The sequence below is a fragment of the Anaerobacillus sp. ABA4_114 genome, from assembly GCF_056159065.1.
Window position 1 is genome coordinate 3,848,138 of record NZ_JBSWUM010000001.1, and the last position, 57,671, is coordinate 3,905,808.

General features: G+C 44.1%; 50 protein-coding genes, 2 tRNA genes, 3 rRNA genes and 1 riboswitch (2 of these 56 running past the window's edge). Of the genes, 13 read left to right on the forward strand and 42 right to left on the reverse strand.

Annotated elements, in window-relative coordinates:
• From ACXAEY_RS19940 to ACXAEY_RS19965, 6 genes are all read right to left on the reverse strand, one after another.
• A protein-coding gene (locus ACXAEY_RS19940) for a GH1 family beta-glucosidase (RefSeq protein WP_474814424.1) crosses the window boundary here: on the reverse strand, positions 1 to 1,000 show its 5' portion. Its footprint begins 347 nt before the window's first position; 1,000 of the gene's 1,347 nt are visible here — the first part of the coding sequence; it begins with the start codon at positions 998 to 1,000; its stop codon lies off the left edge, out of view.
• Positions 1,001 to 1,014: 14 nt separating this feature from the next.
• Positions 1,015 to 1,791, reverse strand: coding sequence for a carbohydrate ABC transporter permease (locus ACXAEY_RS19945; protein ID WP_270182755.1), 777 nt, complete (start codon positions 1,789 to 1,791; stop codon positions 1,015 to 1,017).
• Positions 1,792 to 1,929: 138 nt separating this feature from the next.
• On the reverse strand, positions 1,930 to 2,829 hold the full coding sequence (locus ACXAEY_RS19950; RefSeq protein ID WP_270182700.1) for a carbohydrate ABC transporter permease: 900 nt from the start codon (positions 2,827 to 2,829) through the stop codon (positions 1,930 to 1,932).
• A 66-nt stretch (positions 2,830 to 2,895) separates the two neighbouring features.
• Entirely contained in the window at positions 2,896 to 4,212 is a 1,317-nt protein-coding gene (locus tag ACXAEY_RS19955) for an ABC transporter substrate-binding protein (protein WP_474814426.1), read from the reverse strand.
• A gap of 147 nt (positions 4,213 to 4,359) precedes the next feature.
• Positions 4,360 to 5,373 (reverse strand): LacI family DNA-binding transcriptional regulator, encoded by a 1,014-nt coding sequence (locus ACXAEY_RS19960; RefSeq protein WP_474814428.1) that lies wholly within the window; start codon positions 5,371 to 5,373, stop codon positions 4,360 to 4,362.
• Between the two features lie 156 nt (positions 5,374 to 5,529).
• Entirely contained in the window at positions 5,530 to 6,336 is an 807-nt protein-coding gene (locus ACXAEY_RS19965) for an alpha/beta fold hydrolase (protein ID WP_474814430.1), read from the reverse strand.
• A 151-nt stretch (positions 6,337 to 6,487) separates the two neighbouring features.
• On the opposite strand from ACXAEY_RS19965, the gene ACXAEY_RS19970 reads away from it, so the two are divergent.
• Positions 6,488 to 6,865 (forward strand): PH domain-containing protein, encoded by a 378-nt coding sequence (locus ACXAEY_RS19970; protein ID WP_474814431.1) that lies wholly within the window; start codon positions 6,488 to 6,490, stop codon positions 6,863 to 6,865.
• Positions 6,866 to 6,917: 52 nt separating this feature from the next.
• Here the strand turns inward: ACXAEY_RS19970 and ACXAEY_RS19975 are convergent, their stop codons facing one another.
• The gene (locus tag ACXAEY_RS19975; RefSeq protein WP_474814433.1) at positions 6,918 to 7,487 is read right to left on the reverse strand and encodes a hypothetical protein; all 570 of its coding nucleotides are present in this window, start codon (positions 7,485 to 7,487) and stop codon (positions 6,918 to 6,920) included.
• 188 nt (positions 7,488 to 7,675) lie between these two features.
• Here ACXAEY_RS19975 and ACXAEY_RS19980 point away from each other — a divergent pair, with 188 nt between their 5' ends.
• The 4 genes from ACXAEY_RS19980 to ACXAEY_RS19995 all read left to right on the forward strand — a co-directional run bounded on the left by ACXAEY_RS19980 (position 7,676) and on the right by ACXAEY_RS19995 (position 12,279).
• Complete coding sequence (locus ACXAEY_RS19980; protein WP_474814435.1) at positions 7,676 to 9,409, forward strand: LytS/YhcK type 5TM receptor domain-containing protein; 1,734 nt, start codon at positions 7,676 to 7,678, stop codon at positions 9,407 to 9,409.
• Between the two features lie 3 nt (positions 9,410 to 9,412).
• Complete coding sequence (locus tag ACXAEY_RS19985) at positions 9,413 to 10,144, forward strand: LytR/AlgR family response regulator transcription factor (RefSeq protein WP_474814437.1); 732 nt, start codon at positions 9,413 to 9,415, stop codon at positions 10,142 to 10,144.
• Positions 10,145 to 10,277: 133 nt separating this feature from the next.
• A complete protein-coding gene (locus ACXAEY_RS19990) occupies positions 10,278 to 11,729 on the forward strand; it encodes a carbon starvation CstA family protein (protein WP_270182708.1) in 1,452 nt (483 codons plus the stop codon).
• Positions 11,730 to 12,036: 307 nt separating this feature from the next.
• Complete coding sequence (locus ACXAEY_RS19995; protein WP_270182709.1) at positions 12,037 to 12,279, forward strand: hypothetical protein; 243 nt, start codon at positions 12,037 to 12,039, stop codon at positions 12,277 to 12,279.
• A gap of 34 nt (positions 12,280 to 12,313) precedes the next feature.
• Here ACXAEY_RS19995 and ACXAEY_RS20000 read toward each other — a convergent pair whose 3' ends face one another.
• Positions 12,314 to 12,862: a GNAT family N-acetyltransferase gene (locus tag ACXAEY_RS20000; protein ID WP_270182710.1), complete on the reverse strand. Its 549-nt coding sequence runs from the start codon at positions 12,860 to 12,862 to the stop codon at positions 12,314 to 12,316.
• Between the two features lie 121 nt (positions 12,863 to 12,983).
• Between ACXAEY_RS20000 and ACXAEY_RS20005 the strand changes: the two genes are divergently transcribed.
• From ACXAEY_RS20005 to ACXAEY_RS20020, 4 genes are all read left to right on the forward strand, one after another.
• A complete protein-coding gene (locus ACXAEY_RS20005) occupies positions 12,984 to 13,163 on the forward strand; it encodes a spore germination protein (RefSeq protein WP_270182711.1) in 180 nt (59 codons plus the stop codon).
• Between the two features lie 127 nt (positions 13,164 to 13,290).
• Positions 13,291 to 14,100, forward strand: a complete 810-nt coding sequence (locus tag ACXAEY_RS20010; RefSeq protein ID WP_474814441.1) for an alpha/beta hydrolase family protein — start codon at positions 13,291 to 13,293, stop codon at positions 14,098 to 14,100.
• Between the two features lie 3 nt (positions 14,101 to 14,103).
• Positions 14,104 to 14,430, forward strand: a complete 327-nt coding sequence (locus tag ACXAEY_RS20015) for a hypothetical protein (protein ID WP_270182713.1) — start codon at positions 14,104 to 14,106, stop codon at positions 14,428 to 14,430.
• 80 nt (positions 14,431 to 14,510) lie between these two features.
• Positions 14,511 to 15,143 carry a phosphatase PAP2 family protein gene (locus ACXAEY_RS20020; RefSeq protein WP_474814443.1) on the forward strand — a complete coding sequence of 211 codons (633 nt, stop codon included), beginning with the start codon at positions 14,511 to 14,513 and terminating at the stop codon, positions 15,141 to 15,143.
• A gap of 153 nt (positions 15,144 to 15,296) precedes the next feature.
• On the opposite strand, the gene ACXAEY_RS20025 is transcribed toward ACXAEY_RS20020, so the two are convergent.
• From ACXAEY_RS20025 to pruA, 8 genes are all read right to left on the reverse strand, one after another.
• Positions 15,297 to 16,349: a pilus assembly protein TadG-related protein gene (locus tag ACXAEY_RS20025; RefSeq protein WP_474814445.1), complete on the reverse strand. Its 1,053-nt coding sequence runs from the start codon at positions 16,347 to 16,349 to the stop codon at positions 15,297 to 15,299.
• 185 nt (positions 16,350 to 16,534) lie between these two features.
• Positions 16,535 to 17,905, reverse strand: a complete 1,371-nt coding sequence (gene rlmD / locus ACXAEY_RS20030; protein ID WP_474814447.1) for a 23S rRNA (uracil(1939)-C(5))-methyltransferase RlmD — start codon at positions 17,903 to 17,905, stop codon at positions 16,535 to 16,537.
• Positions 17,906 to 18,007: 102 nt separating this feature from the next.
• Positions 18,008 to 18,967: a diacylglycerol kinase gene (locus tag ACXAEY_RS20035; protein WP_270182716.1), complete on the reverse strand. Its 960-nt coding sequence runs from the start codon at positions 18,965 to 18,967 to the stop codon at positions 18,008 to 18,010.
• Positions 18,968 to 19,757: 790 nt separating this feature from the next.
• On the reverse strand, positions 19,758 to 21,191 hold the full coding sequence (gatB, locus tag ACXAEY_RS20040) for an Asp-tRNA(Asn)/Glu-tRNA(Gln) amidotransferase subunit GatB (RefSeq protein ID WP_474814450.1): 1,434 nt from the start codon (positions 21,189 to 21,191) through the stop codon (positions 19,758 to 19,760).
• Between the two features lie 16 nt (positions 21,192 to 21,207).
• Positions 21,208 to 22,662: an Asp-tRNA(Asn)/Glu-tRNA(Gln) amidotransferase subunit GatA gene (gatA, locus tag ACXAEY_RS20045; RefSeq protein WP_270182756.1), complete on the reverse strand. Its 1,455-nt coding sequence runs from the start codon at positions 22,660 to 22,662 to the stop codon at positions 21,208 to 21,210.
• Between the two features lie 12 nt (positions 22,663 to 22,674).
• Positions 22,675 to 22,965, reverse strand: coding sequence for an Asp-tRNA(Asn)/Glu-tRNA(Gln) amidotransferase subunit GatC (gatC, locus tag ACXAEY_RS20050; protein WP_474814452.1), 291 nt, complete (start codon positions 22,963 to 22,965; stop codon positions 22,675 to 22,677).
• Between the two features lie 213 nt (positions 22,966 to 23,178).
• Positions 23,179 to 24,642, reverse strand: a complete 1,464-nt coding sequence (putP, locus tag ACXAEY_RS20055; RefSeq protein ID WP_442865224.1) for a sodium/proline symporter PutP — start codon at positions 24,640 to 24,642, stop codon at positions 23,179 to 23,181.
• Positions 24,643 to 25,194: 552 nt separating this feature from the next.
• Positions 25,195 to 26,742 carry an L-glutamate gamma-semialdehyde dehydrogenase gene (pruA, locus tag ACXAEY_RS20060; RefSeq protein ID WP_474814454.1) on the reverse strand — a complete coding sequence of 516 codons (1,548 nt, stop codon included), beginning with the start codon at positions 26,740 to 26,742 and terminating at the stop codon, positions 25,195 to 25,197.
• Positions 26,743 to 27,022: 280 nt separating this feature from the next.
• Here pruA and ACXAEY_RS20065 point away from each other — a divergent pair, with 280 nt between their 5' ends.
• Positions 27,023 to 28,018 (forward strand): metal ABC transporter solute-binding protein, Zn/Mn family, encoded by a 996-nt coding sequence (locus ACXAEY_RS20065; RefSeq protein ID WP_474814456.1) that lies wholly within the window; start codon positions 27,023 to 27,025, stop codon positions 28,016 to 28,018.
• A 42-nt stretch (positions 28,019 to 28,060) separates the two neighbouring features.
• Here ACXAEY_RS20065 and ACXAEY_RS20070 read toward each other — a convergent pair whose 3' ends face one another.
• The 7 genes from ACXAEY_RS20070 to ACXAEY_RS20100 form a co-directional block, all read right to left on the reverse strand.
• On the reverse strand, positions 28,061 to 29,269 hold the full coding sequence (locus tag ACXAEY_RS20070) for a CamS family sex pheromone protein (protein WP_270182722.1): 1,209 nt from the start codon (positions 29,267 to 29,269) through the stop codon (positions 28,061 to 28,063).
• A 13-nt stretch (positions 29,270 to 29,282) separates the two neighbouring features.
• Positions 29,283 to 31,289 carry an NAD-dependent DNA ligase LigA gene (gene ligA / locus ACXAEY_RS20075; RefSeq protein ID WP_474814459.1) on the reverse strand — a complete coding sequence of 669 codons (2,007 nt, stop codon included), beginning with the start codon at positions 31,287 to 31,289 and terminating at the stop codon, positions 29,283 to 29,285.
• A gap of 26 nt (positions 31,290 to 31,315) precedes the next feature.
• Complete coding sequence (pcrA, locus tag ACXAEY_RS20080) at positions 31,316 to 33,535, reverse strand: DNA helicase PcrA (protein WP_270182724.1); 2,220 nt, start codon at positions 33,533 to 33,535, stop codon at positions 31,316 to 31,318.
• Between the two features lie 61 nt (positions 33,536 to 33,596).
• A complete protein-coding gene (gene pcrB, locus ACXAEY_RS20085) occupies positions 33,597 to 34,286 on the reverse strand; it encodes a heptaprenylglyceryl phosphate synthase (protein ID WP_270182725.1) in 690 nt (229 codons plus the stop codon).
• Between the two features lie 331 nt (positions 34,287 to 34,617).
• Entirely contained in the window at positions 34,618 to 34,914 is a 297-nt protein-coding gene (locus ACXAEY_RS20090; RefSeq protein WP_270182726.1) for a YerC/YecD family TrpR-related protein, read from the reverse strand.
• 15 nt (positions 34,915 to 34,929) lie between these two features.
• Positions 34,930 to 35,943, reverse strand: coding sequence for a DUF3048 domain-containing protein (locus tag ACXAEY_RS20095; protein ID WP_474814462.1), 1,014 nt, complete (start codon positions 35,941 to 35,943; stop codon positions 34,930 to 34,932).
• A 43-nt stretch (positions 35,944 to 35,986) separates the two neighbouring features.
• Positions 35,987 to 37,726 carry an adenine deaminase C-terminal domain-containing protein gene (locus ACXAEY_RS20100; protein ID WP_474814464.1) on the reverse strand — a complete coding sequence of 580 codons (1,740 nt, stop codon included), beginning with the start codon at positions 37,724 to 37,726 and terminating at the stop codon, positions 35,987 to 35,989.
• Positions 37,727 to 37,819: 93 nt separating this feature from the next.
• Between ACXAEY_RS20100 and ACXAEY_RS20105 the strand changes: the two genes are divergently transcribed.
• A complete protein-coding gene (locus ACXAEY_RS20105; RefSeq protein ID WP_474814466.1) occupies positions 37,820 to 38,068 on the forward strand; it encodes a YgaP-like transmembrane domain in 249 nt (82 codons plus the stop codon).
• Between the two features lie 68 nt (positions 38,069 to 38,136).
• Entirely contained in the window at positions 38,137 to 38,238 is a 102-nt protein-coding gene (locus tag ACXAEY_RS20110) for an EYxxD motif small membrane protein (RefSeq protein WP_333489753.1), read from the forward strand.
• Here the strand turns inward: ACXAEY_RS20110 and purD are convergent.
• The 14 genes from purD to ACXAEY_RS20180 form a co-directional block, all read right to left on the reverse strand.
• Positions 38,216 to 39,478, reverse strand: coding sequence for a phosphoribosylamine--glycine ligase (purD, locus tag ACXAEY_RS20115; protein WP_474814468.1), 1,263 nt, complete (start codon positions 39,476 to 39,478; stop codon positions 38,216 to 38,218). The genes ACXAEY_RS20110 and purD overlap by 23 nt on opposite strands.
• Positions 39,479 to 39,493: 15 nt before the next feature.
• Entirely contained in the window at positions 39,494 to 41,032 is a 1,539-nt protein-coding gene (purH, locus tag ACXAEY_RS20120; RefSeq protein ID WP_474814470.1) for a bifunctional phosphoribosylaminoimidazolecarboxamide formyltransferase/IMP cyclohydrolase, read from the reverse strand.
• 4 nt (positions 41,033 to 41,036) lie between these two features.
• Positions 41,037 to 41,624, reverse strand: coding sequence for a phosphoribosylglycinamide formyltransferase (purN, locus tag ACXAEY_RS20125; RefSeq protein ID WP_270182758.1), 588 nt, complete (start codon positions 41,622 to 41,624; stop codon positions 41,037 to 41,039).
• On the reverse strand, positions 41,618 to 42,655 hold the full coding sequence (gene purM, locus ACXAEY_RS20130) for a phosphoribosylformylglycinamidine cyclo-ligase (RefSeq protein ID WP_474814472.1): 1,038 nt from the start codon (positions 42,653 to 42,655) through the stop codon (positions 41,618 to 41,620). Before purM ends, purN begins: the two co-directional genes overlap by 7 nt.
• A 13-nt stretch (positions 42,656 to 42,668) precedes the next feature.
• Positions 42,669 to 44,081, reverse strand: a complete 1,413-nt coding sequence (gene purF / locus ACXAEY_RS20135; protein ID WP_474814474.1) for an amidophosphoribosyltransferase — start codon at positions 44,079 to 44,081, stop codon at positions 42,669 to 42,671.
• On the reverse strand, positions 44,057 to 46,282 hold the full coding sequence (gene purL, locus ACXAEY_RS20140; RefSeq protein ID WP_474814476.1) for a phosphoribosylformylglycinamidine synthase subunit PurL: 2,226 nt from the start codon (positions 46,280 to 46,282) through the stop codon (positions 44,057 to 44,059). The genes purF and purL overlap by 25 nt, the downstream gene beginning before the upstream one ends.
• Positions 46,266 to 46,949, reverse strand: coding sequence for a phosphoribosylformylglycinamidine synthase subunit PurQ (gene purQ, locus ACXAEY_RS20145; RefSeq protein WP_474814478.1), 684 nt, complete (start codon positions 46,947 to 46,949; stop codon positions 46,266 to 46,268). The genes purL and purQ overlap by 17 nt, the downstream gene beginning before the upstream one ends.
• Positions 46,946 to 47,197, reverse strand: a complete 252-nt coding sequence (gene purS, locus ACXAEY_RS20150) for a phosphoribosylformylglycinamidine synthase subunit PurS (protein ID WP_270182736.1) — start codon at positions 47,195 to 47,197, stop codon at positions 46,946 to 46,948. The genes purQ and purS overlap by 4 nt, the downstream gene beginning before the upstream one ends.
• Complete coding sequence (gene purC / locus ACXAEY_RS20155) at positions 47,185 to 47,910, reverse strand: phosphoribosylaminoimidazolesuccinocarboxamide synthase (RefSeq protein WP_474814480.1); 726 nt, start codon at positions 47,908 to 47,910, stop codon at positions 47,185 to 47,187. Before purC ends, purS begins: the two co-directional genes overlap by 13 nt.
• 25 nt (positions 47,911 to 47,935) lie before the next feature.
• Positions 47,936 to 49,228, reverse strand: coding sequence for an adenylosuccinate lyase (purB, locus tag ACXAEY_RS20160; protein WP_474814482.1), 1,293 nt, complete (start codon positions 49,226 to 49,228; stop codon positions 47,936 to 47,938).
• A gap of 24 nt (positions 49,229 to 49,252) precedes the next feature.
• On the reverse strand, positions 49,253 to 50,365 hold the full coding sequence (purK, locus tag ACXAEY_RS20165; protein ID WP_474814484.1) for a 5-(carboxyamino)imidazole ribonucleotide synthase: 1,113 nt from the start codon (positions 50,363 to 50,365) through the stop codon (positions 49,253 to 49,255).
• The gene (gene purE, locus ACXAEY_RS20170) at positions 50,362 to 50,847 is read right to left on the reverse strand and encodes a 5-(carboxyamino)imidazole ribonucleotide mutase (protein ID WP_474814486.1); all 486 of its coding nucleotides are present in this window, start codon (positions 50,845 to 50,847) and stop codon (positions 50,362 to 50,364) included. Before purE ends, purK begins: the two co-directional genes overlap by 4 nt.
• Positions 50,848 to 50,989: 142 nt before the next feature.
• A riboswitch (purine riboswitch) is annotated at positions 50,990 to 51,091 on the reverse strand.
• Positions 51,092 to 51,171: 80 nt separating this feature from the next.
• Positions 51,172 to 51,366, reverse strand: a complete 195-nt coding sequence (locus tag ACXAEY_RS20175; protein WP_270182741.1) for an NETI motif-containing protein — start codon at positions 51,364 to 51,366, stop codon at positions 51,172 to 51,174.
• 3 nt (positions 51,367 to 51,369) lie between these two features.
• Positions 51,370 to 51,897 (reverse strand): DUF2179 domain-containing protein, encoded by a 528-nt coding sequence (locus ACXAEY_RS20180; protein WP_474814488.1) that lies wholly within the window; start codon positions 51,895 to 51,897, stop codon positions 51,370 to 51,372.
• A 230-nt stretch (positions 51,898 to 52,127) separates the two neighbouring features.
• On the opposite strand from ACXAEY_RS20180, the gene ACXAEY_RS20185 reads away from it, so the two are divergent.
• Positions 52,128 to 52,571 carry an Hsp20/alpha crystallin family protein gene (locus ACXAEY_RS20185; RefSeq protein WP_270182743.1) on the forward strand — a complete coding sequence of 148 codons (444 nt, stop codon included), beginning with the start codon at positions 52,128 to 52,130 and terminating at the stop codon, positions 52,569 to 52,571.
• A gap of 501 nt (positions 52,572 to 53,072) precedes the next feature.
• Here ACXAEY_RS20185 and rrf read toward each other — a convergent pair.
• The 5 genes from rrf to ACXAEY_RS20210 form a co-directional block, all read right to left on the reverse strand.
• Positions 53,073 to 53,189 (reverse strand): 5S ribosomal RNA (gene rrf / locus ACXAEY_RS20190).
• Positions 53,190 to 53,301: 112 nt separating this feature from the next.
• A 23S ribosomal RNA gene (locus ACXAEY_RS20195) occupies positions 53,302 to 56,231 on the reverse strand.
• Positions 56,232 to 56,389: 158 nt separating this feature from the next.
• Positions 56,390 to 56,465, reverse strand: a tRNA-Ala gene (locus ACXAEY_RS20200).
• 13 nt (positions 56,466 to 56,478) lie between these two features.
• Positions 56,479 to 56,555 (reverse strand) — tRNA-Ile (locus ACXAEY_RS20205).
• A 170-nt stretch (positions 56,556 to 56,725) separates the two neighbouring features.
• Positions 56,726 to 57,671, reverse strand: a 16S ribosomal RNA gene (locus tag ACXAEY_RS20210); it runs 604 nt beyond the window's last position.
• The 16S, 23S and 5S rRNA genes sit together here with 2 tRNA genes alongside, the layout of an rRNA operon.

Here is a 57,671-nt window from a genome sequence, read left to right on the forward strand (position 1 = left end):
TAAGATCTTTAAACTCTTCAGGTGCAATGTCCCAGCCCATTCCTGTTTTTTCATAATCAGAGTGTGCGCCTGCTGTTAGAAAATCGTTTGCGGCGTTAAATTCTACGAGTCCTCGACTATAGTAGTTGATTCCGAAGAAATCGCAAGGAGTAGAGATCTTCTCCATATCTCCATCTTTAATGAAATCGTATGAATGAACATACTTAGAAAAGAGATTCATCATATCTGCCGGATAACTGCCCTTAAATACAGGATCAAGGAACCAACGGTTAGAATATCCATCAGAATTGTTCGCAGCAAGGCGATCATTCACAGAGTCCGTTTTCGGGTAGACAGGTGAGAGGTTCAACGTGATTCCGATCGATGTTTTTGAACCAAAACGTTGTTTCAGCATGTTGACCGCTTCTCCATGAGACAAAAGCATATGATGAACAGCTCGAACCGCTTCATCAAGATTTCTGTGTCCAGGGGCATGAACGCCAATGTGATAGCCAAGGAATCCTGCACACCATGGCTCGTTATGAGTAATCCATGAATCGACTAACTCATCGAGTTCACGGAAGCAGACTTCAGCGTAATCAAGAAACCACTGTACAGAATCTCGATTCACCCATCCGCCTTCTTCGTGTGCCCACATTGGGAGGTCCCAATGGTAAAGCGTGACAGCTGGCTTAATCCCTTCTTCTCGCAAACGCTTTGCTAGCGTCTTATAAAATGCCATTCCCTCTTCGTTATACTCGCCTTTTGCTGGGAAGATTCGCGGCCATGCGATGGAAAATCGATAAGAGTCAACGCCAAGATCTTTAATGATCTTGATATCTTCTTCGTAACGGTTGTAATGATCACACGCTACGTTTCCATTGTGACCTTCATGTACTTTTCCTGGAATATCACAAAACATATCCCAGATAGACGGTGTTCTTCCCCCTTCTTGGTGTGCTCCTTCGATCTGATAGGAGGATGTTGCCGTACCGAACGTAAAGTGTTTATCAAATTTCATAACTATTCACTCCTCTATTCCTTAACAGCTCCAGCAGAGATGCTATTAATGATGTATTTCGATAAGAATAAGAATGCGATCATGATCGGAACAACTGAAATCGCAATTCCAAGGTACATAGAACCAAGATTCTGCGCTACTTGAGATCCTTTTAAGAAGCCCATCAGTACAGGCAACGTATATTTCTCTGGTGAGAACAAGATAACGAGCGGCATGATGTAGTTATTCCAAGATCCGATGAACGTAAAGATCGACATCGTTGCAACAGCTGGCATCATGATTGGAATCGCTACCGTATGGAAGATTCTCCATTCACTTGCTCCATCGATTCGAGCTGCTTCGATCAAACTCGGATGCAGCGTTGTTTTGATGTATTGACGTAAGAAGAACACGACGAATGGGCTCGCGATCGCAGGGACGATAAGTGGAATAAACGTATCCAGAATCCCAAGCGTTTTGCTAAGCTCGTAGAATCCGATGAGTCCTAGCTGTCCAGGCACCATCATCATGACCAGCATGAAAACGAAGAGAAAATTTTTACCTTTGAACTCGTAGAAAGCAAATCCGTATGCAGTCAGTGCAGAGAAATATCCAGTCAGCACAGTTACAAGTACAGAGATGATTAGACTGTTTTTAAAACCGTTCCAAATATTCACGTACTCCATCATCGTTCTGTAGTTTTCTAATAGTGAACTACCTGGGATCAATGTGAAGCCTGTTAAGATTGCATCGTTCGAGCGAGTAGCGTTCACAAGCATCATTAAGAAAGGAATGAAACAGACGATCGCCATTAAAATCAGGAGCGTGTAAATAATTCCTTTAACGAGCGCTCGGCGTTTTTTGATTTTCGCTTCATGAGGCAGAAGCGTTTTCTCTGGCAATTTCTCCTGAGGGACACCTTTTTCGATTTCAGTTCTGTCTATCATCGTTTACACCTGCCTCGCTTGTTTACGTTCGTTTCGGTACATCGATTTAAATACGATTGCTGAGAAGATAATGGTGATAATAAATAGTCCATACGCAACAGCTGCTGCATATCCATAGTTGTTATACTTGAAAGCCTGGTTGTATAAATAAAGAACCATCGTATTTAACGAGCCATCTGGAGAACCAATTCCATCCGTTAACAGCATCGGTAAATCAAAGAGCTGAAGACCACCGATTAATGACGTGATCATGATGTATAAAAGGATCGGCTTTAACAATGGCAGCGTAATCTTAAAGAACGTCTGCGCACGATTCGCTCCATCGATAAGTGCAGCTTCGTAGTAATCGTTTGAAATCCCGGAAACACCCGCCATCACAACGATGAAGGAGTGACCGAACCACATCCACGTTAAGATAAGAGACACGGATAATTGAGCCGTCGCTGGCTGGTTCAACCAGTTGATCGGTTCAGAGATAAGTCCGAGGTTCATGAGAACCATGTTTAACGATCCATGCTGCCAATCTAGTAGAATTCCAAATAACAATGCTACTGAACTAACCGTAATTAAGTTTGGCAAGTAAAAGATCGAACGAAAGAATGCTAGACCTTTCATTTTTACACGCATATCTGAGAAGATCGCTGCAAGAACGAGCGCGATTGCAATTTGGAGTGCGAAGTTAATCCCCCATATCTTCCAGGTGTTAAAAAATGCCTCAACGAAAAAGGTATCAGTGATTAAACGTTGATAATTCGCTAGACCAACTACTTCAGCTACTCCACTTCCACTGTAATTCGTAAAGCTGTAGTAAAACGTTAGAGCGACAGGATATATATTAAAAACGAGAAAGATGATCCAAAACGGGGCAATGAAGAGATAGCCATACCGGTTTAGGTTCTTCATTTCATCGCACTCCTTTCAAAATTAAGATAAGCGGTATAAGGATGTTATACCGCTTATGAATGGTTACTAGTTTTTAGGTACTTGTAATTCTGGGTAGGCATTCTGTGCCTTACGATAAAATTCTTTGATCGCTTGTTCTTTTGTTTTCTTTCCATCTACATATTCTGAAACAGCATTTCCATAAAACGTATCTAGCTGCTGGTCATACTTCGTTACGATACCTGGTTCAATACTCTTTGCTTGCTCAAGGAAGAACTGATAGTTGTTTTGTCCGCCAAGGAATTCATCACTAAAGTCATCTTTGATTTCATTCGTTACAGGAAGGTAAGAAAGAACGTCACCTGTTTCTTTCGCCCAGTCAGTTAAGAACTCATCGTCTTGCGTCATCATTTTTACGAAGTCATATGCAAGTTCTTTGTTTTCAGACTTGTTGTAAACACCTAACCATGTACCACCCCAGAAGTAAGGGCTAGGACCACTCGTAACTGCCCAGTCACCATTTGGTTCTTTTACATTTGTCTTAAGTACGCTGTGAAGACCCCACGTTGGAAGAACGTAAGAGAATACTTCTGTTTCAGTCTCTTTACCATTTTCTTTTACTTTAATTGGCTTCTCCATCGCTTCGAACCAAGAAGGAGACCATTCTGGTGCAAGAGCCGTGTAGCTGTTTTCGCGAAGTTTCTTTGCATAATCCATGAACTCGATCTTCTGATCTGTAAGCTTCAACTCACCATCTTCACTCACCCATGGCTGAGGGTTGTCACCTTGAGAGAACCAGCGAATCGAACCTTCATCAGGGAACATACGATAGCCAGCTTCTTTCAGCTTCTCAGAAACTTCGAATACTTTGTCCATTGAAGTAAGCATCTCGCCAACTTCTGTTGGGTCGTCAGTTCCAAGCACTTCTTTTGCGATGCTACGCTTGTAGAAAAGTCCACCTGGCGTTGTTTGCCAAGATAGTGCACGAACATTTCCATCCTGGTCTTTCCCAAGATCGAATACATATGGAACGTAGTTATCAGCTAGCTCATCTACGCTATAAGGTTCTTCCGAAAGGTTTTCCCAGTAGCCAGCGTTTACCCATTGCTTCAGGAATGCAATTTCACCAGTAAAAACGTCAGGTGCTCCTACTCCGCTTTCTAGTACTGGCTTTAATTTAGTAGGGTAATCTGCGATCGGAACGATTGTTAGTTCGACTGTAACCCCATTCTTTTCTTCAAACTTTGTGATTGGTTTCTTCAATTCATCTGTGAATGACCAGACCTTTAAGTCAGCTTTCTTCTTTCCTTCTTTCGCTTCACCCGAAGACTCTGAATTAGAACAACCTGCAATGACTCCAAGCACCAGAACAAGTGACATCAGCAGACCGACAAATTTCTTCATGCTTTTTCCCCCTAAGGTTTAAGTTTATTATTTTCGAAAGCGGTTTCGAAATAGGTTTAAAAATATTCGAAAGCGGTTTCGATTACCATAAAATAAAAAGGCATTTCATTTCGAAAGCGGTTTCGTTTTGGGTTAAAAAAATTTGTTTTATTTTTTTAATGGTAAACAGGACTTTCTTTCAATCAACTGTACTGGAATGATCTCTTCTGTTACGATCTTCTTTTTCTGAATCATCTGCTTGATTAAAATTTGTGCTGCTCTAACCCCTAGCACATCTGTATCCTGTCGTATCGTTGTGAGCTTTGGCGTTACATAGCTAGCCATCTCTATATCATCATAGCCGACGATCGAGACGTCTTCAGGAATTCTAACTCCTCTCGATTTCGCAAGCTCCATAGCACCGATTGCCATATGGTCTCCAGCTACGAAAACAGCTGTTGGCGGATCAGGTAGATCCAGTAGCTTCGACATGGCTTCACTTCCCTCTTTAATGGAAAAAAGGCCGCCATTCACAAGATAGTGATCAGGGACAGGTAATCCCAATTGACTCATTGCTTTCTTGTAACCTTCAATTCTTTCTTTCCCTGCATGAATTGTAGGGTCACCTGAAATATGAGCAATCTTCGTGTGTCCTAATGAGTGAAGATAGTTGATTGCAAGTTTTCCTCCAGATAGATCATCCGATAGGATTACGCTGCAATTTTCATTTGTCATATCGATTACGACGATTGGGATGTGATTGTTAATCATTTCTTGAACTTGTTCATCGTTAGGATCAGAGCTTATGACAACAATGCCATCGACTCCACGGTAGAGAAAGTGTTCAAGGTAGCTCGTGTCTCTGTTCCTCAGATTCCTAGAAGCGAGGATCAAATCATAGCCCTCTTTCTCAGCATGCTTTCGAAAACTCTCAATCACTGCACTAAAGAACGGATGCTTCATGCCGACTTCATTTGCTTCTGAAAACATCACACCGATTGTCCAGGATTTCTTCGTAGAGAGAGACTGCGCATGTGCATTAGGTAAGTATCCCATATCAGCTGCGGTTTGAAGTATAGCTTGTCTTGTTTTTTGACTAACATCAGGATAATTATTCAAAGCTTTAGAGACCGTCGTATAAGAAAAGCCAGTCTTTTTCGCAAGGTCATAGATTGTTATCATGATTATCTCCTCTTTATCGAAAGCGCTTTCGTTGAAGTCATTATATATCACTTAATTTGACATAGCAATACTTTTTCAGAGAATCTTTTGAATACTTTTTTCCAATGAGAAGAGGCATCCTTGAAAAGTGCCTCTCCTCATTACTTATGAAGAACATTATTTAAGTGATCTTATAAATTGATCTACAACTTCATTAAACCGCTCTGGTTCTTCCAAGAAAGGACAGTGACAGCTATCCTCAAATATTTCTAATTTAGATTGTTTGATTTCTTTATTTAAATGTTCGCCTGCTGCAACTGGGATTAGTTTTTCTTCCTTACCGAAGCATAACAGCGTCGGCTTTGTTATTTCATTAAGATAAGGACGACAATCCACGATCGATTGATCGAATAAGATGGCGCTAGCAATCGACGCTGGAAGCTTCGTTGTTTCCTCAAGCATCCACTCTAACTCTTCTTCTGAAACTTCCTCTTTGAACATTAGCGGTAGGAATCCTTGTAGCAATCCTCTCTGGTCAGTTTGAATTTGCTGCATCATTCCTGATAATGCAGGAAGATCGAACGCACCTATTTCGAAATCTGGCCATTTGAAGTCTGAGGCGAGCTCATCTACAATAACAGTTCCTTTTATTCCATCTTCACCAAACTGATGGATGTATTCCCAAATAACAAACGCTCCCATCGACCAGCCGACTAGCGTCACGTCTCTAAGATCGAGCTTTTTGATAAACTCCTTTAAGTCCTTCGCATAGGTGGCGACTGTGTGACCAGAATCTGCATGGGACGATTGCCCATGTCCTCTTAAATCGATGGATATTGCTCGGTACTTCTGTCTGAAGTATGGAAGCTGTTTCTTAAAGAAACGACTGCTCATCCAGACGCCATGAATAAAGAGAATCGGGTCTCCCATCCCAACATCTTCATAGTATAGCTCAACGCTGTCTTCAAGCTTTAGGAATGCCATAGCTTCTCCCTCCTTACACACTCTCACATAGATTGGATTCACTTAACACAATACGCTCGTATCGTTTAAAACATTCTCTATTCCTTTCGACACCAATCGAGTGGTACCTGTCACCACGTTTGATAAAATACGATTGAAAGGAGGAATAGCAATGGGTATTCTCAGCGGATTCATGGGTAACGCATCGACGATGGATAAAGGTGAGGTAAAGAAAGAACTATCAAACATCCTTGCAGAGGCAGAAGAAGTTAATGCGGCGTTCAAACTTGTACGTGACTTGATTGTTTTCACAGACAAGCGGCTACTGTTTGTTGATAAACAAGGCATGACTGGAAAGAAAATCGAGTACCATTCCGTCCTTTATAAGAGCATTTCACACTTCTCAATCGAAACAGCGGGACACTTTGATCTCGATGCAGAACTAAAAATATGGATATCAGGCTCGCAAGCTCCTACGATCTCAAAGCAATTTAAGAAGGATGACAGCATCTACGATGTACAAAAAATCCTCGCAGAATTATGCGGATAATACTTAACTATGAAGCAGGCCAATGGCCTGCTTTATATGTATGCTCATCGGCTCATCTGAACGTTTTCCCTGACACCTGTTCCATCAACCCACAAAACTCTTCCCACGTTTCTGGATAGGCATTTGAGCCGTGCTTTCTGATAACCTTATCCTCTGTTATGATCTCCACACTCCAGGAGGTGCCGTCTAACACCATTTCTTCTGGTTGATAGTTACGTTTCCATCTTAAGAGGTTTGTAGATTGAAGAGCGTTTATGGATGAACCACAAGTTGTGTTCGATCTGATGGACTCTTCATCTCTTGAATTCTCCCATTTTAAATGCGTTACCTCGCCTGTTGGTAAATGCCAGTCGATTTCATAGCTATTACCGAAGAAGCCGCCAACATTTGCTTTGATGCTAGTAATCTTCTGGTAAGCGTGATCCACCGCTTCTTCTCTCGACCATTCAAATCCACAGCTCTTACATTGGTAATCCTTGCTCGATTTAGGGAGGGAACACCCGCCTAGCACGACTTCTCCCCTCTCTACCTTTGGTTTCACGTCATGCGTTGGCATTCCATATATGATTTTTGCTGCTTGTTTCGCACCACATTGAAGACAAACGTTGTATTTAATCGCCATCGAATCACTCCTCAATATTCTCACTAGACTACAATTCTCACTTTATCATAATTGTTAAATTTAGGATGCTGTTTCACGCTCGTTTTCCCTCACTCGTAAAAACCAGTATAATGAAAAGAAACCGCTCTATTATTCGACACTCTTCGAGCCAATACGGGTGGTGACAGGCACCAGAAAGGAGCTTCGAGATGTTTGAACTGCTATTAACGATGCTTGAGCGCCTTGGGATCATCGTAACGATCGCATTTGTGTTGACTCGCTTTCGCTTCTTTAGAGACATGATCTACAGTGAGCGTCTTGCTAGAAAACAGCAGTATGTTGCGATCGGCTTCTTTGGGTTCTTCGGCATCATCGGTACATATACTGGACTCACGTTCAATACAGAGTCCTTCCAATTCAATGCATGGCCGCTCGATGTCTCTTCAGATGAAGCCATCGCGAATTCGAGGGTCATCGGCGTGGTGCTCGCAGGACTACTGGGAGGTTATCGCGTCGGAATCGGTGCTGGTATTATCGCAGGGGCGCACCGGTACTTCCTCGGAGGCTTTACAGCTCTTGCATGCGGAATAGCGGCCATCATCGCTGGGTTAATCTCAGGAGCTCTTCATAAACGAAATCGTCACGTCAAACTTCAGTCTGCCTTCATGATCGGTGCTGGTGCAGAAGCAGTTCAGATGCTCATTATCCTCGGACTATCTAAGCCATTTGAGAACGCATTAGCGCTAGTTGAAGTCATCGGCCTCCCAATGATCTTAGCGAACGGGATCGGCTGCGCCCTCTTCTTACTGATCATCAAGAACGTCGTGAACGAAGAGGAAAAGGCTGGCGCGCTTCAAGCTCAAAAAACACTTCGCATCGCAGATCAAACGCTCGGCCATCTGCGAAAAGGGCTTACAACGGTCTCCGCAACAGAAGTTTGCCGAATTCTTCATCGAGAAGTGGAGGGAAGCGCTGTAGCCATTACGGACAAAACCCATATCTTAAGCCATGTTGGGATGGGAGACGATCATCATCAAGCAGGAAACACGATTCAAACGAGCATTACGAGAGACGTAATTCAAGATGGCGACATGATGATCGCAAACGACCGCACAATCCATTGTGCCGACAAAAACTGTCCCCTTGGCGCGGCGATCGTAGCTCCATTGAAGCAACGGGGCGAGACGATCGGAACACTAAAGTTTTATTTTCAATCTGAAAAAGAGATCACGAATGTCATCACTGAACTCGTTACAGGTCTTAGTGTTCTATTAAGTAACCAGCTCGAAATAGCTGAAGCGGACAACGCCTACCAGCTTGCAAAAGAAGCAGAGATCAAAGCGCTGCAAGCTCAGATTAGTCCTCATTTTTTATTTAATTCATTGAACACCATCGTTTCCTTAGTTAGAACTGAACCAGCAAAGGCTCGAAAACTCTTACTATCGTTATCTCATTTTCTTAGACAAAACTTATCAGGGACAACAGCTGATATGACCACACTCAACCAGGAATTGAAACATGTAAAAGCATACCTTGAGGTTGAAGAAGCACGTTTCGTAGACAGACTTCGTGTAAACTATGAGATAGACGAACAAACGCTGTATCGGAAACTTCCACCTCTAACGCTGCAGCCTATTGTTGAAAATGCAATTAAGCACGGAATTAAAAACAAAAACACGAACTGCATCGTTGAAATCAGCATCATCTGCCAACAGAACGAAACCCTTGTTAGCGTGAAAGATAACGGAGATGGAATTCCGCAGCACAGAATAAAAGAAATCGGTAAGGCTCCATTGGACTCAGAGAGTGGCACTGGACTCGGTCTTTATAATGTGAACCGCCGTCTTACCATGCTCTACGGAGAACGAGCCAGCCTTCAGATTTCTAGTGAACAAGGCAACGGAACAATCGTCCGTTTTTTGATCCCATCTATGGAGGAGTAACGAATGAACGTAATTAAAACATTAGTTGTCGATGACGAGCGATATAGCCGCGAGGAACTCGTTCACCTTCTTGGTGAATTTAATTCGATCGAAATTACTGGCGAAGCAGACTCAGGGCAAGAAGCTGTCGTAAAAGCGATCCAGCTTCAGCCTGATGTTGTGTTTCTAGATGTAGAAATGCCAGCGATGAATGGAATGGACGCCGCTAAAGCACTACTTGAGCTTAAGAAGCCTCCTTTCATCGTATTCGCGACTGCTTATCCTGAATTTGCAGCTGAAGCGTTTCGTTATGAGGCCGTCGACTATTTGTTGAAGCCCTACGATGAAGAACAGCTCGAACAAACGATCAAGCGTCTTGAAAAACTGGTAACTTCCAACACTGAAGTGAATTCACCACAAATGAAAAAAGGAAAATTATCCATCGAAACTGATGGCGACATCCATTACATCGATCCAACCGATATCCTATACATTTGCCGGGACGACCGCGTGTCCCGAATTTATCTTAAGAACAATGCCTTCGAAGTCAAAATGACACTGAAAGAATTAGAAAACCGATTATCTACACACCCATTCTTTCGCATTCACAAAAGCTATATCGTTAATCTGATGTATGTTACAAGGCTGACACCATGGTTTAACGGCGCTTACCAACTCGAATTAGAAGGAGTAGAAGAAAAACTTGCTGTCAGTCGAAATTATGTGAAGTCTCTTCGGTCACGTCTCGAATTATAGATTGCATGTTAAACGCTTTCACATACATCTTACCCGCTTTTTTCTACATCTTGTTCAAATCTTCCCCACTTTCGTCCTATCTTTCCTATAATTTATGTAAACGCATACAAAGAACGGAAAGGTAGGAGTTATCATGATTACATTTTTAGTAGGAATCGTACTTCTCGTAATAGGCTACTTTACTTACGGTAAATTCGTTGAAAAAACGTTCGGTGTGAACAGCACGCGGCACACACCGGCATATACTCATCAAGACGGTGTCGATTACCTTCCGATGAACACACCTAAAAACTCACTCATCCAGCTCTTGAACATCGCAGGAGTAGGTCCAATTTTCGGACCGATTCTAGGCGCTCTTTATGGTCCAGTGGCATTTCTATGGATTGTGTTCGGGTGTATTTTTGCCGGGGCCGTACATGACTATTTAACCGGGATGATTTCGATACGAAATCGCGGCGCTCACTTACCAGAGCTCGCAGGGAAGTTTCTAGGAAAAGTCATGAAACATGTCGTGAACGCTTTTGCTGTACTCCTTCTCTTACTGACGGGTACAGTATTCGTTACCGCACCAGCAGGACTACTAAACAACATGATGAACGGCTGGGTCACGATGGGACTCATCCTTGGAGCAATCTTCATCTATTATATTATCGCGACTCTATTGCCGATCGATAAAGTCATCGGGCGCTTTTACCCTATCTTTGGTGCACTATTATTGATCAGTGCCCTAGGAGTTGGCGCAGGTCTAGTCTTTACTGGCGCTCCAATTCCAGAAATCAGTCTTACAAACTTACACCCTGACAGCGCACCGATCTTCCCACTACTATTCTTAACGATTTCTTGTGGTGCTCTATCAGGTTTCCATGCGACGCAGACTCCGATCATTTCAAGAACAACTCAAAACGAAAAGCAAGGACGTCGAATCTTCTACGGGATGATGATCGCAGAAGGAATCATCGCGATGATTTGGGCAGCTGCTGCTATGAGTCTATTTAATGGACCAGTTGGATTGAACGAACTACTTGCAAGCGGTGGACCAGCTGCTATCGTAAGTGAAGCTTCAACACTTATGCTTGGCGCGATCGGTGGAACACTAGCAGTACTCGGTGTAATCGTGTTACCGATTACCTCTGGTGATACAGCATTCCGAAGCGCTCGTATGATTATCGCAGACTATTTCAAGTATTCTCAGAAAAAGATTACGAATCGCCTATGGATCGCACTACCATTATTCGCTGTCGCATTTGCTTTAACTAGAATCGATTTCACGTTGCTCTGGCGCTATTTCTCATGGGCAAACCAATCCACCGCTATGATCGCATTGTGGGTAGGGGCGATGTACCTCTTCATCGCTAAGAAAAACTACTGGATCGCGATGATTCCGGCAGTCTTCATCACGATGGCAACGACAACGTATATTTTGTATGCCCCGATTGGCTTTAGTCTACCGATTAACATTGCCTATATCGGTGCAACGATCATCACGATCGGTGTAATCATCAGCTTCTTCTTCGCCGCTCGTAAACAACGTGCAGCAAACATTCCATTAGAAGAAGACATCACAGGATGGGACAGTGTTGCTTAATGGGATGCTGCAATCCTAAATATAGAGAAACAGTTAATGAAGAGGAAGAACGAATCAATACGAACGGCAAGGAGACCCTCCCTCTCGCAGGAAAAATTGTTCTCGCTAGTATCTTTTTGTTCGGATTAGCTTTAATCGGAATACTTTAGTGAAAGGAGCTCAGGCATTTGCCTGGCTCCTTTTCGTTTAAAATTGACTACCATTCACCCCAGATTGAACGCTTTCCCTATTCCTTTCATATTCTAATCGTACAGTGGGAAGTAGTGCTCTCCCTGCTTTTCAACCTCTATTAGAAATGAGGAGAAGCATGTCCTATTATGATGTGTTCACAAACAACATTGGAAAATGTGTAAAGATCCTCTGTTACGATGATTATGTTTATCATGGCTATATTGACCAAGTAGATGAAACACACGTTTACCTACGCCCTCTTGGTAGTAAGCAAAAAGAAGAAGAAGATACGAGCTACTTCTTTCTTGGAGCTGCCTTGATCTCAATTCCTTTTACAACGATCGAGGATATCTCTTTTAATCCGTTTCATTATTGGTAGAGTGACATAAAAAAACGCTCAGCGACTGAGCGTTTTAACCGTTATCAGAAGTTTTCTCAAAAACCGCAAGCTGCAGATACTCCCCACTCGGCCCTTTTTCAGAGATTGTCTTTATCTTCGAAAAGCCACACTTTTCTAATAATGAGATCGAACGCTGATGATCTTTATTCGTATACGCCTCGATTGTTTCGAGCCCCATCGTATGAAATCCATAATGAAGCACTTCTTCAAGAGCTTCTGCCATAAGTCCTTTTCCAGTATGAGCTGGATGTAACCCATAGCCTAGCTCTCCCTTTCGGTCATCTTCTGAAAGGTTCCATAAGGAAATCGTACCGATGATGCTATTCGTAGAAGCTTCTGTTATTGCCCAGATCACCCATTTATTCTCATCAACACCTTTGTTCATCTTGTTGATATAGTGACGGCTGTCTTCAACGCTTTGGTGTTCAGGCATGTCCACGTATGGAAAATGTTGTTTCGTGCGATGGTACTCATAAATCCCATCGACATCGTTCATCGATAACTTTCTAAGACATAGACGGTCGGTATGTAATAGTGGAAACGGGTTAAAGTTATATGACATAAACGCTTTCCTTCCTGTATGTAGTATTTCGCTTAATTTAGGCGATTACAATAGGTCTCTTGTCCAAGCACTCTCACGGTTTGTCCATATACTATTATAGATAAACCAGGAGAGTGAGACCATGCCTTGTATAATTAAAGGACCAGTTATCATTGAGAACAACAGTGGTACCGTTGTCCAATGCGCTCATACCATTTCCCCGATCTCTGCTAGTAAAACAGTCTCTGGCTCAGGCGGAGGCAACACGGGTTCATTTATGATTATAAATAACTTCATCAGTATTACTATTAAGTGTAAATAGCCTCATCTATATTTTATAACCTTAAATCAGAGCTCCTCAATCGTGATACGGTTGGGGAGTTTTATCGTGAACCGATTGGCCCCGATATGAGATAATAATAGGAGTACAAACATAACGAGGTGACATGATGGAGAAATTATTTTATGGAAACGATGAAAACCAGTTTGGAGAACTACGCATACCTGAAGGCGATGGCCCTCACCCGGTTGCGATCGTTATTCATGGTGGGTTTTGGCGAGAGCCATTCAAGTTAGATTTAATGACAGGCGTTGCTGAAGCGTTGACCGAAAAAGGAATCGCAACTTGGAACATTGAATACCGCAGAGTATCAGAACGTGGTGAAGCATGGCCAGATACGTTAACAGATGTCGCGAAAGCAGCTGACCACCTCTATGCCCTTAAGGATAAACATGCGCTGGATCTAAGCAATGTTATCACGATTGGTCATTCTGCGGGAGGTCACCTTGCGACCTGGTTAGCTGCTAGGCATAAGATCAGAAGCGAAAGCCCGCTACATACGGACAAGCCCTTACCAATCGCCGGCATCATCAGTCTTGCAGGTGTGACCGACCTCGAACTGATGCACGAAGTTCATGAATACCGCGATGAAACGTTATCACTCGAGCCGAACAATCCTACAGCTGACTTAATAGGAGGATCTCCGAAGGAATTCCCTGAACGATACAAAGATGTGTCTCCTATCGAACTGCTTCCTTTGGATGTTCATCAAGTTCTCATCCACGGCTCACTAGATATTCATGTGCCAATCGGCATCAGCAGTCAGTATCATAGAGAAGCTCAGGAAGCAGGAGACTTCGTGAAATTGGTAGAACTACCTCAAGCAGAACATTTCATGCTGACAGATACAACGTCCCTTGCATGGGAAATGGTAATGGAAGAAGTAGAGCTATTGTATACAACGATTAAGGGAGGCTAAAGAATGTCTGAACCAACAGTTTCTATCGCACTCTATCGCCCTCATCCGGGTAAGGAAGAGGATCTACAAAAGGTAGTGAAAGATCACTTACCAACATTACGAAGAGAAGGTCTCATTACAGAACAAACACCTCTTCACTTACAAGCAAACGATGGAACCATTTTAGAAATATTCCAATGGAAATCCATCGCTGCTAAAGATGAGGCTCATCAATCAGATGTCGTGATGGAAGTATGGGAAAAATTTATGGCTGTCGCAGAAATGACCACCCTCTCTTCACTTGAGGAAGCGAATCAACCGTTCCCTAACTTCAAACCAATCACGTTTTGAAAAGGAAGCAGCACGCTACTTCCTTTTCAAACAAACGTTTGATTAACTGTTAAAAGTGCTACATCATCCAGGAGGAACACATGAAAAGAAAACTTCTATATCCGGTCCTATTCATCAGCTTGATCAGCATCGGAATCATTCTAGCATTCATCGTCTCAAACAATCGCACTCCTGCAATCGATGAAGGTATTGCTAACATTTTTGCAAAATCACCAAGTACTACCGTTGAAATCTTAGAAGCTGTCTCTCACATCGCCTCTAAACCTTTTATCGTGACACTATTAGTTTTATTTGTAATCGTGTTAGCGTTTAAAAAGAACATCCTAGGCTTGATCACAGTAACCTTTGCTGTGGTCATCGGTAACTATTCTTATAAGTACTTTAAGGTCCTTATTCAAAGAGATCGCCCCTCAGTGGAAGGTGCCGTTGCGGAAGGATATAGCTTTCCGAGCGGACACGTAACGATGGGCGTCATCTTGTACGGATTAATCGTCTACTTCCTTTTTCAGTATGTGACGCGTTCAACATTCAAGAAAATCAGTTTGATCGTCGCACTCATTTTAGTCGTCGTCATCGGATTAAGTCGTCTGGTTACAGAAGAGCATTATTTTACTGATGTCATCTGTGGATATTGTTTGGGAGGATCGATCTTGGTTGCAGCTATGTATGGGTATGAGTATTTCTTGAAGAAGCTGCAGAGAGAGGACACATAAAAAAGCGATTTCTTGATAATATCGCCGCTATCCTATTGGATACAGCCTTTTTTGTACTACTTAAGGGTAGCAGACCGGAATGGATTATCAAAATAAAATAAACAAAGAGCACTCATAATAAAGTGCTCTTTGTTATTACTGAATGTGAACTCCTTACTGTATTAAACGGACTACTCCATTTGTAGAAGAGGCTTTACGATTAACACTAATTCCTGGTCCATTTAATCTGATAAAGTCTCCGATGATGCTTCCATTAACAGTTACAGGTGCTCCATTATTATTTACTATAATTTCACTCTTTGGTGAATACATCGTTCCGTTGATGACAACGTTTCCTTTTTTCACTTCGATTTTTCCATTCTTTGAATAGATAATCGGACTATCCAGTACAAGGTTTTCTGCGTCGATGTAGATATCCCCATCTGCAATAATGGAATGTGTAAGATGCAGACCGCTTTTCTTAATCTCAACTTTTCCTTTAGCATAGATGTTTTGACTAGGATTTGAGCTGATCTCCTTGTCTCCTGAAACAGTCACTGCTGATCCTAACTCAGAATTAACCAATCCAGGATGAAGTCCAATGCTCTGTACATAATCAGATAACACTTGATAATCTGCACCTTTTACTTGGTTAGTAAGTTTGATAGGACTACCGTCTATGATGATACTGCCTACAGCTTGCGCAACATCACTCACGCTGATTCCCTCACCGTTTGCTTTGAAGGTACCATTCGTGTGCACTGAGCCATTCACAGAGATACCTCCTCCGTTAAAAATAAGCTCTTTTTTACCCCCTTGAAAAACAGCAAATCCTCCTAGCTGAGAAGTTTTCTTGGCAACAGCCCGTGCCGTAACTTCAGTTTCAGTAAATCCTAACACTTTCGCAAACATAAATGGAACGGTCTTTGTCGTTACCACCTCAATTTTTGTTTCGTCTCCGTCAAACGGAGTTGTAACCGATGTATTGGAGCCGTTCACATTATTTTGTTGTGCGTATTGAACAGCTGCACTGTTAGCGGAGGTTGTTGAAGGTAAATCTTGCGCACCCGCTAAAGCAGCTGCATCTGCAGCATTTTGAAGGTTTCCCTTTGTTTGATAAACCAATCCAACATCTACAACAAGAGCAGCAAACGCGAACAGGACTACCATCATCACAGTAACAAGGACTAAGACTCCACCATCTTCCTTCTTTAGTAGACGTATCAAATTTACAATCCCACCTCTCCTTATGGAAGTTCCAGTGGTTGTATATGGTTGTGAATTTAACTAATAAATATAAAAAAGAGAATGACTCTTACTCTGAGAATTTACGAATTCTCAGTTAAGTAGTCATTCTCTTTCTATTTCAATTTACCTGTTTTTTAATTCTATATTATTCCATTGTCACCCTGCTATTTTTGCTCTAACCAGGTTACACACTCCACGTGCGTCGTATGCGGAAACATATCGACAGGCTGAACTTCCTTCGTCTCATACCCGCCATCTTCAAGAATTCTAAGGTCTCTTGCTAACGTAGCAGGGTTACACGAAACGTAAACGACTTTCTTTGGCTTCATTTCTAGAATCGTCTCTAAAAGAGACTCATCGCAGCCTTTACGAGGTGGATCCACGACGAAAACATCCGGTTCAATGCCCTGCTTTTTCCACATCGGTAAGATGGTTTCAGCTTCGCCTACTTCAAATTCTGCGTTCATAATGCCGTTCAGTTCGGCGTTTCGCTTCGCATCTTCAATCGCTTCAGGCACGATCTCTACCCCGTACACTTTTTTTGCTTTTTGAGCTAAGAATAGGGAGATCGTTCCGATGCCACAATACGCATCGATGACCGTTTCTTCTCCAGTTAACCCTGCATACTGCAACGCTTGATCATAAAGTACCTTCGTTTGGTCAGGATTCACCTGATAAAACGAGCGCGCGGAAATCGCAAACTTAATATCACCGATCGTATCGTAAATGTAATCAGTTCCCCAAAGAACCCGTGTTTCGTCACCAAAGACGACGTTTGTACGCTTTGGATTAATATTTTGAACGATTGATTTCACGCCAGGGACTTGTTTCGTAATATCACGAATGATGTTCTTGCGGTTTGGTAAATCTTTTTGCTTTGTAACGAGAACAACCATGACGTCCTTCGTTTGTTTACCATACTTTGCAACAACGTGTCGTAATGTCCCACGGTGCGTGCGCTCATCGTATGCCCGTATGCCATATTTTTCAGCAATTCCCTTGACCACTTTTAGTACATGATCATTTTCTTGCTCTTGAATCAGACACTGATCCATGTCGATGATTTTGTGGCTGCGCTGCTGATAGAAACCGGCAACGATCTTGCCCTCTTCTTCCCCAACAGGGACTTGCGCTTTGTTTCGGTAACGCCATGGATCCTCCATTCCGAGTACATCATGAATAGGAACGTCGATTTTTCCGATACGCTCCATGACGTCCTTTACTTGTTTATGTTTAAACTTCAACTGACTATCATACGTGATATGCTGAGTTTGACATCCTCCACACTTATAAAAAATCGGACACGGCGGCGTGTTTCGTTCTTCACTTTCTTCTATTACATCGAGAATCTTACCGAATCCGTAGCCTTTCTTCGTTTTGACTACTTTCACTCTAGCTTTTTCTCCTGGGATGCCATAAGGAACAAAGAGCGTATAGCCTTCTACTTTAGCAACACCAGCGCCATCATGGGAAAGATCCTTAAACTCAACTTCGACTATGTCGTTTTTTGTTACGGGTGTTTCCTGGATACTCATATTTTCAGTCCTTTTCCGTTCAATGTCATGTACAAAAATTGTACCACAGTGTGAATCGATATAGAAATTGGGTAGTTTTGCACCAAGTAAAAAAGCCAGAGATCAACTCTCTGACTTCTCCTCCTCAGGTAAGGTGTTTCTCATCGCTTCTTCATCTGTCGAATGTTTCTTATTCGTTTTTGATGGGACGATCATCGTGATATGGCGATAGAGATTTGTAAACTCTGCAGGTAGAGGCCCACCATACTCACCATCAAGATTAAGCTGCATTTTATCAACGGCTTCTACTTTAATACGGCTCGCTTTTTTATAAACGACGTTTGGATCATTGATATGATCCCCTCGTAGTGCACTGCTCGCGATTCTAATAAACTCTGCGATATTGGTTTTCTTCAAAATCATTAGATCGAATAGGCCGTCATTGAGAGACGCATGCGGCGCTAGCTTCTCAAAACCGCCGATCGAGTTCGAGTTCGATACGAGGAATAGCATGATTTCATCTTCGAATAGTTTTCCGTCATACTCTATTCTAGTCTTTGTCGGACGGATCGATGGAAGCATCTCGATACCCTTCATATAATAAGCAAGCTGACCTAGCATCGTTTTCAGCTTACTAGGCACTTCATATGTTAATTCCGTTAGACGTCCACCACCGGCAATATTAATGAAATAATGATCGTTTACGCGACCGATATCGATCGGCATTTCAAGACCTTCGCATAGCACATCCATCGCACCTTCAACCGTCCTAGGTACTCCGATCGCACGAGCAAAGTCATTCGTTGTCCCAACAGGAATAATACCGAGTTTCGGCCTGTACGGCTGCTCAGCAATGCCATTGATCACTTCATAAATCGTTCCATCACCACCAGCTGCGATGACAAGGTCAAACCTTCTTTCAACTGCGATACGAGCCGCTTTCGTCGCGTCCCCCTCACAAGTCGTCGCATGTGCAGATGTTTCATATCCGTTTATTTCAAGACGTTCTAGTATATATGGTAACGAACGCTTCACCTGTTCTCTTCCGGACGTGGGATTATAGATCAGTCTAGCACGTTTCATCCTTCATCATCCTATCTTCTATATCTCTATTCTATGCTACCATTATAACCCAATAGTAGTCTCTTTTATCTTATTTGAAAAGCCTTAACCGCTCGACAAATTCGAACGAAAAGGCGAAAAATAAATGGGTAACAAACAAAAAACGCCCACATCACCGTGACCGTCTCAACCCGATTAACCTCAGATATGATTATATTCGTTTAAGGTGGAAAAAGCAATGAAAAGCGGAGGTGGCCGTTTAGGTCCGACAAGCGCTGGAGCCTTTCAATTTGAACACGCTTTTTGTGTTCGGATTGAAAGGTGAAGCGATCGAGGACCTGGCTACTGCAGCTGGACAATGAAAAGCGGAGGTGGGCGATTAGAAACGGAGATATTGGAACTCTTGAACTTGAACACGATTTTTGTGTTCAGGTGAAAGAGTGAAATATCGCAGTTTCTGCCCATCGCAGCTGGACATGTGAAAAGCGGAAGTAGCCGTTTAGGTCCGACAAGCGCTGGAGCGCTTTCCCATGAACACGCTTTATGTGTTCTTGGGAAAGTGCGAAGCGATCGAGGGTCTGCCCATCACAGCTAGACATCGAAAAGCGGAGGTGGGCGATTTGAAACGGAGGTATTGGAACTCTTGAACTTGAACACGATTTTTGTGTTCAGGTGAAAGAGTGAAATATCGCAGTTTCTGCCCACCGCAGCTGGACATGTGAAAAGCGGAAGTAGCCGTTTAGACCCGACAAGCGCTAGAGCCCTTCAAATAAAAAAAGCCCTCCAATCAAGGAGGGCTTTCGAAATCAATCTATCGCTTATCCATTTCCTCAACGATCAGCTTGTTAACCATTGGAGGATTCGCTTTACCTTTTGTTGCTTTCATCACTTGTCCAACTAGGAAACCAAGCGCACGGTCTTTACCATTCTTGTAGTCTTCGATCGATTGCTCGTTCTCATCAAGAATACCTGTAACGATTCCGCGTAGCTCGCCTTCGTCAGAAATCTGAACGAGGCCTTTGTCCTTAACGATCTGTTCAGGATCGCCACCTTTTTCAATAAGATCTTTAAAGACTTTCTTCGCGATCTTAGATGAAATGGTACCTTTTTCGATCAATGCAATCAGCTTGCCAAGACCTTCTGGTGTAAGAGCCACTTCGTCAATTTCTTTATAATTCGCGTTCAAGTAGGCAGACACTTCACCCATCAACCAGTTAGAAGCTTGTTTTGGATCTGCGCCTTGTTCAATTGCGACTTCAAAGAAATCGGACATCTTCTTAGACTGAGTAAGAACCTTCGCATCGTACTCAGGAAGATCGTACTTGTTTACATAGCGCTCACGGCGCGCATCTGGAAGCTCAGGAATATCCGCACGAACGCGGTCCATCCACCCTTTGTCGATTGAAAGACGAACCAGGTCTGGTTCAGGGAAATAACGATAGTCGTCAGACCCTTCCTTCACACGCATCAAGATTGTTTTCTTACCTGCTTCATCGTAACGGCGTGTTTCTTGTCCGATTACGTTTCCAGCAAGTAGTTCTTTCTCCTGACGTACTTCTTCGTACTGAAGACCTTTTTGAACGTTAGCGAATGAGTTCAAGTTCTTAAGCTCTGTCTTCGTTCCAAACTCTTCTTGTCCGTATGGACGAAGTGACAAGTTTGCATCACAACGAAGTGAGCCTTCTTCCATCTTACAATCAGATACTTCTGTGTATTGAAGAATAGACTTCAACTTCTCGAGATAAGCATACGCTTCTTCAGGTGTACGGATATCTGGCTCAGATACGATCTCAACAAGAGGTGTACCTTGACGGTTAAAGTCAACGAGAGAATGATTTTCCCCATCAACGTGAGTCAGTTTACCTGCATCCTCCTCTAGGTGTAGACGCGTAATCCCAATTCGCTTTGTCTTCCCGTCCACTTCAATATCGATCCAGCCATTTTCACCGATCGGCTTATCATATTGAGAGATCTGATACGCTTTTGGGTTATCAGGGTAAAAGTAGTTTTTACGGTCAAATTTCGTGTCTTCTGCAATCTCACAGTTTAGTGCCATAGCAGCACGCATTGCGAAATCAACAGCCTGTTCGTTCATAACAGGTAGCACACCAGGGTGTCCTAGACAAATTGGGCACACGTTCGTATTAGGAGGCGCACCGAAATTCGTTGAACAGTTACAGAATATCTTCGTGTTTGTCTTTAGTTCCGAGTGAACTTCAAGACCGATGATTGTTTCAAAATTCATTTTCAGTCGTCACCCCTTACAGCTCTGGTTTAGCTTTATGATGATCAGTTGCTTGTTCGTAAGCATGAGCTACACGATAAACAGTTTTCTCATCAAAATGCTTTCCGATTATTTGTAATCCGACAGGTAGGCCATTAGACAATCCACAAGGTACAGAGATAGCAGGTACGCCAGCTAAGTTAACCGGAATCGTCAGAATGTCGTTCGCATACATCGTTAGTGGATTATCGATCTTCTCGCCCACTTTAAATGCAGGTGTCGGAGTTGTAGGTCCAATAATGACATCGTAGTCCTCAAACACTTTTTCAAAGTCGTTCTTGATCAGCGTACGAACCTTTTGCGCTTTTTTATAGTAAGCATCATAATAACCTGAACTTAGTGCAAACGTTCCAAGCATGATACGACGCTTCACTTCCTCACCGAAGCCTTCACTTCTTGTTTTCTTGTACACATCAAGAAGGTTATCTGCTTCAGCACGTACGCCATATCTTACACCATCAAAACGAGCAAGGTTTGCTGATGCTTCAGAAGAAGAAAGTAGATAGTACGTTGCAACAGCATACTTTGAATGCGGTAAGGAAACTTCTTCCCATGTCGCACCAAGTTCTTCAAGCTTCTTCAATGCTGCAAGAACTTTGTTCTTCACATCTTCATCTACACCTTCAGCAAGGTATTCCTTTGGAACCGCAATTCGCAGACCCTTCACGTCTCCAGTAAGACTTGTAAGATAATCAGGAACATCAACGTTCGCTGAAGTAGAGTCCATCTTGTCGTGCCCAGCAAGCGTCTGAAGAAGATATGCGTTGTCTTCTACAGTATTTGTGATCGGACCAATTTGGTCGAGAGATGATGCGAATGCGATCAATCCGAAACGAGAAACACGACCATATGTTGGTTTCAACCCAACTACACCGCAAAATGCTGCCGGCTGACGAATCGATCCACCGGTATCAGAACCAAGTGAGAAGAATACTTCTCCAGCTGCTACAGATGCAGCAGAGCCACCGCTTGAGCCACCAGGTACATAGTCTGTATTCCATGGGTTACGGGTCGCATAGAAACCTGAATTCTCGTTTGAAGAACCCATCGCGAACTCATCCATATTTAATTTCCCAACTGTAACTGTTTCAGCTGCTTGCAAACGCTCAACTACTGTTGCGTTATGTAGTGGTTCAAAATTTCCTAATAGCTGACTCGCAGCTGTTGTACGAAGACCTTTCGTGACGATGTTATCCTTAACCCCGATCGGCAGTCCGAAAAGTAGACCCCTTGCATCTTCCGTTCCAAGCTTATCATCAAGGGATTTTGCAGCTTGCATAGCCCCTTCTTCGTTCAAGGTCATGAATGCTTTTACTTTGTTTTCAACCGAGTTAATACGATCAAATGAACTTTGAACAAGTTCACTAACTGATAGTTCTTTCTTGTGTAGCAAGCTATGGAGCTCGCTTATGCTTTTATCAAACATCGGTATCTCGTACCTCCCTTACTCTAAAATTGATGGAACCTTCACTTGTCCGTTTTCTTGATCTGGTGCATTTTTAAGTGCTTCTTCACGTGAAAGCCACGGCTGTACCTTGTCTTCACGAAGAACATTCTTCAGATCAAGAACGTGAGTAGTTGGTTCAACATTTTCTGTATCAAGTTCATTCAGCTGCTCTGCCATCGAAATGATGTCATCGAGTTGAGTTGTAAACTTTTCGACTTCTGATTCATCCATTTCAAGTCTCGCCAGGTTCGCAACATGCTTAACCTGTTCATTTGTAATTCTGGACATCTCTTTCACCTCCGTAAAATTCGAACAACCTGCAATATATAGATGATACCAAAAACAGACTTCATTAAGCAACAGAATGCCGTTTTGTCAATATTAAGCAGATTTTCAATCAAACGTTTGTTTAACACACCTTATATTGCCCTCACCGTTCGAAGTACTTGTATAAGAACAAAAAAAGACCCACTCCAATTGGAGTGAGTCTTAGTGTAACAATTAAACTTGCGAAGATTTTGCTTCATCAAATTCTGCTTCAATTTCTTCTCCAGGTTCTTTACCTACATAGCTGAATACCAATACAGCGATCCAACAAAGAATGAAACCTGGTACGATTTCGTAAAGGTCGAACAGACCACCTGAAAGCTGCTTCCAAATGATAACTGTCGCAGCACCTACAAGGATACCTGCAAGTGCACCGTTACGAGTCATGCGTTTCCAGAACAAGCTTAGAATGATTACTGGTCCAAATGCAGCACCAAATCCTGCCCAAGCGTAACTTACAAGACCAAGTACAGAGCTTTCTGGGTTATAAGCTAATAGGATTGCTAGCAATGCGATTCCAAGTACAGCAATACGACCTACCCATACAAGCTCAGTCTGGCTTGCATTCTTACGTAGAATCGCTTTATAGAAGTCCTCTGCAACAGCACTTGAAGATACAAGAAGCTGAGAGTCAATCGTACTCATGATTGCAGATAGGATTGCTGCAAGCAAGAATCCTGATACCCAAGGGTTAAATAGGATTTGAGTGAATTCGATAAATACTGTCTCAGAGTTCTCAAGGCCGCCTGAGAAGAATGCGATACCGATGAAACCTGTGAAGATCGCACCGAATAGAGAAACAACCATCCAAGTCATACCAACAAGGCGAGCTTTTGGAATTTCTTTTGATGATTTAACTGCCATAAAACGTGTGATGATATGAGGTTGTCCAAAGTATCCAAGTCCCCAAGCAAGAAGGGAAATGATACCCATGAAGCTCATGCCAGTGAAGATATCAAGGTAAGTTGTATCGATCTCACCAACTTGATTCACTGTTTCGCCCCAACCGCCCATTTCAAAGATCGCAACGATTGGTACGACAACTAGAGCTAGGAACATCAAGATTCCTTGGAAGAAGTCCGTCCAGCTAACTGCTAAGAAACCGCCGAGGAACGTATAAGAAATAATTACGATTGCACCGATCCACAAAGCACTTTCGTAGCTCATGCCAAACGAGCTTTCAAACAGGATTGCGCCCCCAACTAGACCTGAAGACGTATAGAATGTAAAGAATACAAGAATGACAATTGCTGAGATAACACGAAGAGCTTTTGATTTATCACGGAAACGATTTTCAAGATAATCTGGAACCGTAATGGAATCATTTGCTACCTCAGTGTAACGACGAAGACGTGTTGCAACGAATTGCCAGTTCAGGTAAGCTCCGACCGCGAGCCCAATCCCGATCCAAATCTGGCTCATACCACCTGCGTACATTGCACCAGGCAGTCCGAGTAAGAGCCAACTACTCATATCTGATGCACCCGCACTAAGTGCTGCAACAGATCCACCTAATCTTCTTCCTCCAAGAACATAATCTGATAAGTTGCTTGTTAGTCGGTAAGATATTAGACCGATTGCAAGCATTCCGACAAGATATACTATAAACGTGACTAACGTAGGCGTTTCAATACTCATCTAGTACTATTCTCTCCTTTCGGTAAAAAATGTAATTATGGATAGTATGACTAATAAAGGCATCGGTATAAGCAGCCAGAACCAAGTTGCTGTTGTTAAGGTGTATTCCACACTTTCACCTCCTTTAAGTCATTATTCACAGGTATGCATTTTCCTGAGAATTAAAATTTTCATTATAGACCATAAGTCCTTTTACAAACCAATGATTACTATATCATAAAATATTTTTCAGAACAATTAAAATCTTATATCATAAACTTTTTTATGAATAATTATTCACCAATATCCTTCCATACACTGCCATATAGAACGATCTAGAATAAGTATTCAATGAAATTAATTAAAATTAATTAAGAAATATGTAATGATAAGACACACTCTAGTAACATTTACCCACCAAATTGACATGTTAATCTTGATTCTGAAATATTCTTTAGTGATTTTGGCATTTTTATAATATCCCGTTTTAATTCATTACATGCAAAACGTTAAAACAAAAAAAAGAAAAGCACTCTCGAACGTTGCGAGAGTGCTTATTCAGTCTCATTTATTCTAGTACATTTCAGAAATTGTTTTCGCCTGCATATGAAGGATCAAGTAATCAGGGCCACCCGCTTTGGAGTCAGTACCTGACATTTTGAACCCACCGAATGGATGGTATCCAACGATTGCGCCAGTACAATTTCGGTTGAAGTAAAGGTTACCTACATGGAAATCTTCCTTCGCGCGCTCGATGTGCTCACGGTTGTTTGTAATAACAGCACCCGTAAGTCCATATTCAGTGTTATTGGCGATTTCAAGAGCGTTATCAAAGTCTGTTGCTTTCGTTAAGCAGACAACTGGCCCAAAGATCTCTTCTTGTTGCATTCGAGATTCAGGGTGTAAGTCAGCAAATACTGTCGGTTGAATGAAGAACCCTTTCGAGTCATCTCCAGTACCACCAGCAACGAGACGGCCTTCTTCTTTACCGATCTCGATGTAGCTCATGATCTTATCATAAGCACCTTGATCGATCACTGGTCCCATATACACATCAGGCTTTTTCGTTTCGCCGACAGAAAGCTCATTTGTAAGCTTCACGACGCGATCGAGTACTTCGTCATATACATCCTGATGGATAACGGCACGGGAACCAGCTGAACATTTTTGTCCAGAGAATCCGAATGCTGAAACAACGATCGCTTCAGCAGCAAGTTCAAGATCAGCAGTATCGTCAACGACTACCGTATCCTTACCACCCATCTCAGCGATTACTTTCTTCAAGTGCTTTTGACCAGGCTGAACCTTTGCAGCACGCTCATAAATGCGTGTACCGACTTCAAGCGATCCAGTAAATGAAATCAAAGCAGTCTTAGGGTGATCTACAAGATAGTCACCTACTTCTTTACCGCTTCCTGGTACAAAGTTAAGTACACCTTTAGGTAGTCCTGCTTCTTCAAGCACTTCTACGAATTTAGCAGCGATTACTGGTGTCGCACTCGCAGGCTTCAGTAGAACGGTGTTACCCGTTACGAGTGGAGCTACTGCTGTTCCAGCCATGATCGCAAACGCAAAGTTCCAAGGTGGGATAACGACAGACACACCAGCCGGAGTATAAACATAGCGGTTATGTTCATTCGGGCGACTGTTTATTGGTTTCCCTTCGCCAAGATCAATCATCTGGCGCGCATAGTATTCCATGAAGTCGATCGCTTCAGCTGTATCAGCATCTGCTTCCTTCCATGGCTTACCTGCTTCTTTTACTAGATACGCCGAAAATTCATGCTTACGACGGCGTACGATCGCTGCAGCACGGAATAGTAAATCCGCACGGGCACGAGCGGACCATTTTCTCCAGCCTTCAAGAGCTTTGTCAGCAGCTTGAATCGCTTTTTCCGCGATATCTTGATTCGCTTTAGAAACTCTACCTACGACTTCTCCCTTGTTCGCAGGGTTAATAGAAACGATCTTGTCTTCGGTGCTAATTCTCTCACCGTCTACGAGAAGATCGTGATCTTTTCCAAGTTCGCCTTCAACTTGCTTAAGCGCTGCCTCGAACGCTTTACGGTTCTCATCTACCGTAAAGTCTGTAAATGGCTCATGTTTGTAAGGTACTACCATGTAAATCCAGCCTCCTTGTCGATTAAAACGTTTTCACATCTACCATTCTATCATGTGATAACACAATTCTTCAAACAAAGAAAATATTGCCACAATTTTTGATAGAATCGCATGTTTTTTTATTGCTATATATTGGGTGTATCCTGAATTGCTTTCTACTAAACCCCTGATTTTCATCCTATTTATTTAGTCGTAAATCGAAAAGATTACTATTTGCAAGTGGACTAAATTCCTATATAATGAACTACAGTAAACAGTAAAAGGTAAAAAGGAGTTTATTATGAAAAGATACGTTTCGGTAGCGTTCCTGCTATCTTTATTTACGTTTCTGTTAGTTGGCTGTGCTTCAGGTGACGATAACGAGACTACATCAGAAGGCAAGCTTACGATCTATACAACGTTATACCCAACTGAATACTTCGCTGAGCGAATCGGTGGCGATGCAGTAGAAGCTGAGTCGATCCTCCCTCCAGGGAGCGATGCACATAGTTTCGATCCAACTACTAGAACGATGACTGAGCTTGCAGAATCTGACCTCTTTATCTTTAATGGTGCAGGTCTAGAAGGTTTTGCTGATACTGCAAAAGATATTTTAGACAAAGAAGGCGTTACGACTCTTGAAGCTTCAAAAGGTATTGACCTCGCTGAAACGGAAGAAGGTCACGAAGAGCATGCCGACCATGAAGATGAACACGAGGACCACGATAGTCATGATGAAGGAAATGAAGAGCACCACGATCATGACCATGGTAATGTAGATCCTCATGTATGGATCGATCCTATTTTTGCAATAGAGCAAGCTAGAAACATCAAAGATGCTCTTATCGAGTTAAAACCAGACCAAGAAGAAGCATTTGAAGCGAACTTTACTGAGCTTGAAAATGACTTACTAGAGCTAGATGAATCGTTTAAAACGCTGGTAAGCAATGCCGATAAAAAAGAATTTCTCATTTCCCATGATGCTTATGGATATTGGGAAAAACGCTACGGGCTTGAGCAATTGAGCGTTACAGGTCTTTCTCCATCACAGGAACCTACTCAACAGCAGTTGGAGGAAATCATTGAGACCGCGAAACAGTTTAACTTGCAATATATGATTTTCGAGCAAAACGTTACCCCTAAGCCTGCAAAAACGGTACAGAAAGAACTAGGACTAGAAACACTTCGCATCCATAACCTATCTGTACTTTCTGAAGATGATATCAAGAATGATGAAACTTACCTTTCTCTCATGAAGAAGAATATTGAAACACTAGAGAAAGCACTGAGCGAATAACACGAAAAGGCTTCTACGGAAATTCCGTAGAAGCCTTTTTCATTAGCTGTAGATATGAACGAACGGTTCTTCTTGATTCGGGTCTTTTACGATGATACTCTCCGGCTTTCCATTACTCGTGATGTAAATCGATACCGGTAAATTCTGCTGGAACGTATCGTTTCGCTTTTTAACAAGCCCAGTAACAAACTGAGTAAATGAAATGACTTCAGCTTTACTATAAAACTGAATAGGAATTTCCACCTTCAACTGTCGAAGTTCATCCTGCTTGTAAAAGCCAGCACCGATAACTCCTACAAAGTTAGGAAAGAAATCCTGAACTTCACGAGTAAAGTCTGCAAACTTTTCAGCATCAGCTGGAAACTCATTCTCTGCTTTATCAGATGGAAATGCCACATATTCCTCGTTTAAATCTTTCCAAGAACCTGCACTCGCTTTTCCTTCTTCAACAATTGTCGAAGCAACAAAGTTTCCAGGAACGACCGATTGTCTCGGCTCTTCGATAAAGAGCGTAAACATAACAGGAACATCATGTTCTTCACGGATTTTCTTTATGATCGGCTTGATCGCTTCCTTACCCTGCTGAATAACTTTTTCACGATTTAATTTAACGTTGCCAGTGTATTTCAACCCTTCTTCATCTAACACGGAATAGGGATACTCAGAATATAAGGATAAGGCAATCGAAATACCGCCTAGTTGGAGTTCATCATCTTTGTTTTGAACATAGTAGTCTTGTTCATGAATAAAGGAAAGGAATTTAGGATTGTTTTTCTCAGCCTCGATGACTTTCTCGTGTTGGCTAGGATCATCCTCTACTCCTAGAGCAGGGTTAAGTCCCTCACTGTCTCCCTTTTTTCGATACAACCAATTGTGAATCTGCTCAGAGTCAAATAGTTGACCTTCTTTAAAAAAGTACTTCTCTGGATCAAAATGTTCTTGAGAAAGACGGATCAGGCCCATCTCAAGAGAATCCACATCGAGTCTGTTATCCACTCCAGCTGTAATAAGCCCTCTTACTTCTGACGCATCTAAAGAGTTCTTATCTCCCTTTTTCTCAAGTACGGAACGGTAATACTTTTCAGATGTTTTAATATCTTCACTGACGATCATTTCTTCACTTTCTTCATCCTTAGAATTAGGCACTTCCACTGTGTCATTCTGCTCGTCCTTCATGAAACTAGGAACACAGCCTGATAAAACCAGCGAAAGAGCCATCATACTACCGATGATCGCTCGCATCTTTCGCATTAATTCCCTCTCCTCATTTTGCTAACTCTTCGACGAATTTGTTTTCATCCCATATTTCTATATTTAACGATTCAGCTTTTTCAAGCTTGGAACCAGCATCTTCCCCAGCAATGAGTAAATCAGTGCTTTTACTTACACTACCCGTTACCTTTGCTCCTTGTTCTTCAAGCTTCTTCTTTGCATCTCCACGACTCATTTGCGAGAGCTTACCTGTTAAGACGATGGTTTTTCCGGCGAATACGGAATCGATGTCTTCTACTGAAACAGGCTTTTGCCCTTTGTACGTCATGTTGACCCCAGCAGCTTTAAGCTCATCCACAAGTTCATGAACTTCTTCGTTCTGAAAATATCTCACAACAGAGTCTGCCATCTTCTGACCGACTTCATTGATCGCTTCAAGGTCTTCTACAGTAGCTTCCATCAAACTGTCCATCGTACCGAATTGCTGTGCAAGTGTCTTTGCTGCCTTCGACCCGACATGTCGGATGCCAAGGCCAAACAATAGCTTCTCTAGCGAATTATCTTTTGAAACAGCGATGGCTTCTAATAAGTTGGCTACAGACTTCTCACCCATTCGTTCTAATTCGATCAGTTGTTCATGCGTTAGCTGATAAATATCTGCCACATCATGAATGAGTTCTTCTCTGAAAAGTTGCGTGATCACACGCTCTCCAAGACCGTCGATGTTCATTGCGTTTCTTGACACAAAGTGAATCAAACCTTCACGAAGCTGGGCAGGACATTTTGGGTTAATACACCTAAGTGCCACTTCTTCCTCAAGACGCACGAGATCACTCTCACACTCTGGGCACGTTTCAGGCATGGCAAACCCTTGCTCTTCTCCAGTTCGACGCTCTTCAAGCACTGAGACGACCTCTGGAATAATATCGCCGGCTTTTTTCACAACAACATAATCACCGATTTTAATATCTTTTTCTTTAATAAGATCTTCATTGTGAAGAGAAGCACGTTGTACAGTCGTACCAGCAACTAAAACTGGTTCAAGCAGCGCTGTTGGCGTTACGACACCCGTCCTCCCTACGTTAAGCTCGATATCAAGCAACTTCGTGACAACTTCTTCTGCAGGAAATTTATACGCGATCGCCCATCTAGGACTTTTAGCGGTGAAACCAAGCTCTTCTTGCTGTTCGAGTGAATCGACTTTTACAACGATCCCATCGATCTCATAGGATAGGTCAGGTCTTCGTTCAGACCAGCCCTCAATATAGTCGATAACAGCATCGATCGTATCACAACGTTTCCATTCAGGATTCGTTTTGAATCCAAGGTCACTAAGATAATCGAGTCCATCCGAATGAGAGTTGATTTCTTTTCCATCCACGGTGCCTACTCCATATACGAAGATCGATAGATTCCGACTAGCTGCAATCTTCGGGTCTAGCTGACGAAGGGACCCAGCAGCCGCATTCCTTGGGTTAGCGAATAAATCTTGTTCATTCTTTTCACGCTCTTCATTTAGCTTCATGAAAGAAGGCTTCGGCATGTACGCTTCGCCACGTACTTCCATGCTTACCTGTTCACTAAGACGAAGAGGTATAGCAGGAATGGTCTTCAAGTTTTGTGTGATGTCTTCACCAATCGTGCCATCACCTCGGGTTGCACCACGAACAAACCTACCATCTTCATAAATTAGCGACACAGCAAGTCCATCGATTTTCAGTTCACATACATATGAAAAGTTTTCGCCTATACGGTCACGTACACGTCGGTCGAAATCCCGTAAGTCTTCTTCACCAAAAGCATTTCCAAGGCTAAGCATCGGGACTCGGTGCTCAACCTTTTGAAATCCTTCTAATGGTGGACCCCCGACTCGCTGTGTAGGGGAATCTTCAGTACGTAGATCAGGGTGCTCTTCCTCTAGCTTCAAGAGCTCATCCATCATTCTGTCGTACTCAGCGTCAGGCACAGTTGGATTATCCAACACGTGGTACTCATAATTGTATTTATTTAGTAGTTCTCTAAGTTCTTCAATACGCTTACTGGCATTCTCATTTTCCACTATGAAACCCTCACCTTTCAGGATCGCTATTCTTTCTCGATAGGGGCGAACTTAGCGAGTAGTCGCTTGATGCCTACTGGAGCAGGAAACGCTATATCAAGCTCGGTTGAATCTCCTTCACCTTTAACGCTGACGACCGTTCCAACACCCCATTTTCGATGGCTCGCCTGGTCACCCACTTTCCATGCAAGCGCCTCTCCACCGGTTGACGTAAGCTGTGGACGGCGAGGTTTCTTAGGCGCAGCAGGTCTACTTGAACGGGAGTTTGTACTAGATCCGAACGGTGTAGGCTTTTCTTGTCCCTCTTTTTCCAACAGTTCTTCAGGAATTTCTCCAATAAAACGAGAAACTGGATTTGTAGTTGTTTTACCATATAACGTTCGCATCCGAGCATTCGTTAAGTACAACTCTTCTTCCGCTCTCGTTATCCCTACATACGCAAGGCGGCGTTCCTCTTCCATCTCTTCTTCTTCAAAAAGTGAACGACTATGAGGGAAAACTCCTTCTTCCATTCCGATTAGGAACACTGCAGGGAATTCAAGTCCTTTTGCAGAGTGAAGAGTCATGAGCGTAACCGCTTCTTTTTGTTCCGTTTCGTCTTCATCGAGCTTATCGATATCCGCTACGAGAGCTAGATCCGTTAAGAACGCGATCAAGCTTTTATCTTCGCTCGCTTTTTCAAATTCCTGAGTAACAGAAAGGAATTCATTTATATTCTCTAATCGAGACTGCGCTTCGATCGTGTTTTCGTTTCTAAGTGAATCGCGGTATCCAGACTTATCGAGAACTTCCTCAACTAACTCTGACACAGCAAGGTACTCTTGCATCTGCGTCCAGTTTGCGATCAAGCTTCCAAAGCTTCCAAGTGCTTTTGTAAAACGAGCGCTTAGTCCCATCTGTTCTACTTCTTGTAGAGCCGTGAAAATAGAGATATCTTGATCAGCCGCGTAACGTGCAACTTTGTCCATCGTGGAAGCACCTACACCTCGCTTCGGTACGTTCACAATTCGAAGCAAACTTATATCATCGTCTGGGTTTGCGATCAAACGTAAGTACGCAAGCAAGTCTTTGATCTCTTTACGATCATAGAACTTTGTTCCCCCGATGATATTGTACGTGATGTTGGATTTGTTGAGTATTTCCTCAATAACACGCGACTGGGCGTTCGTACGATAAAGAATGGCGATCTCTGAATTTGTGCGCTTGCCACTCTTCACCATATCAAGAATCTTTCCTGTTACGAACCTGCTTTCATCATGTTCATCGTTCCCTTGATAGTATGTGATCGATGGCCCATCTTGATTATCCGTCCATAGCTTCTTAGGTTTACGATTCATATTGTTGTCGATCACAACGTTTGCCGCTTGAAGAATCTTCTTCGTTGAACGATAATTCTGTTCCAATAGAATCACGCGAGCGCTCGGATAATCTTTTTCAAATGAGAGGATGTTCTGAATATCCGCACCACGCCAACGATAGATCGACTGGTCAGAATCTCCTACAACACAAAGGTTTTGATATTTCTCTGCCATCAATTTAACGAGTACATACTGTGCTTTGTTCGTATCTTGGTACTCATCCACATGAATATATTGAAACTTACGCTGATAGTATTGAAGAACTTCAGGTACTTTCTTAAATAGTGTGATGGTACGCATAATGAGATCATCAAAATCTAGCGCTTGGTTTTTACGAAGCTGCTTCTGATATTGTTCATACACATCTGCAGCGATTTCTTCGAAAGGCCCTTTCGCTTTCGTCTTATATTCTTCCGGTGTTAAAAGTTCATTCTTCGCTGAACTGATATTTCCTAGAATACTTCTAGGATCAAACTTCTTTGGATCTATATTTTGATCTTTAAGGATTTTCTTTATAACCGTCAGCTGGTCACCAGAATCCAAAATCGTAAAGTTACGATTAATTCCAATCCGATCGCCGTCTCTTCTCAATATTCGTACACACATCGAGTGGAATGTTGAAATCCAAATATCTTCCGCCACTGGACCAGCAATCGTATGAACACGATCCTTCATTTCTCTTGCAGCTTTGTTCGTGAACGTAATCGCGAGAATATTCCAAGGCGCAACTTGTTTTTCTACGAGTAGATACGCAATACGATGCGTAAGAACCCGTGTCTTCCCACTTCCCGCTCCAGCCATGATCAATAGCGGGCCATCCGTATGCTTGACCGCCTCCTGCTGTTCAGGATTCAATCCGTTTAATAATTTATCAACTAATCGTTGCATGTTCCGCACCCCTTACAAACATATGTTCTAATTCCTATTTTACCCGACCAATAGGAGAGAATCAATTTCCTTTAACAGCAGCTACTGTTTTTAATGCCTTCTTCACATCGTCATATATACTATTCCCAACAATCACCGTATCAGCATGAGCAGCCATCTCTTTAGCTTTCTCAGGAGAATCGATCCCGCCTCCATAGAAAAGCTGTGTGTCATTTAGCACATCACTCACTTTTTCAACAAGTTCAACGTCACCGTAAGTGCCGCTGTACTCCACGTAAAAAATCGGCAGCTTAAACATCTTCTCTGCCATCCGAGCATATGCCAGAACATCATCAGTAGCAAGGTCCGTTTCAGCAGACGTTAATGCAGCCACCTTCGAATCACCGTTAAGGATGCAATAGCCCTCCATAACGATTTCATCCCAATTCATGACCTCACCAAATTCTTTCACTGCTTCATGATGCAATCCAGTGACCCATCGACTGTCCTTTGTGTTCATCACGGTCGGAATGAAATAAAAATCGAATCCCGGCGTAACCGCTTCTACTGAAGACACCTCAAGCGCACAAGGCACAGCATATCGACGAATTCTCGCAAGCAGATCAAGCGTAAGGTCTAACGTCACACCATCAGACCCGCCAACGATCACCGCATCCGTACCCGACTCACAAATCAACTCCAGATCATGATCTTCAATCACCTTATTAGGATCAAGCTTAAACACATGCTTCCAACTACTATAATCAAACATCAAACCGCTCCTCCTACTTTTCCTCATAAGTTGGATTATATCAGAGGAACACCGAAAAGCGGAAGTGGGCGCTTAGGTCCGAAAGGCGCTGGAAGCTTTTCAAGGGAACACGCTTTTTGTGTTCATTTGAAAAGCTGAAGCGACCCGAGGACCTGCCCACTGGAGCTGGATCACCGAAAAGCGGAAGTGGGCCCGTTTAAATCCGCAGGGCGTTGGAGCTCTTGGGAGTGAGACGATTTATGTCTCAATTGCATCACATCCACACCCCGTTCATGCTCTCCCCCAAAAACAAAAAAATGAGCCGTAAACCGGCCCATCTTTCATATATCAATTAATCTTTGTTATGCACGCGATCGAGCGTCATTTGATAACCATCATTTCCATAGTTCAAGCAACGTTTCACACGAGAAATTGTCGCTGTGCTAGCACCAGTTTCTGTCTCGATCTTATGATAGGTATAGCCCTCACGAAGCATTCTAGCAACCTCTAAACGCTGTGCCAACGACTGAATTTCGTTCACTGTTGCAAGGTCATCAAAAAATAGATAGCATTCTTCTAAATCTTTCAATGAAAGAATCGCTTCAAAAAGTTGATCGAGTGTTTTCCCTCGTAGTTTGTCAATTTGCATAGATTAGCACTCTCCTTACTGATTACTCGTAATCATAGTTAGATCAGGTACGATATTTACCCAAGTTCTTCCTGGAACAAGTGGAACAGGACTTCCGTCTTTCACCGCGGTAATGCGTCCATTTTCATTTTTCCACTTTACTTCCTTTTTTACACCTTCTTGTAATAAAATGGCTTCTCCGCCAGATTCTATATCGATCGCTCTTCTGCCATAATCATCGATGATGTGATGATTTGCTTCAACGATCAGTACATTTTCCAATGCGATGGGATCTTTTGTCTCACGGTCTTCCATCAATTCGTCGTTCACGAATCTCTTGTATACCCCATCGTTGTATCGATACGCTACGCGATACGTATTGCTGTAACCGATTGCTACTGATGACTTTTCTTCTGAAACTAGTTCTTTATCGCCAAATGTAAGTGGTTCAACAATCTGCATGAGTTCATACCCATTATCAGTTGCACCTTTTTTTATACTATCAGTCGTAATATATGAATTGTGTGGCGCCTTCCTGAATGAAGCTCGTTCAAACAGCGTTCCGTCATACTGCATGCCGTTCAGGTGATCGACTGCGCCTGAATTCAAAATCGCTTGAGCAGAAGGCGAATAACCATGTGCTACGAAAATGCCGTTAAACCCTGCGCTTAACTCAATAAAATAATCTCTCGCACTCCGAACTGGTCCTACAATGTCTGGATAATCACTTTGGTATATCGCTAACAATCTTGTGATCTTACCTTCTACAAGCATTTCGTATACGATATCTGCTTTATGAAGTCCAGACTGCGGCCTTGCTTTAGGGTGATTATTCACAACGACACTGATGACACGCTGATCGCTGTTTTCAGTAGCCACCCCGGTAAGAGGAGCTTTTCCCCCTTGAATTTGATCAACTTCTTTATTCATAGACGATTCTTCAACACCGGCTGATTCTGCTCCAGATTTCTGAGCGGTATCTTTTTGTGAACAGCCAGCGAGTAATCCTACAGACAAAATAACTGCCAGTGAGACGCGCAATTTCCCCACGTCTTCACGCCCCCTTCGCTTATAAAGTTTTCCCTTTTATATTTTACCGCATTATCGCAGGAAAAAGTACCGTCTTTCTCTTTACATCATAAATTCCTTGTTGAGTCAACCTTACGAACGGAAGATGTGTGGAAGAAAAGAACAACAAACTATAAACAGGATCACCAAATGGATAGCCACGTTCTTTTAATTCTGTCACCATCTTCTTCTCTTGTTCGATCACGTCTTCGAGTGGTAACGGTGACATTTTGCCCATCAAAGGCAGTTCGATTTCAACAACGACTTCACCATCTTCAACGAGGACGATTCCACCACCGATCGACCGCACTCGCTCTAAAGCAGCAACCATGTCTGATTTTTTCTTCCCGATCAATATGAAATCACCAGAATTCGAGAAGCTACTCGCAAAGCCTTTTACTTTATTAGCAAAACCCTTCACAACGGTATTCACTCGCCATTTGCCTTCCTTACTAAGAAGCATCATGAAGCTCTCATCATGATCTGTAGGGAGTTCATCCACCGCCGTTTCGTATGAAAGATTATATGGTTTTGTGATGACGGCGTTGATCATTTCGATTCCAGCTGGACCTGAGAAAGTTAAATCGTCTTCCTCTAACCCCCAGTTCTGTTCGTTTAGAACAAGACCATGGTCTTCCCAATCGAATGACCACTCGTCATAAACTTCTTCGCCATCCTTCTTAATCCATTCTCCTCGAGCGAGGACAGAGACTGGTGTTGGATTATGCTTTGATTCCAAAAAGTTGAGGTGCGCAAGCCTTCCAGGTGCTATCATACCATGTGTATCCGTTATACCGTAGTGGTTTGCGACATTATATGACACCATCGCATAAGCATCTTCTACCGGTACTCCTTTTTCCAGGGCGATGGATATGAGCTTATCCGTGAACCCTTGCTCAAGGAAAGAAGGCGTCGATCCATCGGTGTTCATCATCACTCGATCAAAACAATCTACCCCTTTTTCAATCAGCGATTCGAGTATGACCGGTAAATCAGGACGTATGGAAGAATACCGTAGAGACGTCATCATGCCCATCTCAAGTCTACGGAGAGCCTCTTCTCCAGTCATCGCTTCGTGATCACAGGAAACACCATAAAGTCCCATCTTCGTTAATGTCTTCAACGAAGCGCCAGGGAGATGCCCTTCGACCGGTTTGCCCAACCTATGTGTCTCTTGCATCCATTCCAGTATCTCATCGTCTCCTGCTATAACGTCAGGCCACGCAGTAAGTTCACCACCTTGAATAACGAGCGGATGGGTGAGCCATTCCTTAACTTTCTTATTCGTGATGGTTTCTTCATTCAACAGCTGTGTTTGAGAATCGTACCTTGCCCACCAAAACATCGATACCGGAAACTTATCCAACTCATCTAACATTGTAAGCGCTTTCTTTTGTGGCAATCCTAAGAGAAAAAACAAGTTGTCATTGATCATGGTGGTGGTTCCCCTGTTAGATGCATAGCGCGCAAGTGATAGGGGATTATAAAGTTGAAACGGATGGGCATGGGGTTCAATGTATCCTGGTACAAGAAACGATCCCTCACAATCGATCCATTCTGTTGCTGAATGTTTTTCAGGCAATTCATCTCCTACGTATACAATTCGATCTTTATAGATCCATATATGTGAGGTGATCCATTTTTTTAATGCGTTGTTTAAATACGTTGCATTTGTTAAGACGATTGATGGAGGCAGTTCACCGGACACAACCTGTACTTGTTGTCTCAATTGCTGCTTCGTCCATAAATAGTTTCGCTTAGGCATGTCCAACCCTCGTTTCAATAAGTTTTCTCTATTTTAACATAATTTAGAAAAGTTGATAGTGCTGATTTAAACCATTGAAGGGAGTTTTTTGAATTGAGACCGAACATTAGCATGATGAATGCATTTATTCGTTTAACAGCAGGATTTACACTCCTCTCCTGGTCTACCGCAAAACTTTGTAAAAACGAAAACGTCTCAACGTCGCTTTTGCTTGCAGCTGCAGGAGCTTTGAAGATCGCAGAAGGTCATACGCGATACTGCCCAATCGTCGATCTGATGAACCAAGAAGAAAATCGTGATCCTGACGAAACAGCTCTTGAAAAAGTTATTAACCCCTCTTAACCATGGCTATAAAAAAACTTCCCTGATTCCAGGGAAGTTTTCGTAACATAACAAAAGGAGGTAACGTTGTGCTTGAATACATTACAGACACTTGGGTCATCTACACATTATTGATCGGTAGTATTATTGCTATATCGTTTGCTTACATCAAGAAGAAACGTGTGAAATAGCTCGATGTCCAATATCAGTTCTATAAAACCCATCCTCTACTTGCACGTTCTGAAGTTCTTCGTAAACTGAAGCACTTGCTTCCTGGAGGGTTTCTCCTGAAGCAGATAGCAGTAACACGCGTCCACCATTCGTTACAAACTGATCGCCTATCTTATCTGTACCTGCATGAAACACAAGTGAAGTCACATCGTTCAAACCTGTGATGGTCTTCCCTTTTTCATAATCACCAGGGTATCCTCCTGATGCAATGACAACTCCAATCACAGCTTTCTCACTCCATTTGAGCTCAAGCTCTTTACCGTCTAACACGCTTTGAATGGCTTCGATGAAGTCTGATGTGAGACGAGGCAGGACGACCTGTGTTTCAGGATCGCCGAACCTTGCATTGAACTCAATGACTTTAGGACCGTTTTTCGTCAGGATTAATCCGGCATACAGAACGCCAGTAAACGTCCTGCCTGCTTTCTTCATCCCTTTTGCAGCTGGAAGTAAAATCGATTGAATCGCTTCTTCTATCACTGACTCTGAGATTTGTGGAACTGGTGAGTATGCGCCCATTCCACCCGTATTCGGACCTTTATCTCCATCGAATGCTCGCTTATGATCTTGTGAAATAACGAGAGGATAAACATCTTCCCCATTCACCAATGCCATGAGCGAAAACTCTTCACCTTCAAGAAACTCCTCTACAACAACTTGTTCACTGGCTTCTCCAAACTGATTGTTGACCATCATATTATGAAGACTATCGAGTGCTTCCTCCAACGTCATCGCAACGATGACACCCTTTCCGGCTGCAAGTCCATCCGCTTTCAGTACGATCGGTGCACCGACCTTTTGAACATACTTTCGAGCTTCCTGGTAATCCGTGAAGGATTGTGAATCTGCGGTCGGGATACCGTTTGCTGCCATCAATTCTTTCGCGAACGTTTTGCTTCCTTCGATTAACGCAGCTTCTTTCGTAGGACCAAATACGCGAAGACCTGCATCCTCAAAGCGATTTACAATTCCATCTAACAACGGCTGCTCTGGACCGACTAAGGTGAGTGTAATGCCTTCTTTTTGTGCGAAAGCAATAAGCCCATCGTGATCACCTTCATCGATCGGCACGAGCTGACTAACAGCTTCCATACCTGCGTTCCCTGGTGCTACGTATACTTGATCCACAGAAGCGCTCTCTGCAGCTTTACAAGCCATCGCATGCTCTCGACCGCCTCGTCCAATTATCAATACCTTCATCGAATTCCCTCCCTCTTAATGTTTAAAGTGTCGGATGCCTGTGAACACCATCGTGATGCCATATTCATTCGCTTTTTTGATCGAATCTTCATCACGAATCGATCCTCCAGGCTGGATGATCGCTGTGATGCCCGCTTTTCCAGCAGCTTCAACAGTGTCATCCATTGGGAAGAACGCATCTGATCCCATGACAGAACCTTTCACCTTCTCACCCGCTTGCTCGATCGCGATCTTAGCAGCACCAACGCGATTCATCTGTCCAGCTCCAACGCCAACCGTTTGATCTTTGTTCGTAAGTACGATCGCATTCGATTTCACGTGTTTAACTACTTTCCATGCAAGCTTCAGCGCATCCCACTCTTCATCCGTAGGTTTTCGATCGGTTGGTACGGTTAGATCTGCTTCATCGATTCCGTATTGATCTTGTTCCTGCAGCAACAGCCCGCCGTTAACAGATGTGAGCTGATGCTCCACTCCGCCAGACGCCTGAACATCCAATGTCAATAGTCTAAGATTCTTCTTCTTAGTCAAAACAGCAAGTGCTTCTTCTGTGAAAGAAGGTGCCATAATGATCTCCAGAAAAATTTCCTTCAACTTCAGTGCCGTTTCTTCATCGACTTCACGATTCAATGCGACGATACCGCCGAAGATCGATGTAGAATCTGCTTCGTATGCCTTTTGATACGCTTCTACAATCGTTTCACCCGTACCAACTCCACAAGGGTTCATATGTTTAACCGCAACAACGGCAGGTTTTTCAAATTCCCTAACGATATTAAGAGCCGCGTTCGCATCGTTAATATTGTTATAAGAAAGCTCTTTTCCGTTCAGTTGTTTTGCAGATGCGATCGATGCATTTTTAGAAAGAGGTTTTTTATAAAATACAGCTTTCTGATGCGGGTTCTCTCCGTATCTAAGGGTTTGCTTTCTCTCAAATGTTACAGTTAGGGACTCTGGCTCTTCTTCTCCAGATTTTCCTGTTAAATACTCTGAAATAATCGCATCGTAGGAAGCAGTGTGACGAAATACCTTTGCTGCAAGTTCCTGACGAAGTATGCCTGTTGTATCCCCATTCTCCTGGACTTGAAGAAGCACACGCTCATAGTCAGAAGGATGAACGACAACCGTCACGTCTTTATGATTCTTAGCAGCTGACCTTAACATCGTTGGTCCGCCGATATCGATATTCTCGATCGCGTCACTGTACGCTACATCAGGATTTGCGACGGTTTCTTGGAATGGATATAGGTTCACAACAACCAAGTCGATCGGTGTGATGTTATGCTCCTCTAGTTGCTTTTGATGGTCGTCGTTGTCTCTAACAGCTAGAAGACCACTATGTACATTCGGATGGAGGGTTTTCACACGTCCGTCTAAAATTTCCGGAAAGCCCGTAACATCTGAGATTCCTATAACTTCGATGCCCGCTTCCTCAAGAGCACGTTTTGTGCCTCCAGTCGAAATGATCTCGACACCTTTGTCTGATAATCCCTTCGCAAACTCGGTAATATTTGTTTTATCTGATACGCTGATCAGTGCACGTTTGATCGTCATCGTCTTACCTCCTGCTACCAATTGTTTTGTTTTTAAGAAGCGTTCTAATAACGGCTGGATATAACTGATGTTCAACAGCCTGTATCTTTTTCTCAACTTCTTCTCTCGAATCTTCTGTTGAGATCCGAATCGTTTCTTGATCAATGATCGGCCCCGTGTCCATCCCTTCATCGACATAATGCACCGTCACACCACTGACTTTCACTTTTGCTTTTAGAGCTTGACCAATCGCATCTTTTCCAGGAAAAGACGGAAGAAGAGATGGATGGATGTTGATGATTCTCCCTTCATACGCACGAAGAAGCGTTGACCCGATCAGCCTCATGTATCCAGCAAGAACGATTAATTCGACGCCTGCATCGTTCAGCTGCTGAAGAATGAAGGCTTCAAACTCTGCTTTTGAGTTATAGGATTTAGGATAAAAGGAAAGGACAGGAATGCCGAAGCGCTCTGCCCTTTCTTCTACTTTGGCACCAGGGCGATCACAGACCACTAATGCGATTTTGGCATCGAGTGCCCCCTTTTCGATTTCAGATGCGATCGCTTCGAAATTCGATCCACTCCCAGATGCAAAAACTGCTAACTTCACGATAGATCACCACCGCCGAAATTGATTTGATCACCTTTTGTTACTCGACCAATCACAAATGCCTGCTCACCGTCTTTTTCAAGCTGTTTGATCACGTTAACAGCTTCAGAGGCAGGGACGCTTAGAACCATTCCGATGCCCATGTTGAACGTGGTGAACATCTCTCGTCGAGATAAGTTCCCCTTCTTTTCGATCAGGTCAAAGATCGGTGGTACGGGCCAAGAGCCATAATCGATCTGAGCTGTGAGGCCTTCAGGTAGCATACGAGGAATATTCTCTTCGAAGCCGCCGCCTGTAATGTGTGCAACCCCATGAACAGGATAAGATTCGAGCACGTTCAAGACCGGCTTTACGTAGATACGAGTAGGAGCTAACAAGGCTTCTCCAAGCGTCGTACCGAGTTGGTCAAACGTTTGATTAAGATCCATGTTATTCTCTTTTACTACTTTCCTAACAAGAGAGAAGCCATTGCTATGAATACCGTTTGATGCAAGGCCAACTAAAACGTCCCCTTCCATCACATCAGTCGGTTGAATCAGCTTAGACTTTTCGACAGCCCCAACCGTGAATCCAGCAAGATCATAATCGTTTTCCTGATACATATCAGGCATTTCTGCTGTTTCGCCGCCAATCAAGGCACACCCAGCAGTCGAGCAACCATCCGCAACCCCTTTTACGATTTCTTCAATCCTCTCAGGTTTGAGTTTACCTGTCGCGATGTAATCTAAAAAGTAAAGAGGTTCAGCACCTTGAGCGACTACGTCATTCACACACATAGCGACACAATCGATTCCGATCGTATCGTGCTTATCCATCTGAATCGCAAGCATGAGCTTCGTACCCACACCGTCGGTTCCTGAAATGAGAACTGGCTTCTCATAAGGAAGTTCAGATAGATCAAACATTCCGCCGAAACCACCTAGACCTCCCATGACGCCAGGTCGAACGGTTTTGTTTACGTGCGTTTTCATTCGGTTAACTGCTTCATAACCAGCTTCAATATCTACTCCAGCACTTCTATAAGCATCCGCCATAATGAACCCCCAGTTAGACTTTTTCGTATGGATGAACGGTATCAGGATAAATCTCAGTTGGATACGACCCAGTAAAACAGCCTAGACATTGTCCACACGAGCTGCTTTCATCGTCTCTACCGATTGCTTCTGTCATTCCATCTGTTGATAGGAAACTTAACGTATCTGCACCGATTTCTTCACAAATCTCATCAACGCTCATCTTCGCTGCGATTAACTCACCAGAGTTGGACGTGTCGATCCCATAGTAACAAGGACTGACGATCGGAGGTGCACTTATGCGAACATGAACCTCTTTTGCACCTGCTTCTCTTAACATCTTCACGATTCTTCTACTCGTCGTTCCACGCACGATCGAATCATCCACGATAACGACCCGCTTTCCTTCAACAACGCCTCGAACAGGTGAAAGCTTCATCTTCACGCCTTGTTCTCTTAGCTCCTGTGAAGGTTGAATGAACGTTCTGCCTACATATCTATTCTTGATCAGACCCATCTCATACGGAATACCCGATTCCTCTGCATAACCGATCGCAGCAGATATACTAGAATCCGGAACACCCGTCACGATATCTGCTTCGATTGGAGCTTCTTGCGCGAGCTGTTTACCGAGGTTCTTTCTAGCCGTGTGAACATTGATGTTTTCAATATTGCTATCGGGTCTTGAGAAATAAATGTACTCCATACTGCAGATCGCACGCGACATCGGTGATGAGAAACGGTCCGATTCAATGCCTGCGTCATTGATGATAAGAAGTTCACCTGGCTCCACATCACGAATATATTCCGCTCCGATGAGATCGAACGCACACGTTTCAGATGCAACTACATAACCTTCTCCTAGTCGACCTAAAGAAAGTGGTCGTAGTCCATGTGGATCAAGAGCGACCATCATCTCGTTTTCTGTCATCAAAAGAAAAGCATACGCGCCTTTTACCATCGTAAGAGCGTTCTTCACCTTTTCTCTAAGGTTCAAATAGCCGCTTCTCTTGATCAAATGGGCAAGCACTTCTGTGTCTGAAGTCGTTTGAAAAATACTCCCTTGACCTTCGAGCTGATGCTTCAACGCATTCGCGTTCACAAGGTTCCCATTATGCGCGAGCGCCAATCCACCATTCTGTGAGCGAAATAAAAGAGGCTGAACGTTTTCATAGCCTCCTCCTCCTGCCGTTGAGTATCGAACATGACCAATCGCTGCATTGCCATCGAGTGCCTTTAAATCGTCCGCTCCATAGACATCGTTCACGAGCCCAAGCCCTTTATGAAGGTTAAGTCTTGCGCCATCAGTCGTGACGATCCCAGTACCTTCCTGACCGCGATGCTGAAGACTATGAAGCCCGTAATATGTGAGCGTAGCGGCATCTGGGTGACCCCAGATACCAAATACACCACACTCTTCGTTTAAGCCTTTGATTTCACCAAACATGGAATTGCTCCTTTCCAGGCCGCTTCGAGCTCACTGACCGGTGCATCGAATAGATGATTTTCTTCTTCGTGCATCATCGTCAAGATGCCAGTACCGGTTACTTCACCGATAAGCTTCGCTCCGGTTCTCTGCTCGAAGACCTGCTGGTGTTCACCCTTGATCGTGATGAGGAAACGAGATTGAGACTCACTGAACAGCGACGTCGTCACATCGCCCTCGATTCGAACGATCGCTCCAAGATCTGTACCGATTAACGATTCACTAAGTGCAACACTCAAGCCACCCTCAGAAACATCATGCGCCGATTGAACAAGTCCATCTTGAATGGCTGAAAGAACCTGTTGCTGAAGTTCTCTTTCCACTTCAAGATTTAGCGAAGGCGCTTGCCCCGAGATCTTCCCATCCACAACCTTCTGAAGCTCGCTTCCTCCGAAGTCCTCGCCTGTTTCACCAAGTAAGTAGATCAAGTTTCCTTCTTCTTTAAACTGTTGAGTCGTAACATGATCAAGGTCATGAACTAGTCCTACCATTCCAACAACTGGTGTCGGATAAACTGCTACGCCATTCGTCTCATTGTAAAGGGATACGTTACCACCGATAACGGGCGAATTTAACATACGACACGCTTCACTCATACCGTCCGTTGCTTTTTCGATCTGCCAGAAGATCTCAGGCTTTTCAGGATTACCGAAGTTTAAGCAATCCGTGATCGCAAGCGGCTCACCACCTGAACAAACGATGTTACGTGCTGCTTCAGCAACAGCAATCTTCCCACCAACTTCAGGATCAAGGTACAGGTAACGGGAATTACAGTCGGTTGTCATCGCTAGCGCTTTTCGTGTGCCTCTTACACGCACAACAGCTGCGTCCGATCCTGGAGATACGACGGTATTCGTTCGAACCATATAATCGTACTGATCAAAGACCCACTCTTTGCTTGAAATCGTAGGCTGACCTAGCAACGTATACAGCATTTCTTTCGGATCTTCTACCGCTGGAATCGGCTTATGAAGCTGCTGGTTTCGAATGAAATACTCAGGAATGCGCGATGGTTTATGATAGACCGGTGCTTCTTCTGCAAGAGCATCGACCGGTACTTCAGCCACCATTTCGCCTTTATGAAGAAGACGGAACTTCTTATCGTCTGTCACGACACCGACTTCCTTTGATAAAAGACCCCAACGATCAAAAATTTCTTTGATCTCAGCTTCTCTACCTTTCTTCACAACAACGAGCATACGCTCCTGTGATTCAGATAGCATCATTTCATATGGCGTCATGCCTTTTTCACGCTGCGGGACTTCATCAAGGTTCATCTCGATTCCCATGCCTGCTTTACTCGCCATTTCTGAAGCAGAAGACGTAAGACCCGCTGCTCCCATGTCCTGAATACCGACGAGCGCATCACTTTTCACAAGCTCGAGACATGCTTCAAGAAGAAGTTTTTCCATAAACGGATCACCTACTTGTACGGCAGGTCGCTTTTCGTCAGAAGCATCTGTCAATTCTTCCGATGCGAAGGTCGCACCGTGGATGCCGTCTCGTCCTGTGCTCGCACCTACATACATCACAGTGTTTCCAGCGCCAGACGCGACACCTTTCTGGATGTCTTTGTGATCGATCAACCCAACACACATCGCGTTCACAAGAGGGTTTCCATCGTAAGAAGAATCGAACTGTACTTCTCCACCTACAGTAGGAATACCGATACAGTTTCCATATCCAGCGATTCCTGCAACAACTTCTTCAAACAAATATTTCACTTTCGGATTGCTTAACTCTCCGAAACGTAACGAGTTTAATAAAGCAATGGGGCGTGCGCCCATCGAGAACACGTCTCTGATGATTCCACCTACACCTGTTGCCGCTCCTTGATAAGGCTCGATTGCAGATGGATGATTATGACTTTCGATCTTAAACACAACCGCTTGCTCGTCACCGATATCAACGATCCCCGCTCCTTCACCAGGACCTTGAAGTACGCGCTCACCAGTAACAGGAAACTTTTTAAGAACAGGCTTAGAGTTCTTATAGCTACAGTGTTCAGACCACATGACTGAAAACAAACCCGTTTCCGTATAGTTAGGGGTACGGCCAAGAATCTCTTCCACCATGCCGAACTCTTCATCTGTTAAACCCATCTGGCTATAAAGCTTCTGGTCTTTAATCATCTCAGGTGTTGGTTCATGCATGTGTGACATGGGATTCCCTCCAGTTACGTAGTAGTGATTTGAACATCTTCAAGCCATCCGCACTTCCTAACAAGTGATCGACCGCACGCTCAGGGTGAGGCATCATCCCAAGGACATTGCCCTTCTCATTGATGATTCCTGCGATGTCATCGATCGAGCCATTTGGATTATCTTTATAGGTAAAAACGATTCTTCCGGATGATTGTAACTCTTCTAAAGTCGCATCATCACAATAGTAGTTTCCTTCTCCATGTGCGATCGGAATCGTAATTTCTTCACTATTTTCATAGGCTGACGTAAACATGGTCGCATTATTCTGAACAACAAGCGTTACAGGACGACACATGAACTTCAAGTTCTTGTTTCGTTTCATCGCTCCAGGAAGAAGACCTGCTTCTAATAAAATCTGAAATCCGTTGCATACACCAAGCACTGGCTTTCCTTCTTCAGCAGCTTTTACCACTTCGCTCATGATCGGAGCAAAACGGGCGATCGATCCGCTTCTTAAATAGTCACCATAAGAAAAACCACCCGGTAAAAGGATCGCATCATAGTTTGCTAGACTCTGTTCATCGTATCGGACATAAGTAGCTTCTTCGCCAAGTTCATCTTGAATCGCATGGTACATGTCTACATCGCAATTCGAACCTGGAAACACGATCACCGCAAATTTCACTGCCCGACGACCTCCTCGACTTCATACGTGTAGTCTTCGATCACCGTATTCGCAAGCAGCTTCTCACACATTTCTTTAATGCGCTCATCTACATTCGCCGTCTCATTTAACGTAAGCTCCATATACTTGCCGATACGTACATCTTCTACTTCATTATAAGAAAGGCTATGAAGTGAATTCTTCACAGCACTACCTTGCGGGTCTAGCACACTCTCTTTTAACGTTACATAAACTTTTACTTTGTACATGATGCGGATCCCCCTAAACGAGTTAAGATTTTTTCATAAGCTTCGGTCAAATTTCCTATATCTCTTCGAAACACATCTTTATCTAACTTTTCATTCGTTTTCCGGTCCCATAGTCTACAAGTATCTGGTGAAATTTCATCTGCAAGCATCAATTCACCAGACGGTGTAACACCGAACTCAAGCTTGAAATCAACAAGCGTTACGTCCCGCTCAAGAAAATAGCTTCGTAGGCGGTCATTCACATGCAGTGCACGTTCTTTCAAGTCTTGAACCGTCTCTTCATCGGCAAGTTCAAGCTCAAGCACGTGATCAACCGTAAGGAGAGGATCACCAAGGTCGTCGTTTTTGTAATAGAATTCAACGATCGGCTGCTTCAACAGCTTTCCTTCGTCTACTCCAGTTCTTCTAGAAAAGCTCCCTGCTGCGACATTTCGGACGACCACTTCGAGTGGCACGATCGTCACACGCTTTACAAGCTGCTCCGTTTCAGAAACTTTCTCGATAAAATGACTTTCGATCCCAGCTTCTTTCAAGTAATCAAACAACAGACTCGTAATTTCGTTGTTCAGTCGCCCTTTACCTGTAATGGTCGCTTTCTTCTCTCCGTTAAAAGCCGTCGCGGAATCTTTATATTCCACATGAACGACCTCCGGATTTTCTGACGCATAAATCTTCTTTGCCTTTCCTTCGTACAACAACTCCTGTTTCCCCATGGTGATCTCCTCCGATACGTGTGATTTATAATCCTAGACGTTCGAAAATCATATCGACTGGCTTCAGATGGTAATTGTAATCAAAGCAATCCTCGATCTCTGAAGCAGACAGCTGGTTCGTGATCTTTGAATCAGCTTCAACTAATTCTCTAAACTGAATGCCGCGCTCCCATGCATCCATCGCTTTCGGCTGAACAAGGTCATAGGCTTCTTCACGAGTCATGCCTTTGTCGATAAGAGACAATAACACACGCTGACTGTAAATCAATCCATATGTTCTCGTCATATTACGCTTCATGTTTTCAGGGAACACGGTTAACTTCGAAACGATACCTGAGAAGCGGTTAAGCATATAGTTCAGAGCAATCGTTGCATCAGGAAGAATGACACGCTCAGCTGAGGAGTGTGAAATATCACGCTCATGCCAGAGTGGTACGTTCTCATATGCTGTTGTCATGTAACCACGGATCACTCTCGCCATTCCCGTCATGTTCTCAGATCCGATTGGATTACGCTTATGCGGCATTGCTGAAGAGCCTTTTTGCCCTTTCGCAAAGAACTCCTCAACTTCACGCGTTTCGCTTTTTTGAAGGCCTCTGATTTCAACTGCGAACTTTTCAATCGAAGTCGCAATCAATGCTAGTGCCGACATATAGTGTGCGTGACGATCACGCTGAAGCGTTTGAGTCGAGATCGGGGCAGGCTGCAGCCCTAACTTTTCACATACATACTGTTCAATGAACGGATCGATATTCGCATATGTTCCAACAGCCCCTGAAAGCTTACCGAAGCGAACGCCATCAGCAGCATGTTTGAAACGCTCCAAGTTACGCTTCATTTCTTCATACCACAGCGCCATCTTTAAACCGAATGTTGTTGGTTCAGCATGTACCCCGTGAGTTCTTCCCATCATCACTGTGTATTTATGTTCTTGCGCTTTCTCTTTCAAGACATCGATAAACTTCTCGATATCGTTCATCAATAAATCGTTCGCCTGGTTCAGCTGATAAGAAAGAGCCGTATCAACAACGTCAGTCGACGTTAATCCGTAATGAACCCACTTGCGCTCTTCACCAAGTGTTTCTGAAACAGCTCGTGTGAACGCAACAACGTCATGACGTGTCTCTGCTTCGATCTCATGAATACGCGCTACGTCGAAGTCAGCGTTCTCTCTAATTTTCTGTACGTCTTCTTTCGGAATGATTCCAAGCTCAGCCCACGCTTCACATGCTAAGATCTCTACTTCAAGCCACGCTTTGTATCTGTTTTCCTCTGTCCAAATCGCACCCATCTCAGGGCGAGTATAACGTTCAATCATGTTAAATCCTCCTAGTCAATTGTCCTACTGCCATAATTTCCATTGCGCCATTCGTTTTTCCGCTTCCTCAGTCGTTGAAGCTAGAAAATTAATATGACCCATCTTGCGATTCTGTTTCGCTTCATCTTTGCCGTACAAATGAAGTTTAGCACTTTTGAGCTCACTCATGCTCTCCATAAGAGGCTGAACATGCTGGCCAAGTATGTTACCCATCACGACCGGCTTCAATAATTCCGTCGCCCCCAGAGGTAAACCACAGATCGCTCTGATATGTTGCTCAAACTGTGATGTTTCACAGGCTTCCATTGTATAATGACCAGAGTTATGAGGTCTCGGTGCAAGCTCATTCACATACAATTCGTTTCCTTCAAGGAAAAGCTCGACCGCAAGCGTCCCAATAAGGTCGATATCTTCAGCTAGCTTCTTTCCGATTTCGCTCGCTTTTTGCTGAATTGACTCATCGACACGAGCAGGTACGATCGTTTGATGAAGGATGTTGTTCACGTGAATATTCTCTCCAACGGGGAATGTAGTCATCTCGCCCGTTACGCTACGCGTCACAACAACGGATAGCTCTTTTTGGAACTGAACCCAGCTTTCAACGATACAGGCTGCGTCAGGAAACGCAATTCCATCGATATCAGCACTCTCTTTGATGACCCATTGTCCTTTGCCGTCATAACCGCCAGTACGTGTTTTTAAGACAGCTGGAAAACCGATCTCTTCACATGCACGGACAAGCTCTTCTTTCGAATCCACTTTTTGAAAAGGAGCAACCTCAAGTCCCGCGTTTTGGATCGATGTTTTCTCTACAAAGCGATCCTGTGTCGTTCGAAGCAATTCGCCGCCTTGAGGCATATACGCATTCTCTTCAAGCCACTTAGCCGTTTCATGGGCAATGTTCTCAAATTCATATGTAATCACATCGCTCACTTCAGCAAGTTTTCTCGCACCGTCTAGATCATCATACCCTGACACGACTTCAACGTCCGCAACTTGACCGCAAGGCGACCCACTCTTCGGTTCAAGAACCGCAATACGGTAGCCCATCTCTCTCGCTTTCAGTGCCATCATTCTTCCAAGCTGGCCGCCACCTAGAATTCCAATTGTACTTCCTGGTAAAATCGTTTTGCTCATAGTGTCTCACTACTTTCTAGTACCGATTCTTTCATGTTCAAACGATAGTCCTCAAGACGAGATGCAACACCTTCATCGAACGTGCTTAGAATTTGAGCTGCTAATAGGCCAGCATTCTTCGCACCTGCTTTTCCGATCGCGACTGTTGCTACCGGTACACCACCTGGCATTTGTACAATCGAAAGAAGGGAATCTAATCCGTTCAACGTTCTCGATTGAACAGGAACGCCAATGACGGGAAGTGTCGTTTTCGCTGCAACCATTCCTGGTAGATGAGCTGCGCCCCCTGCACCAGCAATGATGACTTTTAACCCTCTGCCCCTAGCATCTTCCGCGTACTCAAACATTAACTCAGGTGTACGGTGAGCAGAAACGACCTTCTTCTCATACGGTAGTTGTAGTTCATCCAAAACCTCACACGTGTGTTTCATCGTTTCCCAATCAGATGTGCTCCCCATGATCACGCCAATTTGTGTCTGCATGCTATATCCCCCTTATTGGAAGGTTCGTTTTCGATTTATTTAAACAAAAAAGAAGCCCGAATAGAATTCTCCTATAACCTTTAGAAGAAGCTTCTACGCGGGCGAAAAATCATCATCCAACTCTGTAGACACAGAAATGAACAGAATACGACTTCACCCTCATAGTCCAACGATTTAAGGTCGTCGGGTAGAAACTTATGGGCCATATTCCCAAGATTATATGAGGTATCGATTTGTTATCCTCTTTCATAGTAACAAGAGGATTATTCAAATGTCAACGAAAAATCGAACGATGCGTTTATATTCAATTATAACGTTCGTCTTTTACTTCAATTTCCCTTCGAACACTGTTTTTCTTCCATATAATTCTGGTTCTTTCGCACCTTTTCGTTCGATAAAAACAGGTTCTTCCGTCCGCCTTACCGGCATATACCCTTCATCGTCCATTCTCTTCAGGCAATCCGATAAAGACTCGTCTTCCATAACTTCAAATTTCTTTTTCTTTGGCTTTTTCTCCATACACTACCTCCGAATTTTTCTAACCCAGAACCCTCCATGGAAGGTACGCGGCTCATACGAGATAACGAATGCTTTCGGATCAAGTTCTTCAATGGCTTGATACAGCTTTCGTTCTGACTTTCTTGATGTTAGAATCTGCATCACGAGACGCTCTCCTTGTCTTCCCTGGGCAAGGTAATGCGTAACCCCGTATCCAACATCTCTTAGCTTATTTGGAATGTCTTCCTCAAGCTTTGTCGTAATGGCATTGACCGTAATATATCCGAGCGCAAGATACTCCTCGATCTTCATTCCAACGATGATACCGACACCAAAACCAAGTGCATAAGCGATTATATTTTGTATTTCACCAAGGTTATCTAGTACAAGTCCAAGACCGATAACGTAGATCGCAATCTCCATTGTTCCTGCTGCTGCAGCTAAATAACGCTGTCCTTTTAATGTGAGTATTGTTCGCATCGTAAGAAATGATACATAAACAATATTAATGAGAAAAATTATGGCTACCATCACTAACCCATTTTCTAACATACTGATCCTCCTTCATCTTTCAAAATCATAAAACTTCAACTTCACCTAGCATAACACGCCGAATAATAAAACCGCATGCGTTCTTTTTTGAATTTCCTTAAAAAATTTTCCAAGCTTGATTTTATCCGTCCTTTCTATTCCATTCACTTTTTTCTATTTTCTAAACGACCCTCGTTTTAACAAAGTTTCCGAAGGAGCATATACTGTCAAAAAGCCCAGGAGGGAACGGCATGGGAGACTACTGGAGTCAGATGTACGATTGGAAAAACAAGATGAACAAATTCATGGGAGATGATTTCTGGACGGATTTTCAGGATATGTTCGTATCGAATGGACCACTTGTGAACCTGTACGAATCGGGTAATGAATTGATCTGTACCGTTTATCTCCCTGGTGTTTCGAACATTGAGGATGTGGATGTCTATATCCATTACCGAACGCTTAAAGTAAAAGGACAGACGAAGATGGTCCTAAAAGGGTACCGAAATGTACAGGAAGAGTATAAGCACGGACCATTTGAACGAATTGTCGAGCTACCTTTCCCAGTAAGAGAAAAGCCGATCGATGCGACGTATAAGCGAGGTATTCTGATGGTTCACCTCCATCGTCTGATCGATTCGAAGGAAGATAAGAAGCGTCTAAAGATCAAAGATGCTGAGGCGGGTGAAGAATAGAAGGAGAGCGGCTATCGTTTGTTCGGGCGGTAGCTGTTTTTTAGTGGGTTTTTGAGGGGTGGGTGTGTTTCGGTATAGTTCGGATGCTGTTGGGTGCTTGGGGAGCTGCTTTTTGGCAGGATATCGGCGAAATTGCTGATTTATCGGCGATTTCTGAGCAGATATCAGCGGAATCGAGATTATATCCGCGAAAAGGGCACTTTTATCGGCGATTTTTCGTTTTTATCAGAGAAGCGTTGTTTTTAACTTTTGATTTGTTAAAAGCACATTCAGATAAAACCTTTTAGGGGCGAGCGATCCGAGCGATATCCGCGAAATTTTCATTTTATCCGCGATAATCATGATATATCCGCGCTTTTCGATTTATATCCGCGAAATCGGGGCATTTATCCGCGATTCAAAGATTATATCCGCGAAACCCCAAATCAAGACCCCTAATAACTCACCACCGCCTTCAGACAAAACAAAAAAGCCAGAGCTCAATGCTCTGACTTCTCTCTTGCCTAGCGACGTCCTACTCTTGCAGGGGGAGAGCCCCCAACTACCATCGGCGCTGAAGAGCTTAACTTCCGTGTTCGGCATGGGAACGGGTGTGACCTCTTCGCCTTCATCACTAGACTTACAGGATGTAAGTCGTTCGATGTTCACCACAGGACGTGGTGGAACTTAGTCGAACTTCTTTTCATTCCCTGAAAACTAGATAGCACTCGCAACGTATTCCAATATGTTTTAGGTTAAGCCCTCGATCGATTAGTATTCGTCAGCTCCACGTGTCGCCACGCTTCCACCCCGAACCTATCAACCTCATCATCTCTGAGGGATCTTACCAGCTTGACGCTGTGGGAAATCTCATCTCGAGGGGGGCTTCATGCTTAGATGCTTTCAGCACTTATCCCTTCCACACGTAGCTACCCAGCTATGCTCCTGGCGGAACAACTGGTACACCAGCGGTGTGTCCATCCCGGTCCTCTCGTACTAAGGACAGCTCCTCTCAAATTTCCTGCGCCCGCGACGGATAGGGACCGAACTGTCTCACGACGTTCTGAACCCAGCTCGCGTACCGCTTTAATGGGCGAACAGCCCAACCCTTGGGACCTACTTCAGCCCCAGGATGCGATGAGCCGACATCGAGGTGCCAAACCTCCCCGTCGATGTGGACTCTTGGGGGAGATAAGCCTGTTATCCCCAGGGTAGCTTTTATCCGTTGAGCGATGGCCCTTCCATGCGGAACCACCGGATCACTAAGCCCGACTTTCGTCCCTGCTCGACTTGTAGGTCTCGCAGTCAAGCTCCCTTGTGCCTTTACACTCTGCGAATGATTTCCAACCATTCTGAGGGAACCTTTGGGCGCCTCCGTTACTCTTTAGGAGGCGACCGCCCCAGTCAAACTGCCCACCTGACACTGTCTCCGCACCGGATCACGGTGCTGGGTTAGAATGTCAGTACAGCCAGGGTAGTATCCCACCGACGCCTCCACCGAACCTAGCGGTCCGGCTTCTATGGCTCCTACCTATCCTGTACAAGCTGTACCAAAATCCAATATCAGGCTACAGTAAAGCTCCATGGGGTCTTTCCGTCCTGTCGCGGGTAACCTGCATCTTCACAGGTACTATAATTTCACCGGGTCTCTCGTTGAGACAGTATCCAAGTCGTTGCACCTTTCGTGCGGGTCGGAACTTACCCGACAAGGAATTTCGCTACCTTAGGACCGTTATAGTTACGGCCGCCGTTTACTGGGGCTTCGATTCAGAGCTTCTCCCGTAAGGGATAACCCCTCCTCTTAACCTTCCAGCACCGGGCAGGTGTCAGCCCCTATACATCGCCTTGCGGCTTGGCAGAGACCTGTGTTTTTGCTAAACAGTCGCTTGGATCTTTTCACTGCGGCTCCCCTGGGCTATTCACCCGAGGAAGCACCCCTTCTCCCGAAGTTACGGGGTCATTTTGCCGAGTTCCTTAACGAGAGTTCTCCCGATCGTCTTAGGATTCTCTCCTCGCCTACCTGTGTCGGTTTGCGGTACGGGCACCTCTTTCCTCACTAGAGGCTTTTCTTGGCAGTGTAGAATCAGGGACTTCGGTACTTAAATTCCCTCGCCATCACGACTCAGCCTTCACGGTGAACGGATTTGCCTATTCACCAGCCTAATCGCTTGGACGCGCATGTCCAGCAGCGCGCTCTCCCTATCTTTCTGCGTCCCCCCGTCGTTCAAACGGAAAGGAGGTGGTACAGGAATATCAACCTGTTATCCATCGCCTACGCCTTTCGGCCTCGGCTTAGGTCCCGACTAACCCTGAGCGGACGAGCCTTCCTCAGGAAACCTTGGGCTTTCGACGGACAAGATTCTCACTTGTCTTTCGCTACTCATACCGGCATTCTCACTTCTAAGCGCTCCACCAGTCCTTTCGGTCTGACTTCGCAGCCCTTAGAACGCTCTCCTACCATTGTCGTAAGACAATCCACAGCTTCGGTGATACGTTTAGCCCCGGTACATTTTCGGCGCAGCGTCACTCGACCAGTGAGCTATTACGCACTCTTTAAATGATGGCTGCTTCTAAGCCAACATCCTGGTTGTCTAAGCAACGCCACATCCTTTTCCACTTAACGTATACTTTGGGACCTTAGCTGGTGGTCTGGGCTGTTTCCCTCTCGACTACGGATCTTATCACTCGCAGTCTGACTCCCGCGGATAAATCGTTGGCATTCGGAGTTTGACTGGATTCGGTAATCCGGTAGGGACCCCTAGTCCAATCAGTGCTCTACCTCCAAGATTCTTGCCGCGAGGCTAGCCCTAAAGCTATTTCGGAGAGAACCAGCTATCTCCGGGTTCGATTGGCATTTCACCGCTACCCACACCTCATCCCCGCATTTTTCAACATGCGTGGGTTCGGGCCTCCATTCAGTGTTACCTGAACTTCACCCTGGACATGGGTAGATCACCCGGTTTCGGGTCTACGACCACGTACTCCTTCGCCCTATTCAGACTCGCTTTCGCTGCGGCTCCGCCTTCTCGGCTTAACCTTGCACGGGATCGTAACTCGCCGGTTCATTCTACAAAAGGCACGCTGTCACCCATTAACGGGCTCCAACTAGTTGTAGGCACACGGTTTCAGGTTCTCTTTCACTCCCCTTCCGGGGTGCTTTTCACCTTTCCCTCACGGTACTGGTTCACTATCGGTCACTAGAGAGTATTTAGCCTTGGGAGATGGTCCTCCCGGATTCCGACGGGGTTTCACGTGTCCCGCCGTACTCAGGATCCGTCTCGGAGGGCAGCGGATTTTGACTACAGGATTGTTACCTTCTCTGATGGACCTTTCCAGGTCGCTTCGTCTATCCGTGCCTTTGTAACTCCAATGAGACGTCCTACAACCCCAGAGGGCAAGCCCTCTGGTTTGGGCTGTTTCCGTTTCGCTCGCCGCTACTCAGGAAATCGCGATTGCTTTCTCTTCCTCCGGGTACTGAGATGTTTCAGTTCCCCGGGTATGCCTTTTACTTCCTATGTATTCAGAAGTAAATACCATCCCATTACGGATGGTGGGTTCCCCCATTCGGAAATCTCCGGATCAAAGCGTACTTACTGCTCCCCGAAGCATATCGGTGTTCGTCCCGTCCTTCATCGGCTTCTAGTGCCAAGGCATCCACCGTGCGCCCTTAGTAGCTTAACCTTAGATGTTGTTAGAAACGAAGTTCTAACGTCATCGGTGCACATCGTTAGATGTGACTAACTAAGTTATAACGCAAAAAATAATAATTATTGGATGTCGTTGTTTGTGCTATCTAGTTTTCAAGGAACATATTCCTTCTTTTATATAGAAGAAATAAATGGTGGAGCCTAGCGGGATCGAACCGCTGACCTCCTGCGTGCAAGGCAGGCGCTCTCCCAGCTGAGCTAAGGCCCCAGAAATTCTTTTATGGTGGGCCTGAGTGGACTCGAACCACCGACCTCACGCTTATCAGGCGTGCGCTCTAACCAGCTGAGCTACAGGCCCACAAAAGAAAGGTAAATACTCCGACATAGCCATTAGCCGGAGGTGTTTCTTAGAAGAGACTTGCTCTTCATCAAAACAAACCTTTTCATGAAAGAACTATTGCTCTTTCAAAACTGAACGAAACGCTCATGCAAGTTCGGCAACCAATGTTGCCTCGTAATTCTCCATAGAAAGGAGGTGATCCAGCCGCACCTTCCGATACGGCTACCTTGTTACGACTTCACCCCAATCATTTGTCCCACCTTCGGCGGCTGGCTCCAAAAGGTTACCTCACCGACTTCGGGTGTTACAAACTCTCGTGGTGTGACGGGCGGTGTGTACAAGGCCCGGGAACGTATTCACCGCGGCATGCTGATCCGCGATTACTAGCAATTCCGGCTTCATGCAGGCGAGTTGCAGCCTGCAATCCGAACTGAGAACGGCTTTATGGGATTCGCTTCACCTCGCGGTGTCGCTGCCCTTTGTACCGTCCATTGTAGCACGTGTGTAGCCCAGGTCATAAGGGGCATGATGATTTGACGTCGTCCCCACCTTCCTCCGGTTTGTCACCGGCAGTCACCTTAGAGTGCCCAACTGAATGCTGGCAACTAAGATCAAGGGTTGCGCTCGTTGCGGGACTTAACCCAACATCTCACGACACGAGCTGACGACAACCATGCACCACCTGTCACTCTGTCCCCCGAAGGGGAACGTCCTATCTCTAGGAGTGGCAGAGGATGTCAAGACCTGGTAAGGTTCTTCGCGTTGCTTCGAATTAAACCACATGCTCCACTGCTTGTGCGGGCCCCCGTCAATTCCTTTGAGTTTCAACCTTGCGGTCGTACTCCCCAGGCGGAGTGCTTAATGTGTTAACTTCAGCACTGAGGGTGGAACCCCCCAACACCTAGCACTCATCGTTTACGGCGTGGACTACCAGGGTATCTAATCCTGTTTGCTCCCCACGCTTTCGCGCCTCAGCGTCAGTTACAGACCAGAGAGCCGCCTTCGCCACTGGTGTTCCTCCACATATCTACGCATTTCACCGCTACACGTGGAATTCCACTCTCCTCTTCTGCACTCAAGTCCCCCAGTTTCCAATGGCCCTCCACGGTTGAGCCGTGGGCTTTCACATCAGAC

What these genes read in the sequence shown, in the direction of transcription:
- ACXAEY_RS19945 (WP_270182755.1), bottom strand. Translation starts at nt 1,791, where the DNA reads ATGGCGATCGTCTGTTTCATTCCTTTCTTAATGATGCTTGTGAACGCT.
- ACXAEY_RS19950 (WP_270182700.1), bottom strand. Translation starts at nt 2,829, where the DNA reads ATGAAGAACCTAAACCGGTATGGCTATCTCTTCATTGCCCCGTTTTGG.
- ACXAEY_RS19955 (WP_474814426.1), bottom strand. Translation starts at nt 4,212, where the DNA reads ATGAAGAAATTTGTCGGTCTGCTGATGTCACTTGTTCTGGTGCTTGGA.
- ACXAEY_RS19960 (WP_474814428.1), bottom strand. Translation starts at nt 5,373, where the DNA reads ATGATAACAATCTATGACCTTGCGAAAAAGACTGGCTTTTCTTATACG.
- ACXAEY_RS19965 (WP_474814430.1), bottom strand. Translation starts at nt 6,336, where the DNA reads ATGGCATTCCTAAAGCTTGAAGACAGCGTTGAGCTATACTATGAAGAT.
- ACXAEY_RS19970 (WP_474814431.1), top strand. Translation starts at nt 6,488, where the DNA reads ATGGGTATTCTCAGCGGATTCATGGGTAACGCATCGACGATGGATAAA.
- ACXAEY_RS19975 (WP_474814433.1), bottom strand. Translation starts at nt 7,487, where the DNA reads ATGGCGATTAAATACAACGTTTGTCTTCAATGTGGTGCGAAACAAGCA.
- ACXAEY_RS19980 (WP_474814435.1), top strand. Translation starts at nt 7,676, where the DNA reads ATGTTTGAACTGCTATTAACGATGCTTGAGCGCCTTGGGATCATCGTA.
- ACXAEY_RS19985 (WP_474814437.1), top strand. Translation starts at nt 9,413, where the DNA reads ATGAACGTAATTAAAACATTAGTTGTCGATGACGAGCGATATAGCCGC.
- ACXAEY_RS19990 (WP_270182708.1), top strand. Translation starts at nt 10,278, where the DNA reads ATGATTACATTTTTAGTAGGAATCGTACTTCTCGTAATAGGCTACTTT.
- ACXAEY_RS19995 (WP_270182709.1), top strand. Translation starts at nt 12,037, where the DNA reads ATGTCCTATTATGATGTGTTCACAAACAACATTGGAAAATGTGTAAAG.
- ACXAEY_RS20000 (WP_270182710.1), bottom strand. Translation starts at nt 12,862, where the DNA reads ATGTCATATAACTTTAACCCGTTTCCACTATTACATACCGACCGTCTA.
- ACXAEY_RS20005 (WP_270182711.1), top strand. Translation starts at nt 12,984, where the DNA reads ATGCCTTGTATAATTAAAGGACCAGTTATCATTGAGAACAACAGTGGT.
- ACXAEY_RS20010 (WP_474814441.1), top strand. Translation starts at nt 13,291, where the DNA reads ATGGAGAAATTATTTTATGGAAACGATGAAAACCAGTTTGGAGAACTA.
- ACXAEY_RS20015 (WP_270182713.1), top strand. Translation starts at nt 14,104, where the DNA reads ATGTCTGAACCAACAGTTTCTATCGCACTCTATCGCCCTCATCCGGGT.
- ACXAEY_RS20020 (WP_474814443.1), top strand. Translation starts at nt 14,511, where the DNA reads ATGAAAAGAAAACTTCTATATCCGGTCCTATTCATCAGCTTGATCAGC.
- rlmD (WP_474814447.1), bottom strand. Translation starts at nt 17,905, where the DNA reads ATGAGTATCCAGGAAACACCCGTAACAAAAAACGACATAGTCGAAGTT.
- ACXAEY_RS20035 (WP_270182716.1), bottom strand. Translation starts at nt 18,967, where the DNA reads ATGAAACGTGCTAGACTGATCTATAATCCCACGTCCGGAAGAGAACAG.
- gatB (WP_474814450.1), bottom strand. Translation starts at nt 21,191, where the DNA reads ATGAATTTTGAAACAATCATCGGTCTTGAAGTTCACTCGGAACTAAAG.
- gatC (WP_474814452.1), bottom strand. Translation starts at nt 22,965, where the DNA reads ATGTCCAGAATTACAAATGAACAGGTTAAGCATGTTGCGAACCTGGCG.
- putP (WP_442865224.1), bottom strand. Translation starts at nt 24,642, where the DNA reads ATGAGTATTGAAACGCCTACGTTAGTCACGTTTATAGTATATCTTGTC.
- pruA (WP_474814454.1), bottom strand. Translation starts at nt 26,742, where the DNA reads ATGGTAGTACCTTACAAACATGAGCCATTTACAGACTTTACGGTAGAT.
- ACXAEY_RS20065 (WP_474814456.1), top strand. Translation starts at nt 27,023, where the DNA reads ATGAAAAGATACGTTTCGGTAGCGTTCCTGCTATCTTTATTTACGTTT.
- ACXAEY_RS20070 (WP_270182722.1), bottom strand. Translation starts at nt 29,269, where the DNA reads ATGCGAAAGATGCGAGCGATCATCGGTAGTATGATGGCTCTTTCGCTG.
- pcrA (WP_270182724.1), bottom strand. Translation starts at nt 33,535, where the DNA reads ATGCAACGATTAGTTGATAAATTATTAAACGGATTGAATCCTGAACAG.
- pcrB (WP_270182725.1), bottom strand. Translation starts at nt 34,286, where the DNA reads ATGTTTGATTATAGTAGTTGGAAGCATGTGTTTAAGCTTGATCCTAAT.
- ACXAEY_RS20090 (WP_270182726.1), bottom strand. Translation starts at nt 34,914, where the DNA reads ATGCAAATTGACAAACTACGAGGGAAAACACTCGATCAACTTTTTGAA.
- ACXAEY_RS20100 (WP_474814464.1), bottom strand. Translation starts at nt 37,726, where the DNA reads ATGCCTAAGCGAAACTATTTATGGACGAAGCAGCAATTGAGACAACAA.
- purD (WP_474814468.1), bottom strand. Translation starts at nt 39,478, where the DNA reads ATGAAGGTATTGATAATTGGACGAGGCGGTCGAGAGCATGCGATGGCT.
- purH (WP_474814470.1), bottom strand. Translation starts at nt 41,032, where the DNA reads ATGACGATCAAACGTGCACTGATCAGCGTATCAGATAAAACAAATATT.
- purM (WP_474814472.1), bottom strand. Translation starts at nt 42,655, where the DNA reads ATGGCGGATGCTTATAGAAGTGCTGGAGTAGATATTGAAGCTGGTTAT.
- purF (WP_474814474.1), bottom strand. Translation starts at nt 44,081, where the DNA reads ATGTTTGGTGAAATCAAAGGCTTAAACGAAGAGTGTGGTGTATTTGGT.
- purL (WP_474814476.1), bottom strand. Translation starts at nt 46,282, where the DNA reads ATGTCACACATGCATGAACCAACACCTGAGATGATTAAAGACCAGAAG.
- purS (WP_270182736.1), bottom strand. Translation starts at nt 47,197, where the DNA reads ATGTACAAAGTAAAAGTTTATGTAACGTTAAAAGAGAGTGTGCTAGAC.
- purC (WP_474814480.1), bottom strand. Translation starts at nt 47,910, where the DNA reads ATGGGGAAACAGGAGTTGTTGTACGAAGGAAAGGCAAAGAAGATTTAT.
- purB (WP_474814482.1), bottom strand. Translation starts at nt 49,228, where the DNA reads ATGATTGAACGTTATACTCGCCCTGAGATGGGTGCGATTTGGACAGAG.
- purK (WP_474814484.1), bottom strand. Translation starts at nt 50,365, where the DNA reads ATGAGCAAAACGATTTTACCAGGAAGTACAATTGGAATTCTAGGTGGC.
- purE (WP_474814486.1), bottom strand. Translation starts at nt 50,847, where the DNA reads ATGCAGACACAAATTGGCGTGATCATGGGGAGCACATCTGATTGGGAA.
- ACXAEY_RS20175 (WP_270182741.1), bottom strand. Translation starts at nt 51,366, where the DNA reads ATGGAGAAAAAGCCAAAGAAAAAGAAATTTGAAGTTATGGAAGACGAG.
- ACXAEY_RS20180 (WP_474814488.1), bottom strand. Translation starts at nt 51,897, where the DNA reads ATGTTAGAAAATGGGTTAGTGATGGTAGCCATAATTTTTCTCATTAAT.
- ACXAEY_RS20185 (WP_270182743.1), top strand. Translation starts at nt 52,128, where the DNA reads ATGGGAGACTACTGGAGTCAGATGTACGATTGGAAAAACAAGATGAAC.